Genomic DNA, 56,475 nt, shown 5'->3' with positions numbered 1-56,475 from the left:
CGAGGAGATCAACACCGCCGTCAAGGAGATGAAGGACTCCGGCGAGTGGGAGAAGTCGCTCACGAAGAACACCGAGGGCACCGGCTACGAGTACGACAAGGAGCTGAACTCGGGCAAGGACGCCGAGCTCGAGCCCTGCGCCTGATCACCCCCTGACCCGACCGCCTCGGCGGCACCGCCCACCCGGGCGTGTGCGGCCGGGGCGGTCAGGCCACGGCCCCCTCCACCCCCGGAAGAGACGGCATCGGAAGACCCATGGAACCACTGTCCACTCTCATGGAGCAGTACGGCTCGGCCGTGCCGCTCGCGTTCTGGATGAACATCCGGCTGGCCGTCCTGGCCACGCTGGCCTCGTTCGTCTTGGGCGTCGTCCTCGCCCTGTGCCGCATCTCCCCCGTCCCCTCCCTGCGAGCGCTCGGCGCCGGCTATGTCCACATCGTGCGCAACACCCCGTTGACCATCATCATGCTGCTGGGAGTCCTGGCGGTGTGGGGCCAGCTGAAGGTCACCTTCGCGAGCGACTTCACCCTGAACTTCTTCATCTATGCGGTGATCGCGCTCTCCCTGTACCACGCGGCCTTCATGTGCGAGGCCATCCGCTCCGGCGTGAACACGGTCCCACTCGGGCAGGCGGAGGCGGCCCGGGCGATCGGCCTGGGCTTCCTTCCAGCGGCGCGTCACGTCATCCTCCCCCAGGCCCTGCGCGGGGCCATCACCCCGATCGGCAACACCGTGATCGCCCTGACGAAGAACACCACCGTCGCCGCGGCCGCCTCGGTCGCCGAGGCCTCCGGGCTCATGAAGACGATGATCGAGTTCCGCCCGGACATGATGGTGGCCATCTTCCTGACCTTCGCGATCGGCTTCTGCCTGATCGTCATCCCGATCGGCCTGCTCACCACGTGGGCCTCTGACAAGTGGGCGGTGAGCCGATGAGCGCCCAGGCCTCCATCCTCTTCGACGCCCCGGGCCCCGTGGCCCGGCGGCGCATCCTGGTCCTCAACCTCGTGGCGCTGGCGGCCGTGGTGGCGGTGGCCGCGCTGGTCCTCGTCCGCATGGCCGAGCGCGGGCAGCTGGAACCCCGCCGCTGGAGCGCGGCACTCGACGCGAACGCGTGGTCCAACTACTACGTGCCCGGACTGCAGTTCACCCTGCAGGTGGCCGCGATCGCGGTGGTCACCTCGGTGGCCTTCGGCCTCGTGTTCGGCTTCCTCCGACTGGCGCCCTTCGCGCCGGTCCGGGCGGCGGCCGCCGTGGTGGTCGAGTTCTTCCGCGCCGTGCCGGTGCTCCTGATGATGGTGTTCTTCTACCAGGCCTTCGCCCTCGCAGCGCGCAGCGGCGTGCTCTCCGCCCAGGACGGCCCCTACTACGCCGTCATCCTCGGGCTCACCCTGTACAACGGCTCCGTGATCGCCGAGCTGGTGCGCTCCGGCGTCAAGTCCCTGCCCAAGGGCCAGCGCGAGGCGGCGGCGGCGATCGGCATGACGCCCAACCAGTCCCTGCGCCTCGTGGAGGTCCCCCAGGCCCTCGTCGCCATGCTGCCCTCGCTCCTCAGCCAGTTCGTGGTGATCCTCAAGGACTCCGCGCTCGGCTACCTGATCGGCTTCTTCGAGCTGCTCCAGTACGCCCGGCAGCTCGGCTCGGGCCAGGGGAACATCCTGCAGTCACTGGTGGTGGCCGCGCTCATCTTCATCGCGATCAACGTCCTGCTCACCTGGGTGGCGTCCCGTCTCTCCGGCCTGCTGTCCTCGCGCACCGCGGGCCGGACCAACCCCGCCGCGGGGTCCTCGGCCGTCGCCATCCCGGTGCACGCGAAGCACTGATCCGACCTGCGACGGCCGGCCTCATCTCCGCCCCGCGCGGGCAGGGAGGCCGGCCGTCGTCGTCGGGGAGGGGGCCGCCGCGGTCAGCCCGCCAGCCACCCCGAGAGCGCGTCCAGGCAGGCGTGCACGGCGGCGCGGTCCACGTGCTCGTCGTCGGTGTGGGCCAGCAGGGCGTCGCCGGGGCCGAAGTTCACGGCGGGCACGCCGAGGGCGGAGAAGCGGGCCACATCGGTCCAGCCGTACTTGGGCTTGGGCTCCCCGCCCACGGCGGCCACGAACGCGGCCGCCGCGGGCCGGTCCAGGCCGGGCCGGGCGGCGGCGGAGGCGTCCATGACCTCCACCTGCGCCGTCCAGTCCACCCCGGCACGCTCGAACACCTGACGCACGTGGGCGTGCGCCTCCTCGAGGGTCTTGTCCGGGGCGAAGCGGTAGTTGACGTCCACGTGCGCCGCGTCCGGGATGACGTTGCCGGCCACGCCGCCGGCGATCCGGATGGCGTTGAGGCCCTCCCGGTAGTCCAGGCCCTCCACGGTCACCGTGGCGGGGTCGTACGCGGCGAGGGCGCCCAGCAGGGGGCCGGCCTTGTGGATCGCGTTCTCCCCGCGCCAGGCTCGGCCGGAGTGGGCGGCCACCCCGGCGTAGGAGACGCGGTAGCGGCACGTGCCGTTGCAGCCTCCCTCCACGACGCCGTCGGTGGGCTCCAGCAGGACCGCGAAGTCTCCCTCGAGCAGCTCGGGGGCCTCGCGGACCACGCGGCCGAGGCCGGAGAGATGCGAGGCGACCTCCTCGTTGTCGTAGAACACCCAGGTCACGTCGTGCACGGGGGCCTGTGCGCCCGGCGCGTCCGTGGCGCCGCCGAAGCGGCCGGCGAGGGCGAGCTGCACCGCCACCCCGGACTTCATGTCCACCGCACCGCGGCCGTAGAGCGTGTCCCCGTCCCACGCGCTCGGCACGGTGCCGCGCGAACCCGGGACGGTCGGCAACGGCACCGTGTCCAGGTGTCCGGCGAGGATCACGCGGGTGTCCCGGCCCAGCTCGGTGCGGGCGACGACGGTGTCGCCGAGGCGGCGCACGTCGAGGCCTCCGAGCCCGCGCAGGGCGGTCTCCACCGCGTCGGCGAGCGGCCGCTCCTCCCCCGAGACCGAGCGGATGTCCAGCAGGGTGGCGGTCAGCTCCGCGACGTCCAGGTCGGCGGCGGTGAGGTCCGGGAGTGCGGGGGCGGCGTCGAGGGCTGTCATGGCGTCCAGTCTACGGACGCGGTCGGCCCCCGCCCCGGGTCCGGCGGGGCCCGATCGGTAGGCTGGGCCCATGACCGAGACCGCCGCACACCCGTCCCCCGCCTCGACCGCCTCGACCGCCCCCTCCGGCTCCGCCCGCCTCGTGGCCGGCCATGGCCTGGCCACCCGTGCCGCTGACGGCACGGTGCTGGACGTGTGGTTCCCCGCGCCCGTCGCCGGGCCGCTCGCGTCGGCGGACGCCTCCGTCGGCGGCATGCTGGACGGCCTCGCCACGGACGACGCCGACCGCGGCACCACGCAGTCCGTCGTCGCCCTCGAGGTCGACCTGGACGCCGCCCCCGCCTCCCCCGAGGACGCGTGGCTGCGCCTGCATGCGCTCTCCCACCGCCTCGTCCGCCCGAACGAGCTCAACCTCGACGGCGTGTTCGGCCTGCTGGCCAACGTCGTGTGGACCAACCACGGCCCGTGCGCCGTGGACGGCTTCGAGCTGACCCGCGCGAAGCTGCGCGCCCGCGGCTCCGTCACCGTGCACGGCGTGGACAAGTTCCCCCGCATGACGGACTACGTCGTGCCCAGCGGCGTGCGCATCGGCGACGCCGACCGCGTCCGCCTCGGCGCGCACCTCGCCGAGGGCACCACCGTCATGCACGAGGGCTTCGTGAACTTCAACGCCGGCACGCTGGGCCACTCCATGGTCGAGGGCCGCATCTCGGCCGGCGTCGTGGTGGGCGACGGATCCGACCTCGGCGGTGGCGTCTCCATCATGGGCACCCTCTCCGGCGGCGGCACCCAGAGGATCGTGATCGGCGAGCACGTGCTGCTCGGCGCGAACTCGGGCGTCGGCATCTCGATCGGCGACGACTGCGTGGTGGAGGCCGGTCTCTACGTCACGGCCGGCACGCGCGTCACGGTGCTCCGCGAGGGCGAGGAGCCCGCCGTCGTGAAGGCCGTGGACCTCTCCGGCGTCCCGAACCTGCTCTTCCGCCGCCACTCGGGCACGGGCGCCGTCGAGGCCCTGCCGCGCGCCGGGCGCACGGTGGAGCTGAACGCCGCGCTGCACGCGAACGGCTGACCATGAGCGCCCCCGCCGCTCCGCGCCGCCGGCCGTCCCTGGCGCGGCGCGCCCTTGTCACGGCCACGGGCGTGCTCGTGCTCGGCGGCCTCGGGGCGGGCGCGTGGTGGGCCTCGGAGGCCGGCCACGGCCCGCTGCTCGGCCCGGAGGTGTGCCTCGTCATCACCGACGACGGCGCGCACCACCGCCTCTCCCCGGACCGCGCCGCCGTCGCGGGCGTGATCGCCGCGACCGCGCAGGAGCGCGGGATGCCGCCGCGCGCGGCCACGATCGGGATCGCCACCGGCATCCAGGAGTCGGGCCTGCGGGCCCTCGACCACGGGGACCGGGCCGGCCCCGACTCGCGCGGCGTGTTCCAGCAGCGCCCCTCGCAGGGCTGGGGAACGCAGGAGGAGGTCATGGACCCGGTGTACGCGGCGAACGCGTTCTTCGCCGCGCTGGAGGACATCGCCCCGGACTATCAGGACATGGCCGTCACCGAGGCCGCCCAGGCGGTGCAGCGCTCGGCCTACCCGGACGCCTACGCGGACCACGAGGTCGAGGCCCGCGCCTGGGCCGCCGCGCTCACGGGCGAGTGGACCGAGAAGCTGCGCTGCCGCCTCGACACGCCGGGCGAGGCGGACCCGGAGGGCTTCCTCGCCGCCGCGGCGCGCCAGCACCCCTCCGTCGCATGGAGCCGCCCGCCCGAGGACTCGTCGAGCGGCAGGACCGTGGCGGTCGCGGGCGGCACGGGCGGCCTGGACGATGCCGAGGCCCGCTCCCTCGCCGCCTGGTCCGTGGTCAACGCGGACGCCCACGGGGTGCGCACCGTGGAGACCGGGGACCTCGTGTGGGAGCGGTCGGGCGGCGGCGGGTTCGTCAGCCGCGCCGAGGCCGGGATCGATCAGACTCCGGTGGAGGGCGTGCGCGTCACCTTCTGAGCGGCGCGGGTTCGCGCCGACGACGACGCCGGCCCGCCGCCTCCGCGAGGAGGACGACGGGCCGGCGGACCCCCGAGCGGGGCGTGCGGTTCAGCGCTGCGGGTACTGGCGCAGCGGCTCGCCCACGTAGATCTGGCGGGGACGGCCGATCTTGGTGGCCGGATCCTCCATGAGCTCGCGCCACTGGGCGATCCACCCGGGCAGGCGGCCCAGGGCGAAGAGGACGGTGAACATCTTCTCCGGGAAGCCCATGGCCTTGTAGATCACGCCGGTGTAGAAGTCGACGTTCGGGTAGAGCTTGCGCTCCACGAAGTAGTCGTCGGCCAGGGCCTTCTCCTCGAGGCGCTGCGCGATCTCGAGGAGCTCGTCGTTGCCGCCGAGCTTGGCGAGGATGTCCTCGGCGGTCTTCTTGATGATCCTCGCGCGCGGGTCGTAGTTCTTGTACACGCGGTGGCCGAAGCCCATCAGGCGGACGCCGTCCTCCTTGTTCTTCACCTTCTCCATGAAGTCCTCGGGCTTCGTGCCCTCGGCCTGGATCTTGCGGAGCATGTTCAGCACGGCCTCGTTGGCGCCGCCGTGCAGCGGGCCGTACAGCGCGTTGACGCCCGCCGAGACGGAGGCGAAGAGGTTCGCCTCGGTGGAGCCGACGAGGCGCACCGTGGAGGTGGAGGCATTCTGCTCGTGGTCCGCGTGCAGCATGAGGAGCAGGTCGAGCGCCTTGACCATGTCCGGGTCGATCTCGTACTCCTCGGCGGGCACGCCGAAGCACAGGCGGAGGAAGTTCTCCACGTAGTTCAGGTTGTTGTGCGGGTACATGAAGGGCTGGCCGAGCGACTTCTTGAACGCGTAGGAGGCCAGCACCGGCAGCTTGCCCAGCAGGCGGATGGTGGAGATGTGCACCTGGTCCGGGTCGTGCGGGTCCAGGGAGTCGCCGTAGAACGTGGAGAGGGCGGACACGGAGGAGGACAGCACCGGCATCGGGTGCGCGTCGCGCGGGAAGCCGTTGAAGAACATCTTCAGGTCCTCGTGCACCATGTTGTGGCGGAGGATGTTGGTCTCCCAGTCGGCGAGCGCCTCCTTGGTCTCCGGCAGCTCGCCGTAGATCAGGAGGTAGGCGACATCCATGAAGGAGGAGTTCGCCGCGAGGTCCTCGATCGCGTAGCCGCGGTAGCGCAGGATGCCCTGGTCGCCGTCGATGTAGGTCACGGCGGACTTGGCGTTCGCGGTGTTCATGAAGCCGGGGTCGTAGGTCACGTCGCCGGTCTCCTTGAGGAGCGGGGCGATCTTGATGCCGTCGTTGCCGGCCGTGGCGCGCTCGATGCCGAGCTCCAGGCTCTTCTCGCCGACATTCAGCCGGACGGACTCGTTCTCAGTCACGGGAAACTCCCTCGTCGTGGTTCATGGATGGCCCCGCGCAGCACGCGAGGATGGGGCACACCGCACGTGGGGACGTCTGCGGCCCACGCTACCAACTCCCGTGCCCGGCGGGGCACGGGGGCGGCGCGGCGGCAGCGGTGTCAGTCCCGCGCGGCTGCGCGCTCGGTGAGCCGGCGGGCGGCGCGGGCGACGGCGTCGTCCGAGGCCGTGAGCGCGACGCGCACGTAGCCGTGGCCGGCCGGGCCGTAGAAGACGCCGGGCCCGGCGACGATGCCGAGGTCGGCCAGCTCCCCCAGCAGGTCCCACGAGTCCTGTTCCGTGGCGGCGGACGGGTCGGTGTCTGCGCGGCGCGTCCACAGGTAGAGGCCCGCCTCGGAGTGGTCCACGGCGCAGCCGGCCGCCTCCAGCGCGGGCTTGAGGAGCGCGCGGCGGCGCCGGTAGCGGTCCTTCTGCTCGGCCACGTGCGCGTCGTCGGCCAGGGCCGCGGCCATCGCGTGCTGCACGGGCGCGGGCACGATCATGCCCGCGTGCTTGCGCGTGTTCACCAGGGCGGCCACGAGCGCGGGATCGCCCGCGGCGAACGCCGCGCGGTACCCGGCCAGGTTGGACTGCTTGGAGAGCGAGTACACGCTGAGCAGGCCCGTGAGGTCCCCGCCGGAGACCTCGGGGGCCAGGATGCACGGCACCCGCGTGTCCTCCCATGCATCCCACCCGAGCTCGGCGTAGCACTCGTCGCCGCACACCACGGCGCCGAGGGCGCGGCCCTGGTCCACGATCCGCTTCAGCGCGTCCGCGGCGAGGACGGCGCCCGTCGGGTTGGCCGGCGAGTTGGTCCACACGAGGCGCACGCGGGCGCGCACCTCCGGGTCCAGCTCCTCCAGGTCGTCCGCCGCAACGGCCTGCGCTCCGGCGATCTGCGCACCGATCGCGTACGTGGGGTAGGCGGTGCGCGGGTGCACCACGACGTCGTCCGCACCGAGGCCCAGCAGCGTCGGCAGCCACGCGATGAACTCCTTGGAGCCCACGGAGGGGATGACGGCGGCCGGGTCCAGCCCGGGGACGCCGCGGCGACGGGCGAACCAGTCCACCACGGCCCCGCGCAGCGCGGCGGTCCCGTGCGTGGTGGGGTACCCGTGGGCGTCGGCGGCCTCGGTGAGGGCGCGCCGGATCAGCTCCGGCGTGGGGTCCACGGGCGTGCCGATGGACAGGTCCACCGTGCCGTCAGGATGCGCGGCCGCGCGCTCACGGTAGGGGGCGAGCGTGTCCCACGGGTAGTCCGGGAGGGTGAGCATGGGCGCTCAGGCGTCCGCGTTCTGCGGCGGCAGGGCGGCGATGATGGGGTGGTCCTTGGCGATCTTGCCCAGCTTGGCCGCGCCGCCCGGGGAGCCGAGGTCATCGAAGAACTCGACGTTGGCCTTGTAGTACTCGGCCCACTCCTCGGGGGTGTCGTCCTCGTAGTAGATGGCCTCCACGGGGCACACCGGCTCGCACGCGCCGCAGTCGACGCACTCGTCCGGGTGGATGTAGAGGGAGCGCTCGCCCTCGTAGATGCAGTCCACGGGGCACTCGTCGATGCACGCCTTGTCCTTGACGTCCACGCACGGCAATGCGATCACATAGGTCATGACTGACCGTCCACCTCTCGTCGGTGATGGGGGTTCGGGGCTTCCGCCCAGGGTACTCTCTCGGTCCGACGCGGGCCCCTGCGCCCGCCTCGGGCGGCGAGGGCCGGCAGCACCACGCCGAGCACGGGCAGGCCCGCGATCCAGGCCACCGAGGCCAGTGCGGCGCCCGGCATCGCCGCGAACACGTCCGGCGTCCACGGCAGGCCCAGGCGGTCCGTCGCCGGCAGGCGGCAGAGCGCGAGCGCGGCGGTGAACGCGCCCACCGCGACGGCGGCGCCGGCCGGGAGGGCCCGCCCGCCGGCGTCGGCGGTGCGGCGCATCCACCACCACTGGGCGGACCCCGCCAGCACCAGCGCCAGGGCGGCGCCCCACGGCAGGGTCCAGGCGCCCGCGAGCGGGGCCACGTTCAGGTGGGTGGCGGTGCCGAGGGCGCCGACTCCCAGGCCGAGCAGCACCCCGCCGACGACGGACGCCGCCGGCGGGGTGGGACGCTCGGCGGACGTGTCAGGCACGGGCGCGCTGGCGGGCGGCCTTGTTGCGCTCGTTGGCGTCCAGGATCACCTTGCGGATGCGGATCGACTCCGGGGTGATCTCCACGCACTCGTCCTCGCGGGCGAACTCGAGGGACTCCTCGAGGGTGAGGATGTGCGGCGGGGTGAGGCCCTCGAAGTTGTCGGCCGAGGCCGATCGCATGTTCGTGAGCTTCTTCTCCTTGGTGATGTTGACGTCCATGTCGTCCGCGCGCGAGTTCTCGCCGACGATCATGCCCTCGTACACCTCGGAGCCCGGATTGATGAAGAACGTGCCGCGCTCCTGCAGGTTGATCATGGCGAACGGCGTGGCGGTGCCCGCGCGGTCGGCCATGAGCGAGCCGTTGGTGCGGTACTCGATCTCCCCGGCCCACGGCTCGTAGCCGGCGGCCTCGGAGGAGGCGATGCCGGCGCCGCGGGTCTCCGTGAGGAAGCGCGTGCGGAAGCCGATCAGGCCGCGGGCGGGCACGAGGAACTCCATGCGGATCCAGCCGGTGCCGTGGTTGGACATCTCCTGCATGCGGCCCTTGCGGGCGGCCATGAGCTGCGTGACGCCGCCCATGAACTCGTCCGGGATGTCGATGGTCATGCGCTCCATGGGCTCGTGGACCTTGCCGTCCACGGTCTTGGTGACCACCTGGGGCTTGCCGACGGTGAGCTCGAAGCCCTCGCGGCGCATCTGCTCCACGAGGATGGCCAGGGCGAGCTCGCCGCGGCCCTGGACCTCCCACGCGTCGGGGCGCTCGGTGGGGAGCACCTTGAGGGACACGTTGCCGATGAGCTCCTTGTCCAGGCGGTCCTTCACCTGGCGCGCGGTGACCTTGGCGCCCTTGACGCGGCCGGCCAACGGGGACGTGTTGATGCCCACGGTCATGGAGATGGCCGGATCGTCCACCGTGATGAGCGGCAGGGGCTTGGGGTTCTCGGCGTCGGTGAGCGTCTCGCCGATCATGATGTCCTCGATGCCGGCCACGGCGACGATCTCGCCCGGGCCGGCGGACTCCGCGGGGACCCGCTCGAGGCCGCGGGTGGCGAGGAGCTCGGTGATCTTGACGTTCTTCAGCTGGCCGTCCTGGCGGGCCCAGGCCACGGTCTGCCCCTTCTTGAGGGTGCCGTTGAAGATGCGCAGCAGCGCGAGGCGGCCCAGGAACGGGGAGGCGTCCAGGTTGGTCACGTGGGCCTGCAGGACCTCGCCCTCCGTGAAGATGGGGGCGGGGATGTTGGACATGATCACCTTGAACAGCGGCTCGAGGTCCTCGGCGTCCGGCAGGGCGCCGTCCTCGGGCTGGTTCACGGAGGCGCGGCCGGCCTTGCCGGAGGCGAACACGACGGGCACGTCCAGCACGGCGTCCAGGTCCAGGTCCGGGTCCTCCTCGGCGAGGTCCGAGGCCAGGCCGAGCAGCAGGTCCATGGAGTCGGAGACGACGCCGTCGATGCGGGCGTCCGGGCGGTCGGTCTTGTTGACCACGAGCACCACGGGCAGCTTGGCCGCGAGGGCCTTGCGCAGCACGAAGCGGGTCTGGGGCAGCGGGCCCTCGGACGCGTCCACGAGCAGGACGACGCCGTCCACCATGGACAGGCCGCGCTCCACCTCGCCGCCGAAGTCGGCGTGGCCGGGGGTGTCGATCACGTTGATGGTGACGGTCTCGCCCTCGGGGGCCGAGGGGCCGGAGTAGAACACCGTGGTGTTCTTGGCGAGGATGGTGATGCCCTTCTCACGCTCGAGGTCGCCGGAGTCCATGACGCGCTCGGCCACGTCGCCGTGCGCGGCGAAGGATCCGGTCTGGCGGAGCATGGCGTCCACGAGGGTGGTCTTGCCGTGGTCCACGTGGGCCACGATGGCCACGTTGCGCAGATCGGAGCGGCGGGTTTCGGTCGAGGTCATGGGGGTCCTGTCCGGTTCGGCAGTCAAAGAGGCGGGGCGCACGACGGCGGCGGCCCCGGTGCGATCATACGCGCCGGGGCCGCCGTCGTCGGGCCGGGGGACGGACGGGGCGACCGTCCGGTCCGTCAGTACACGCCCTCGCCGAGGGAGGCGAGGAACTCGCGGCGCTGCTGACGCCGCTCGGCCTGCTGGTCCGGGTCCGGCACGGGGGCCGCGGCCAGGAGCCGGCGGGTGTACTCCTCGCGCGGGTGGTGCAGCACCTCCTCCACGGGACCCTGCTCCACCTGCTTGCCGTCCTTGAGCACGAGCACCTTGTGCGCCAGCATGTCCACCACCGCCAGGTCGTGGGACACGAAGAGGCACGCGAACTCGTAGCGGTGCTGCAGCTCGGCGAACATGTCGAGCACGGCGGCCTGGACGGAGACGTCCAGCGCCGACGTGGGCTCGTCCGCGATCAGCACCTCGGGATCCAGGGTCAGCGCACGCGCGATGGAGATGCGCTGGCGCTGGCCGCCGGAGAGCTCGTGCGGGAAGCGGTTCACCACGCTGCGCGGCAGCTTCACCGCGTCCAGGAGCTCCTCGGCGCGGGCCAGGCGCGAGCGCCGGTCCCCCACGCCGTGGACCACCATGGGCTCGGTGATGATGTCGCCGATCGGGAAGCGCGGGTCCAGCGAGGCCGCCGGGTCCTGGAATACGACGCCGATCCGGCGACGCAGGGCCTTCTGCTGCGCCTTCGGGATCGTCGCGAGGTCCTCGCCCTGGATGCGCAGGGCACCCGAGGCGATCGGGAGGAGCCCGAGCACGGACTTCGCGATCGTGGACTTGCCCGAGCCGGACTCTCCCACGAGGCCCAGGATCTCCCCGGGCGCCACCGTGAAGCTGACGTCGTGCACCACGCGGTTCCTCTTGCCCCGGTGGTCGTACTCGAGGTTGAGGTTCTCCGCCTCGATCGCGTACCGGGCCCGCGTCTGCGTGGAGGTGACGGGCTCCGGCTCGGCCACCTGGTAGGCGGCGCCCAGCCGGGGCACGGCCGAGAGCAGCTTCTGCGTGTAGGGGTGCTGCGGGTGCTGGAGCACCTGGTGCACGGAGCCCTGCTCCACGAGCTCGCCGTGGAGCATCACGCACACGCGGTCCGCCATGTCCGCGACCACGCCCATGTTGTGCGTGATCAGCAGGATGCCGGTGTTCATCTTGCTCTTCAGCGAGCGCAGCAGCTCCAGGATCTCCGCCTGGACGGTCACGTCGAGGGCCGTGGTGGGCTCGTCGGCGATGATCATCTTCGGCGAGCAGCTGATGGCCATCGCGATCACGATGCGCTGGCGCTGGCCGCCGGAGAACTGATGCGGGTACTGCTTGAGACGGTTCTCCGGGTCCGGGATGCCCACCATGGTGAGCAGCTCGATCGCGCGCTTGTCCGCCTCCGTGCCGAAGGCGATGCCGTGCAGCTCGAGGGCCTCCGTGAGCTGGTCGCCCACCGTGAGCACGGGGTTCAGGGCGGTCATGGGCTCCTGGAAGACCATGGCCACGTCCTTGCCGCGCACCGAGCGCAGCCGTCCCGGGGACATCGTGAGGATCTCCTGGCCGGCCAGGCGCACCGAGCCGGTGATGTCCGCGTTCGAGGGCAGCAGGCCCATCGCGGTGGAGCTGGTCACGGACTTGCCCGAGCCGGACTCGCCCACGAGCGCCACGACCTCGCCGGGCTTGACGTCGAACGTCACGCCCTTCACGGCGTGGACCGGGCCGAACTCGGTGCTGAACTGCACGTCCACGTCCTTGAACGCGAGCACGGGCTCGCCGGCGCGGTCGTCGTGGCGGGTGACCACACCGATCGCGCTCGTGGCCGGCCCCGCGACGACGCCCTCGCCTGCGGGCTCGACGACGGTGCGCTCGCCGACCACGGGGGCGGCCGGGCGGACGTCTGCTGCATCCGCGGACGCGGTGCCCGAGGAGCCGGGCACCGCGGCACCCACGGCGTCGCGGTCGACGGCGGAGGAGCCGTGCGTCCCGGCGGCGTCGACGCCGTGCGGTCCCACCTCGGGGAAGTCCGCCGCGGTGACGGGGCCGTCGGTCAGGGCCGGCTGCGTCAGCGCGGTCTCGGTGGCCGGGGCCACGTCCTTCTTCTTCTTGCCGAACATGAAACGGCCTTTCTTGTCGTTCGCGCTCGAGCTCACAGTGCGCCGCCTCCGTCACGGCCGCGACGGGCGTCGGCCTCGGTCGGCGCGACGTCCTCGGCGGCATCGACGTCCTCGGCGGCGCGGGCCGTCGGGGCGGTCTGCAGGCCGCCGGCGGTGACGGCGCCGGCCTCGGTCATGGCGGCGCGTCGGCCGAAGAGGCCGCGCTTGGGGCGCCCGGCGCCGGCCTGGCGCGGGTCGAAGGCGTCGCGGAGGCCGTCGCCGAGGAAGTTCACGGAGAGGGCGACGGCGAGGATGATCATGCCCGGCCACCAGAACAGCCACGGACGCGTGGTGAAGGAGTTCTGGTACTGGCTGATGAGCAGGCCCAGGGAGGTGTCGGGGGGCTGTACGCCGAAGCCGAGGAAGGACAGCGAGGTCTCCAGCAGCACAGCGCCGGCGATCGCGAAGGTGGCGTTCACGACGATCACGCCGATTGTGTTGGGAAGCAGGTGCTTGAGGATGATGCGGCCCGAGGAGGCGCCCATCGCGGTGGCCGCAGCCACGTACTCCTTCTCCCGGAGGGAGAGCACCTCACCGCGCACAAGGCGGGCCAGCGATGTCCAGGACACGAGCCCGAGCACCACCGCGAGGGGGAAGATGCCCATCTTCAGCCCGGCCGCCATCTGGCCGAGCACGGCCGCGAGGACGAGCAGCGGGATGACGATGATCAGGTCGGTCAGGCGCATCAGCACCGAGTCGACCCAGCCGCCGAAGTAGGCGGAGACGGCGCCGATGAGCGCGCCGATCACCGTGGACAGCAGGCCCACGATGATCGCGATGATCATCGACTGCTGGGTGCCGCGCATCACGAGGGCGAAGTAGTCCTTGCCCGTCGACTCCTGACCGAAGGGGTGTTCGCCCCATCGGATGCCCTCGCCGCCCAGGAACTGAGGGACGAGCGACATGGTGGGGCGCCCCTCGTTCACGATCGGGGCGGCGTCGGTGTAGGACTTGTCCCACCAGCCGGGCAGGCCGCCGTAGCCGATGGAGGTGAAGGCCATGATCGCCACGAACGCGAGCACCACGAGGGAGATCATCGCGGCCTTGTGACGGAAGAAGCGCTTCCGGACCAGCGCGCCCTGCGAGAAGGACTTGCCGGAGGTCTGCCGCAGCTTGGCGTCCTCGGCCTCGGCCAGGTCGAAGATCTGCTGCGCCTCGGTCTTCGAGACCGGCGTGGAGGTGTTGTCAGTCGTCATGGGGCTCTCACACTCGGATTCGGGGGTCGAGGACGGCGTAGAGCACGTCCGCCACGAGGTTCATCAGCACGGCGGCGGTGCCGGTGACGAGGAAGAAGGCCATGACGGGCATGGGGTCCACCTCGCGCAGGCCGGTGGCGAAGAGCTCACCCATGCCCTTCCAGCCGAACACCTGCTCCGTGATCACCGCGCCGCCGATCAGGCCCGCGAAGTCGAAGGCCATGATGGTGGTGATGGGGATGAGGGAGTTGCGGAACGCGTGCTTCAGGATCACCTGGCGCTCGCCCAGGCCCTTGGCCCGGGCCGTGCGGATGTAGTCCTGGCGCGAGACCTCGAGCATGGAGGAGCGCGTGTACCGCGAGTACGTGGCCACTGAGATGATGGTCAGCAGGATGGTCGGCAGGACGAGCTGCGCGCCGCGGTCCAGGAAGAGCACCCAGAAGTGGCCCTCCATGTTGGGGGTGCCCGAGCCGATCACGGAGATCGGGCGGGGCTTCATGCGCAGGAGCGTCGGCCAGTAGTTCATCAGGTGCTCGGCCACGATGGCCACGCCCATCAGGAGCGCCGTCACGATGGAGACGGCGACGGCGGAGCCCTTGGAGAAGCCGCCGAGGAGGCGTCCCACGAGGACGGCCACCAGGATCGTGAGCACCCCGAGGCCCGCGAGCAGCAGCCCGGAGGGGTTGGTCATCAGCAGGCCGTAGGTGGCGTAGTAGCCGACCATGCCCAGGGCCACGGTGACGAGCGCCGCCTTGAGCACCGAGCGGTTGCGCAGGCCGGCGACCACGATGGTGGCGCCGACGGCGACGGCCAGGCCGATGAGCAGCTGGACGATCGGGCCCATCCGCGGGTTGCGCCAGAAGTCCATCGCGAACAGCAGCCAGCCGACCAGGACCACGAAGGCCGCGGTGGTGGCGAAGGTGAAGAGCCGGCGCTTGGCGTCGCCGGCCATGACCGCCTGCAGCATCAGGCCGGCGATCAGCGCGGCCAGGAGCAGGGCCGGCCAGCTGAGCGTCGGGTCCGCGATCCAGTCGTTGAACCGGATGCCCAGGTACTCCTTCAGGATCACCGCGGCCCAGAAGACGGGCAGGGAGAAGAAGAGGAAGATCAGGAACGTCACCGCGTAGTCGAGGCCCGAGTACTGGCGGATGGCGGTGATGATGCCCACCGCGACGCCGATGATGATGGCGAGCACGGTGGCCAGCACGACGAGTCGCAGGGTGGAGGCGGCGGCCAGGCTGAGCAGCTCGCCGACCGGCTGGCCGGAGCGGTTCGTGCCGAGGTCGCAGCTGCCCGTGACGCAGCCGCCCACGCCCTTCAGCCAGTCCCAGTAGCGGACGTACCACGGCTGGTCGAGGTTCATGAAGGCGGTGCGGGTGGCGATCAGGTTCTCGCGGTTGTTGCTCTGCGACTCCCGCAGGTCCGCGAGGGGGTCACCGGAGTGGACCGTGAGGAAGAAGAGGAGGATCGAGGCGCCGAACAGCACGAGGATCGAGCTGCCGAGGCGCTTGAGGATGAATTTCAGCACAACAGGGGGTGGCCTTCCGTGCGCGTGCGGAGGATGAGGAGGTGCGGCGGAGCCGCGGTTCACGGAGAGAGCCCGGCCGGGTCACGGCCGGGCTCTTACCGGGGTCTGCGGCGCGTGCCCCTCACTGGAGGGCATCACGCGTGCAGGGTGTCAGCCACGCGTCACTGGACGCGCTTCCACTGCTCCACGTTCCACAGCGCGCCCGACTGGGCTGCGGTGTCGCGGACGTTGGCGACGTTCGCGTTGTGGCCCACGACACCGGGGTGCGCGTACAGCGGGATGGCCTGGAAGTCCTCCCACAGGAGCTTCTCGATCTTCTTGACCTGCTCGAACTGCTCGGCCTCGTCCAGGGAGGAGGCGAGCTTGTCCCACGCGGCGTCGACCTCGGGGTTCGAGTAGTTCATCTGGTTCTGGGCGCCGGTGGTCTTGTAGATGTTGGCACCGGAGGCCTTCTGGCCGGAGCCGGACCACGCGAAGAGCGCGGCGTCGAAGTCGCCCGCGGGGAGGACCTCCTTGAAGAACACGGTGCTGTTCGTGTCCTGGATGTCGAAGCCGGCCTGGTCGCACGAGGACTTGATGAGCGCGACGGTCTCGGTGCGGCGCGGGTTGCCGGCCTGGTATCCGAGGCGGACGGTCGGCTTGTCCACGCCCGACTTCTCGACGAGCTCCTTCGCCTTCTCGATGTTCGGCTGGTCCAGCTCGGTGTTGTAGGACTCGGCGATGACCTCGTCGTACTTGTCCTGGAAGGGGAACACCTCGCGGGCGTTCATGACCTTGGCCTCGGGGTAGATGGGCTTGATCAGCTTGTCCACGATGTCCTGGCGCGGCACGCAGAGGGCGAACGCCTCGCGCAGCTCCGGGCTGTCCGCGAACACGGAGCCCTTGCCGCGGTTGTAGTCGATGTGCTCCCAGGTCAGCTGGTCGCCGGTCTGGATGTTGACCTGGTCGCCGAGGCCCTTGAGCTGTTCCAGGGTGTCCACGGTGGCCTGCGGCTCGATGACGTCGAGGTCGCCGTTCTGCAGGGACTGCACGTGGGTCTTCGGGTCGGCGAAGCGGAGCACGAGCTCCTTCGTGGCGGGGGGGGTGCCCCAGTACTCCGGGTTGGCCTCGAGCGTGATGCTCTGGCCGGCCTGCCAGCCGTTCTCCTTGAACTTGTACGGGCCCATGGAGGGGATCAGCGCCGGGTCCGGGAGCTCGCCGGGGTTGAAGTCCCACTTCTCGTTCCAGAACTTGGCGGCCGGCGCGAGGGCCTCGGCGTCCTTGGCCTTGGCGGCGTCGACGAGCTCGGTGAGCTCCATGCCCGACTGCTCGGCGATCACGTGGGCCGGCAGGGCGCTGCTGATGAGGATCTCCCAGTCCGCGTAGGGCTCGGCGTAGGTGACGGTGAACTCCTTGCTGTCCGCCTCGCCCTCCGGGGCCTCCGGGATGTAGGTGCCGGGGTCACCCGTGATGGAGTCGAACAGCGGGGGCAGGTTGCCCTCCTCGTCCTTCTCGCCGTTCGGATCGGTGATCGTGGGGTTGTCCGCGGCCCACTGCACGATGAAGTCGGCGGCGGTGACAGGAGTGCCGTCGGACCACTTCGCGTCCTCGTTGATCGTGTACTTGACCTTGAGCGGGTCGTCCGAGACCTTCTCGTACTTGCCGAAGTCCTCGTTGCGGACGATGGAGCCGTCCGTGCCGAAGTAGTAGAAACTGGAGAACATGCGGTCGACCACGGCGGAGTTGTACGTGGTGTACGTGTTGGACTGCACGCCGTTGTAGGAGAGGAAGTCGTCCGCGCCCACGGAGTAGGCGATCGAGCCGTCCTCGGTCTTGACGTCGCCGAGGTCGGCCATGGAGGGGCCGTCGGCCTTGGCGGTGAGCTTCTGACCCTTGTCGCCCGTCAGGACCTCGCCGGAGCCGGACGCGGAGGCGTCGCCGGAGCCGGCGGCCTTGGAGCCGTCGCCCGAGGCGGCCGGCCCGGCCGGGGCGCACGCGGAGAGCATCAGGGCGGAGCCGGCGGCGAGGGCCGCGGCGGCGGAGAGCTTGGTGTACTTCATGGAAGGGGCTTCCAATCATCAGAAGGTGCAATGGGCGCCTCCCCCCTCGTGCGCCGCAAGGGCCTTCCAGGGTTCGAGACGGCCTCCGGACCGGCCCTAGTCAGGGCCTCTCCGTGAGATGCACCACACTGTAGCTGGATCGGGCCGGAATGCGAAAGCGCCGTCACACGGGTGTCATTCGGCACCCGCCGGAATGGCTCTGCTCACGCCGCCGCACCCCCACGCTCTTTGAGGAGCGTCCGCACCGCCCACGCGCCGGACATGCCGTGCACGCCGGCCCCGGGCGGGGTCGAGGAGGAGGCCAGGTAGAGCCCCGGGCGTCCCGCGCGGTGCGGACGCAGGCTCGCGGTGGGGCGGGCGAGGAACTGGGCCCCGCCCATGGATCCGCCCGCGATGTCCCCGCCCACGAGGTTGGGATTCCACGCCTCCAGGTCCGCCGGACGCGTGGCGTGCGCCCGGACGATCCGGTCCCGGAAGCCGGGAGCATGGCGCTCGATCTGCGCCTCGATCACCGGGCGCACGTCGCCCGGATGGCCGTGCGGCACGTGGGCGTAGGACCACACCACCGTGCGCCCCTCGGCGGCCCCCGTGGCGCGGGAGGGATCGGCGGACTGCTGCTGGCACAGCATCACGAACGGCCGCTCGGGCATGCGGCCGGCCGCCGCCTCGGCCTCGGCGTGCTGGATCTGCTCCGCCGTCCCCCCGAGGTGGACGGTGCCCGCGCCGCCGAGCCGCGCGTCGCGCCAGGGGATGGGCCCGTCGAGGAGGAAGTCCACCTTGGACACGGCGGCGCCGTAGCGCCACCGGCGAAGGCGGCGCGCGTAGGAGGCAGGGAGGTCCGCGCCCCGCATTCCCAGCACCTGACGGGGCGTCAGGTCGAGCAGCACGGCGTCGGCCTCGGGCAGGGAGCGCAGGTCCGTCACCTCGTGGCCCAGGTGCAGGCGGCCGCCGTGCACCTCGAGCACCTTCACGAGCGCCGCCACGATGGAGCCGGAGCCCCCCTCCGCCACCGGCCATCCGGTGCTCATGCCGAGGGCCCCGAACAGGGCGCCGAACGCGCTCGTGAGCGGCCGTCCGGGCGGCATCATGGCGTGGACGGAGGAGCCGGTGTAGAGCGCGCGGGCCTGCTCCGTGCGGAACACCGTCCGGGCCAGCAGGGCCGCGGGCCATGGGGCGCGCACCCCGAACCGGGCCATCGTCACGGGGTGCGGCCAGGGGCGCACCATGGGGCCCAGCACGTTCTCCACGATCTCAGCGGGGTGCCCCACCACCGCGCGGTGGAGGAGCCGCCAGGCCCGCGCGTCCTCGCCCAGCCCGTCGGCGGTGGCGTCGAGGTCGCGGTGGAGGATGGCTGCCGGCCCGTCCTCGAGCGGGTGGCCCATGGGCACCGCGGGGTGCACCCACCGCAGCCCGTGCGCCGCGAGGTCGAGCTCGTGGAAGGCCGGGCTCACCACGCCGAACGGATGTCCGGCGGCGCCGAGGTCCACCACGGTCCCCTCCCCCAGCACGGGCGCGGAGGCCGAGGCGCCGCCGGGCGCCGCATTGCGCTCGTAGACGTCCACCTCCCAGCCGGCGCGGGCCAGCAGGGCCGCCGCGGTGAGGCCGTTGGGGCCGGAGCCGACCACCACCGCGCGGCCGGGGTCGACGTCCGGCAGGTCGAAGCCGGTGCCGAGGGTGGGGGCGATGTGGGACACGGGGACCTCCGGTGCGGGTCGTCGGACTGCGGCGCCGGGCTCCCGGCGGGGCCGCCGGTCCCGGTCTCCGTAGGATGGTCGCACGCCGCTGGCCCCGTCCGCAGGAGGTGATCGTCGGGTGGATCCCTTCTGGACCGCTGTGGCCCTGACGTGCTTCGCCGGCGCCGCGACGGTGCTGGGAGGCCTGCTCGCCGTCGTCGGGCGCCCGCCCACGGGGCGTGGGCTCGGGTTCGCGCTGGGGCTGGCCGCGGGCGTCATGGTCGGCGTGTCCGCCCTCGAGATGGTGCCCGCGTCCATCGCGGACCTGGCCCCGAGCCTCGGCCCGCTGGCCCTCCCCGCGGCCGCCGCCGCGGTCCTGGCCGGCGCCGGCGTGGTCCTTCTCCTCAGCCGCCTCCTCCCCGGCCCCGCCGACCTCCCGGCGGCGTCCCCGCGGGCGGACGCGTCCTCCCCGGCCCTCGACGCCCGGCGGCTGCACCGTCTGGGCCTGATGACAGCCGGGGCGATCGGCCTGCACAACGCCCCCGAGGGGTTCGTCACGTTCGCCGGCACGCTGCAGGACCCGGCCGTGGGCGTGGCGCTCGCCGTCGCGATGGCCGTGCACAACGTGCCGGAGGGCGTGGCCGTGGCCGTCCCGGTGCGCCAGGCCACCGGATCGCGGGCGCGCGCATTCGGATGGGCGGCCCTCACCGGGCTCGCGGAGCCCGTCGGCGCCGTGGTGCTCTACCTGCTGCTCTCCCCGTTCATCACCCCGGCCCTGCTGGCGGTGGTGTTCGCCGCCGTCGCCGGGGTGATGACGGCCCTCAGCCTGGCCGCCCTGCTGCCCGCGGCGCGCGCGGCCGGAGGCCTTCCCACCGCCGGGGCAGGCGCGCTGAGCGGCGCCGCGGTGATGGCCCTGTCCCTCGCACTGCTCGGCTGACCCGACCCTGCGTCGCACGGCTCAGTGGACGAGCGCCTCCTGCAGCACGGCCTCGGCCTCGCGTTCCTCGCCGCCCGCGGTCTGCCACGTCACGGTGATGCGGGCCCCCACGTTGTGGTCGTTCACCAGGCGGGACATCGCGCTGGCGTCCCCGCCCACGTCCTGGCCGTCGATCGCCAGGATGAGGTCGCCCGGCACCAGGCCGATCCCGTCCCCCGCGGAGTCCGGGGCGACCTCCAGGACGCTGACGCCCTCGGGCGCCGAGGCCACGACGATGCCCAGCGCGCCGTCCGCGCCGATGCTCACCGTGTCCGTCTCCTCGCCGGAGAGCACCTGCTCCACGACGGAGAGCGCCACGGGCAACGGGATCGCGTACCCGTCCACGTCCTGCGCGGTGGTGCCGTCGCTCGCAGCCACGGTCACGGCCACCACCTGGCCGTCCGCGTCCACGAGGGGGCCGCCGGAGTAGCCCGGTACCACGTCCGCGTCCGTCTGCACCAGACCGGTGAGGCGCGCGTAGTCGTCCGTGCCCTCGGTGGCGGCCATGATCGAGCGGCCGGTGCCGAGCACCTCGCCCCGCACCGCGGTGAGGAACCCCTGCCCGCTGCCGTTGCCCACGGCCGCCACCTCGGCGCCGCGGCGGAGCGGGCCCGTGGACACGCTCGCGACCTCCAGGTCGTCCACGCCGTCGACGTCCAGCACCGCGATGTCGTGCTGGGCGTCCCGGCCGAGCACGGTGGCCGCGTGGCGCTCCCCGGTGTCCGCCACGGTCACGAAGACACGGGAGGAGTCCTCCACCACGTGGTAGTTGGTCACCGCGAGCCCGTCCGCGGAGAGCACGATCCCGGTGCCCGTGCCCATCATCGAGCCCAGCACCGTGTCCACCAGCAGCACCCCGGGCGCGTCGGTGACCTCCACGCCCGCGTCGAGGCCCTCGCCGCTCCCCCCGGGGGCGGACCAGTCGACGGCGATCCCGTCGTGGACGCCCTCGAGCGCTGCGGTCAGCTCGCTCGCGTCCGCGGTGGGCGGGGCGGCGCCGCCCGCGCCGGCGTCGGACCGCCCCGCGGAGGACGCGGACGGGCGGTCGGCCGCGGCCAGGTCCCGGATCTCACCGGTCACGAGGAGGGTGACGCCCACCGCGAGGACGATCGCGCCGAGCACGCCCAGGACGGAGACGAGCGTCGCCAGCGGGGAGCGGCGTCGTCGGGCGCCGCGGGGAGGCCATCCGGCGGGCGGCCCGCCCGACGGAGGCATGGCCGTGCTCAGGCGCGCACGGCGGCCAGCGCCGTCTCGTAGTCCGGCTCCGCGGTGATCTCGGGGACCAGCTCGGTGTGCACCACGCGGCCCTCCGGGTCCACCACGACGACGGCGCGCGCCAGCAGCCCGGCCATGGGGCCGTCCGCCAGCTCGACGCCGTAGACGGCCCCGAAGTCGGAGCGGAACACGGAGGCCGGGCGCACGTTCTCGATGCCCTCGGCGGAGCAGAAGCGGGCGGCGGCGAACGGCAGGTCAGCGGAGACGGCGAGGACCGTGGTGTCCTCCAGGTCCGCCGCGCGCTCGTTGAAGGTGCGCACCGAGGCGGCGCACACCCCCGTGTCCAGGGAGGGGAAGACGTTGAGCACCACCGTGCGTCCCGTCAGGTCCGCGAGGGACACGGGGGCGAGGTCCTGGCCGACGAGCGTGAACGCCGGAGCCTGCTCACCGGGCGAGGGGAGCTCGCCGACGGTGTGGACGGGGGTGCCGCGGAAGTGGGTGGTCGCCATGGTGGACAGCCTAGGATGAGCGCGAGCCGCCGCGGCGCGTCCGCGCCCGGAGTCGGCGGTGGGCGAACAGGAGAGAGCCGCCGTGCATGAACCCCTGACCTCGAACGTCACCGACGTCGCGCTGCTGTTCGAGGGGGGCGGCATGCGCGCCTCCTACACCTCCGCCGTGGTGGCCGAGCTGCTGCGCGAGCGGATCCACGTGGACTTCGTGGCCGGGATCTCGGCCGGCTCCTCCAACTCGGTGAACTACCTGGCGCGGGACGCCGAGCGGGCCCGCGCCGCGTTCGTGGACTTCGCGGACGACCCGAGGTTCGGGAACTGGCGCACGTGGGTGCGCGGCAAGGGCCTGTTCAACGCCGAGTACATCTATGAGCACGCCGGGCTGCCGGAGGCGGACCTGCCCTTCGACTTCGCCACGTTCGAGGCCAACCCGGCCCGCCTCGTGCTGGCCGGCTTCGACGCCCGCACCGGCGAGACCCGCTGGTGGGACCGCTCCGACATGACCTCGCTCGGCGACCTGATGGTGCGCGTGCGCGCCTCCTCCACGATGCCGGTGCTCATGCCCCCCGTGCACGCGGAGGGCACGGTCTTCGTGGACGGCGCCCTCGGCGTGGACGGCGGCGTGCCCGTCACGGCCGCGGATCGGGCGGGGTTCACGAAGCTGCTCGTCGTGATGACCCGCGAGCGCGGGTACGTGAAGCGACCCGAGCGCTTCCCCGCCTTCTACCAGCGGACCTTCCGCCGCTACCCGGCCGTGGCCGAGGCCCTCCTCACGCGGTGGCGGCGCTACAACGCCACGCGCGAGCGCCTCTTCGAGATGGAGCGCTCCGGCGACGCCTACCTGTTCGTCCCGGAGACCATGCCGGTCTCCAACGGCGAGCGCTCCGTGGCGAAGCTGGCGGCGGCCCACGCGCTCGGGCTGGAGCAGGCGCGCCGCGAGATGCCCGCGATCCGGGAGTTCCTGGGGCTCTGAGGGCTCACCCGGCGCCGCCGGCCGAGTCGGGCAGCCCGAACACCGAGTCGAACACGAACGCGTACACGGCCGCATAGACGAGGAAGAACACCAGCAGGCCCGCCTCGATGAGGAACGCCTCCCACAGGCTCACACCGAGGATGAGCGCCACAGCGGGGACGAGGAAGAGGATGAGACCCCCCTCGAACCCCACCGCGTGCAGGGCGCGCACCCACCAGGGGCGGCCGGCGATGCCCGCGGTGCGCTCCCACCGCTCGAAGAGGGAGTTGTAGACCACGTTCCAGATCAGCGCCACGGTCGAGGACACCACGGCGACCGCGAGCGAGGACCCTCCGGGCTTGCCCAGCGCCGCCAGGATCCCCGTGGTGAAGAGGATGGCCAGCGCCTCGAAGACCACGGCGTACACGACGCGGCGCTGCAGCGGCGTGCGGAAGACCCGGCGGGCCACGAGGGCGCGGCGGCCGCCGGGGCCGCGGGGAGCGGACGGGGAGAGGACGGGATCGGTGGGCATCGCGGCTCACCCTAGCGACTTCCGCCGCCGACGACCTCGAGCTCTCCGGCATGGCCGCGTGGCTGCGCCATCAGGCGGACGAGGAGATCGTCCACGCCAACAAGTTCATCGACCACGTCACGGACCGCGACGGCTTCGCCCGCATCGGCGCGATCGCCGCCCCGCCCGAGGCGAAGGGCATGACCGCCCTGCAGATCTTCGAGGCGGCCCTCGCCCACGAGCAGAAGGTGTCCGAGTCCATCCGCGACCTCTACCGCGCCACCGAGGCCGCCGGTGACCTCAACTCCCGCCCGCTGCTCAACTGGTTCCTGGACGAGCAGGTCGAGGAGGAGTCCACCGTCTCCGAGATCGTGGGCCAGCTGAGGCTCGTGGGCGACGACGGCTCGGGCCTGCTGCGCATCGACGCCCGCCTCGGCCAGCGGCCGGTGGAGACCACCGAGAGCGCCTGACCCCTCCCCCGGTCCGAACGGGCCGGCGCCGACCGGAGGCGCGCGGGTCGTTATGCTCGACTCGCGCGCTTCCGCGCGTCGGCGCCCCGTGCGTCCCCCCGCACCCCAGGAGGAACTATGAGCGGTCTCGTCGCTCTGCTCGATGACGTCGCAGCCCTGGCACGCCTCGCCGCCGCCAGCGTGGACGACGTCGCCGCCGGCGCCGGACGCGCCTCGGTCAAGGCCGCCGGCGTGGTCATCGACGACGCGGCCGTGACGCCGCAGTACATGGCCGGTGCGGCGGCGAACCGCGAGCTGCCCATGATCTGGAGGATCGTGAAGGGCTCGCTGCGCAACAAGCTGGTCTTCATCCTCCCCGGCCTGCTGATCTTGGACTGGATCGCCCCGTGGGCCCTGCCCTGGCTGCTCCTCGCCGGCGGCACCTACCTCTCCTACGAGGGCGCCCACAAGGTCTGGGGCAAGCTGACCGGCCACCATGAGGAGACGGACACCCCCGCCGTCGAGCAGGGCCCGGAGGCCGAGGACAAGGTGGTGCGCGGCGCAGTGACCACCGACTTCATCCTCTCCCTCGAGATCATGGTGATCTCCATGAACGAGGTGGCGGACCAGGGCTTCTGGCTCAAGGCCGGGATCCTCGCCGTGGTGGCGGTCTTCATCACGCTCGCCGTCTACGGTGCGGTGGCGGCCATCGTGAAGATGGACGACGTCGGCCTGCACATGAACCAGAACGCCCGCACCTCCGGTGCCCGCTCGTTCGGCCACGGCCTGGTGAAGGCCATGCCCATCGTGATGACCGTGATCACCGTGATCGGCACCGTCGCGATGCTGTGGGTGGGCGGCCACATCGTGCTGATGGAGCTCTCGGCGCTCGGCCTGCCGTGGCTGTACGACGCCCAGCACCACCTCGTGGAGCCCGTCACCCGGGCCGCCGGCTCCGTGCTCGGCTGGCTCGTGGAGACCCTGAGCTCCGCCCTGTGGGGCCTGATCTGGGGCTCGGTCGCCGTGGCCGTCATGGCCGTGGTGGGCCGCCTGCGGGGCAAGAAGGAGACCCTGCAGCACTGACCCCGCGTCGGACGCAGGAAGGGCGCCGTCGGATCCTCTCCGACGGCGCCCTCGGCGTCTGGGGGGGCGGGTCAGTCCGCCGTGAGGAAGGTGCGCACGGCGGAGACGAACGCCTCCGGCTGGTCGGCGTGCACCCAGTGCGAGGCGTCGCGGACCATGACGCGCACGACGCGCGGGAAGAGCGCCTTCATCTCCGGGACGTCCTCGTCGAGGATGTAGTCCGACTTCTCGCCGCCGAGCCACAGCACGGGGTGGTCGAACACGCGGTCCGGGTCCTCGGGGACGACCGGGTCCGGGAACCGCCCGACCTCCTCGAGGTGCTCGAAGAGCATCCGCACGTTGGGCTGCCATGAGAAGTTCCCGCCCTCGCGGCGAAGGTTCTGGAGGAGGAAGCCGCGCACACGTTCGTCGTGGACGTGCTCGGCCATCGCCGCGTCCGCCTCGGCGCGCGTGGAGTAGGCACCGAGGTCCATCTCCAGCATGGTGCCGAGCAGGTGCACGAACTCGTCCGTGGCCGAGGGGGACATGCGCGGGGAGATGTCCACCACCACGAGCCGCTCCACGAGATCGGGGTGGCGCAGCGCGAGGACCATGGCCACCTTGCCGCCCATCGAGTGGCCGAGCAGGTGCACGGGCCCGTCCGCGGCGAGCCCGGCGCGCAGGTGCTCCGCCACGCGGTCGGCCATCCCGGGGTAGTCCACCGCGTCGCTCCACGGCGACTGGCCGTGGTCCGGGAGGTCCACGAGCTCGAGCGTGAAGTCGTCGGCGAGCGCGTTCGCCACGCCCGTGAAGTTTCGGCCGCGGCCCATGAGGCCGTGGAGGAAGGCGACGCGGTGCGGGCCCGATCCCACCGTCGTCGAGGCGAGGGGCTCGACGTCGGTGAGCGGGGAGGAGGAGGAGTCGGTGGTCGGCACGGGCTCCAGGGTAGTGCCGCGCGGGCCGAGGGGCGCGGCCTCCTCGCCTCCGGCGCACTCGAGGACACGGGGCGCGTCCGCGGCGGCACCCGGCACCGGCCCCCGCCGGCCTCAGCCGGTCACGCGGGGCGCCCGGGTGTGCGCCGCGTCGGACATGTCCTCGAGCTCGCGCCCCTTGGTCTCCGGGATCATCGTGGCGACGAAGAGGAAGGAGAGGGCTGCCATCACCGCGTACAGGCCGTAGGCGAACATCAGGCCGAGGTCCGCCAGCGCCGGGAACGTCGTGGAGATCGCGAAGTTGGCCACCCACTGGGCGGACGCGGCCACCGCGAGCGCCCCGGCGCGGATGCGGTTGGGGAACATCTCGCCGAGCAGGACCCACGTGATGGGGCCCCACGAGACGCCGAAGAACACCACGAACGCGTTCGCGGCGATCAGCGCGACGGTGGACATGGGAGCGGCGAGCACCACCGAGGAGGAGCCGTCGGCCGCGGTGACGGCCGTGGCCGTGGAGAAGGCGTAGGCCATCGCGCCGAGGCTCACGGCCATGCCCGCGGAACCGACCAGCAGCATCGGACGGCGCCCCACCCGGTCCACGAGGGCGAGGGCCACCAGCGTCACCACGATGTTCGTGACGGAGGTGATCACCGTGATCGTCAGGGCGTCGGACTCGCCGAAGCCGACCGAGCGCCACAGCGTGGTGGAGTAGTAGAAGATCACGTTGATCCCCACGGCCTGCTGGAACACGGAGAGCAGGATGCCGACCCACACGATGGGCTTGAGGCCAAGGGCGTCCCCGCGCAGGTCGCGCAGGCTCTCCCGCTGCTCGGAGTTCAGCGAGCGGCGGATGTCCTCGATCATGGGGGCCGGGTCGGCGACGCCGGTGAAGTCGCGCAGCACGTGGGCGGCGTCGTCGAGCCGGCCCCGGGCCACGAGGTAGCGCGGTGACTCGGGCAGGCGCAGGGAGCAGACGCCGTAGAGAACCGCGGGCACGGCCGCCGCGAGGAACATCCAGCGCCACGCCGGCATGCCGAACCACAGCGTCTCGGCGGCGCCGCCGGCGACGTTGGCGAACAGCGCGTCCGAGAGGAGCGCCACGAAGATGCCGAGAACGATCGCCAGCTGCTGCAGCGATCCCAGCCGGCCGCGGACCCGGGCCGGGCTGACCTCCGCGATGTACGCCGGTGCGATCACCGAGGCGGCGCCGACGCCGAGTCCGCCGACCAGACGCCACAGGATCAGGTCCACGACCCCGAAGGCGAAGCCTGAGCCGATCGCCGAGACGAGGAAGAGCACAGCCGCGATCACCATGACGGGGATGCGGCCGCGGCGGTTGGCCAGCGGTCCGGCGAACCAGGCGCCCACCGCGCAGCCGATCAGCGCGGAGGAGACCGCGAAGCCGGTGAGGGCGGGGCCGAGCGCGAAGTCCGCCGCGAGGGCGTCCACCGCACCGTTGATCACCGACGTGTCGAATCCGAACATGAACCCGCCGAGGGCGGCGGCGAGGCTGATGCCCACCACCCTGGCGTTGAGTCGCGAGGTGACCTGCCCCGCGGGGGCGTGCTGCTCTGCCATGGTGGGCCGCTTCCTGTCTTCGGTGGAGCCGGACGCCGCCCCCGGAGACGCACAGTGTCCCGTCCGGATGCGCCCCCGCGCAACCGCATCCTGCCGAGTTCCCGACGGCGGCCCGTCGCCGGCCGTTCACCAGCAGGTCACCGTCCCCGCATCTGCGGGGCGGACCATGGGATCCGTGAGCGAGACACCGCGTCCCCAGTCCACCGCCCGCCGCACCGTCCTGGCCACCGGCGCCGCCGCCTCGGCCGTCCTCCTGCTCCCCGCATCCGCCGGGGCCGCCCCCGGCCGCTCCGGCAGGGCCGCCTCGCGGCACTCCGGGCTCGTCTCCTCCCGCCTCACGCTGCCCTCCGGCGTGGCCACGGGCGACGTGTCCTCGAACTCCGCCGTCCTGTGGGCCCGCAGCTCGGGCACCTCCCGCCTGCGCGCCGTGCTCCGCGCCGTGGACGAGCTGGGCCGCCTCGGCGAGTCCGCCGTCGCCCACTTCACCACGGCCCCCGGCACGCGCTTCGGGAAGAAGACCACCGCCGCGCAGTCCTTCGTGTGGACCGCGGACACCGCGGGCTAGGGGTACGGCATCAACCCCGAGATCGGAGGCATGCGCGGCTACGCGGCCATGCACGCCACCAAGCCGGACTTCTTCCTCCATTCGGGGGACACGATCTACGCCGACAACCCGATCCCCGAGACCGTGGAGGTCAAGGGCGAGCCCACGTGGCGCAACATCACCACCGAGGAGACGTCCAAGGTGGCCGAGACGCTGAACGAGTTCCGCGGCCGTCACCGCTACAACATGATGGACGTCAACCTCCGCGAGATGTACGCGGACGTCCCCGTGATCGCCCAGTGGGACGACCACGAGACCACCAACAACTGGTGGCCCGGCGAGGTCCTCGAGGACCCCCGCTACACGCAGGTGCGGGACGTGGACACGCTCGCCGCCCGCGCCCGCCGCGCGTGGCAGGAGTACATGCCGATCGCCGACGGGCGCGCCCTGCGCGGCGGTGACGGCTTCGAGCCGGCCCGCATCCACCGCAAGATCTCCCGCGGCCCCTCGCTCGACGTCTTCGCCCTCGACATGCGCACGTTCAAGGGCGAGAACACCCCCGGTCTCGAGCAGACCGAGACGCCGATCCTCGGCGAGGAGCAGCTGCAGTGGCTCATCCGCGAGCTGCGCGCCTCCACCGCCACGTGGAAGGTGATCGCCAACGACCTCCCGCTGGGCCTCGTCGTCCCGGACGGCAAGGGCCAGGAGTCGATCTCCAACGCGGAGCACGGCGCCCCGCTGGGCCGCGAGCTCGAGCTGGCCCGCCTCCTCAAGGCGATCAAGGACCACGGCGTGAAGAACGTCGTGTTCCTGACCGGAGACGTGCACTACTGCGCGGCCCATCACTACTCCCCCGAGCGCGCGGCGTTCACCGACTTCGAGCCCTTCTGGGAGTTCGTGGCCGGGCCCATCAACGCCGGCTCCTTCGGGCCCAACGCCCTGGACGGCACGTTCGGCCCGCGCCTGGACTTCGAGGCGCACGGCCCCGTCATGGGCTCCCCGCGCACGGGCGAGCACCAGTACTTCGGGCACGTGGAGATCCCCGAGGACGGCCGCGAGTTCCGCGTCCGCCTGATCAACGCGCAGGGCACCACGGTCTACTCGCGCACGCTCACCGCGCGCTGACCCCGGTGCCGGGCTCCGGCCCGGCTCCCCCACGACGACGGCGACGCGCCCCGGGCGGGGAGGCGTCGCCGTCGGCGCGTGCCGGGAGGAGGCGGCGGGGACGCAGGACCGGGAGCCGCGGCCGCCCGTCGTGACGCGGGTGGCCGCCGGCCGCAATGAACGAGAGTTCGCCCATCGCCCGGCCTGGTTCGCGCTAGCGTCTCGCCCATGTCCCCCTCGCCCTCCGAGGACGCCGCGCGCCTCGACACCCCCGCCACGGCCGACGCCGCCCCCGCTCGGCGCCCCCGCTTCGGCCTGCTCGCGCGCGTCCTGACCGGCATCGTCCTGGGCATCGTCCTCGGCCTGATCGCCCCCGACTGGCTCGCCCGCACCGCGGCCACCTTCGCCGGGCTCTTCAGCGGCTTCCTGGGCTTCATCGTCCCGGTCCTGATCCTCGCGCTCGTGGCGCCGGCGATCGCCGAGCTGGGCCGCGGCGCCGGGCGGTGGCTCGGGCTCACCGCGGCGATCGCCTACGCCTCCACCGTGTTCGGCGGATTCCTCGGGCTGGCGGCCGGGCTCGCGGTGTTCCCGCACCTCCTCACGCCCGGCTCCATCTCCTCGGTGACCGACCCCACCGCGGGGCAGGCCGAGGCCTTCTTCACGGTGGAGATGGCGCCGCCGTTCGGCGTCATGACCGCGCTCGTGCTCGCATTCGTGATGGGCATCGGCATGACGCTGATCCCGCGGGGCACCCTGCAGCACGGCTTCGAGGAGCTGCGGAGCATCGTCGAGAAGGTGATCAGCGGCGTGATCGTGCCCCTGCTGCCGTTCTACGTCTTCGCGACGTTCCTGACGATGGCCGCCGCCGGAGGCGTCGCCGAGGTCGTCCTCACGTTCCTGGGCGTCATCGCCCTCGTCTTCGTCCTCACGCTCGTCCTGCTGCTCGTGCAGTTCGCCGTGGCCGGCGCGGTCGCGCGCCGGAACCCGTTCACGGCCCTGCGGGCCATGCTCCCGGCCTACGCCACCGCGCTGGGCACCTCGTCCTCGGCCGCGACCATCCCCGTGACCCTGCGCCAGGTGGGCACGCTCGGCGTCCGCCGTCCGGTGGCCTCCTTCGTGGTGCCCCTCGCCGCGACCATCCACCTGGCCGGGTCCACGGTCAAGATCGTCTCCTTCTCCCTGGCCGTGCTCGTCCTCTCGGGCCAGGCCGTGGACGTCCCCGTGATGATCGGCTTCATCTTCATGCTGGGCATCACGATGGTGGCCGCGCCGGGCGTGCCGGGCGGGGCGATCGTGGCGGCGTCGGGGCTGCTGGCCTCGATGCTCGGCTTCACGGAGCCGCAGGTCGCGCTCATGGTGGCGACCTACCTCGCCATCGACTCGTTCGGCACGGCCACGAACGTGACGGGCGACGGCGCGATCGCGCTCATCGTCGACCGTGTCGCCGGCGACCGCATCACGGCGGCGACGGGCGGCGCAGGCCCCACGGAGCCCACCGGCCTCACGACCGCCGACTGAGTCCGCGCGGCTGACGCCCCTGCGCGTCCCGGCCGAGGACAATGGGGCGCATGCTCATCGTCCTCGGCCCCTCCCCCGCCTCCGGCGGCGCGGCCGCGCCGCCGGACGAGTGGTCCGCCGTCGTCGTCCCGGACGGCGAGGGCGCCCCCGAGCCCGCGGTGCGCTTCCGCCGCGCCCAGGCGCCCGACGTCGTCCGGGGCCTGCCGGCCCGCCTCGGCGCGGAGGCGGCGCAGGTGCGCTGGGTGCTGGCCTCAGTGGCCGAGGCGTACGCGCCGTGGATCGCCGCGGGCGTGCACGTGGACCGCTGCTGGGACCTCGGGCTCGTGCAGCGGATCCTGACGCGTGCCGCGTCCGCCCCCGGCAGCGGGGTGGAGCCGACCGGCGGCGCGGGCTACCGGCCCGTGTGCGAGATCCCCGTCCTCGAGCCCGAGGACCCCGCCGCCCGCCCCCGCCACGATCCCGCCCAGGACGCGTTCTTCGACCTGCCCGGCGCGGCGCAGACCGGGCCGGACGCGCTCATGCTTGCCGCGGAGCTGAGAGCCCAGCGCGCGGCGGTCGAGCACTCGGCGCACCCCCACCGGCTGCGCCTGCTCGTGGCCGCCGAGTCCCAGGGGGCCCTCGTGGCCGCGGAGATCCGCGCCGCCGGCCTGCCGTGGAGCCGGCCCGTGCACGAGGCCCTGCTGGCGGAGCAGCTGGGGCCGCGCCCGCCCGAGGGGGAGCGCCCTGCGCGGCTGCAGGCGCTCGCCGAGCGGATCGGCGCGGCCCTCGGGGCCCCCGGCATGAATCCGGACTCGCAGCCCACGCTCCTGCGGGCCCTGCAGACGGCCGGGGTCACCGTGGAGTCCACGCGGCAGTGGGAGCTGAACCGGTGGATCGAGCAGGGCGGGGCGGCGCGCCAGGAGCGGGCCGCGCTCCTGGCGCCCGTGATGGAGTACAAGGCGCTCGCCCGCCTCTGGACCGCCAACGGCTGGCACTGGCTGGACCAGTGGGTGGGCCAGGACGGCCGCTTCCACGCCACCTACCTGGTGGGCGGCGTCGTCACCGGCCGCTGGGCGGCCCACGGGGGCGGCGCCATGCAGGTGCCCTCCGGAGTGCGCGACGCCGTGCGCGCGGATCCCGGCTGGACCCTCACGGTGGCCGACGCGTCCCAGGTTGAGCCGCGGATCCTCGCGGCGATGGCCCGCGACGAAGCGCTTGCCCGGGCCGGCACCACCCCGGACCTGTACCGCGAGGTCGCCGAGCAGGGACGCGCCGCGGGCACCGCGCTGGCCGACCGCGCCCGCGCCAAGGTGGCGCTGCTCGGGGCGATGTACGGGGCGACGACGGGCGACTCCGCCGCGCTCATGCCGCACCTGCGCCGCCTCTACCCGGCCGCGATCGGCCTGCTTGAGCGCGCGGCCGCGGTGGGCGAGGCCGGGGGTCAGGTCTCCACGTGGCTGGGCCGCTGGTCGCCGGCGCCGGATGAGGAATGGCGCGAGTCGGTGGCGGACGTGTCCACGCAGGCGGCCGAGTCCTCGGTCCGACGTCGGCGGCGCTCGGCCGGGCGCTTCACGCGCAACTTCGTGGTGCAGGGCACCGCGGCCGAGTGGGCGCTGTGCTGGATGGGCGAGATCCGCCGGCGGCTGCGGGCCGCGGGGATGGCCACGCAGCTGGTGTTCTTCGTGCACGACGAGGTGGTCCTCCACGGACCCGCGGAGGAGGCCGAGGCGGTGCGCGCCCTCGTGGCGGACGCGGCGACGGCGGCGGGGCGCCTGCTGTTCGGGCAGGCACCCGTGGACTTCCCGCTCACCGTGGCGAGCATGGGGTCCTACGCCGAGGCGAAGTGACGGGACCTACCCACGACGCGCGCGGCGCCGGCGGGGCCGCTCACGCCTTCTTCACCACCGAGGACTTCAGGGACGTCTGGCCCGCGCCCGGCACCTTCGCCGCGACGTCGTCCCCGTCGGCCAGCGGATTGCCCACCGCGTCCCGGGTCACGACGGCGGCCTCGGCCTCCGCGGGTGCGTCGCCCTCCTCGGCGGACCATTCGTGGCCGCACATGGGGCACGTCAGGAGGGCGCCGGTGCGAGGGCCGTCAGGACGGCAGGGCGCCGCTCGTCATGAGCGAGAGCATCATGAGGTCCTGCTGCGTGAGGCGCACGGCGCCGTCCGGCACCGCGAAGTCCCGCACGTCCTCGGAGAGGTCCAGGGCGATGGGCATCTCGGAGTCGCGCATGCGCTGGAGCTGCTGCCGCTCCTCCTCCGTGGCGTCCGCCGCCGGCTCCATCAGGTCGGCGAACTGCATCGGGTCCGTCTCGACCCGACGCATCACGGCGTCCTCCACGGTGTAGACCATGTCCAGGGTGGCGTCGTTGAGCCGGGCGAGCAGCTCGTCCACGTCCGGGGTCTCCTCGCCGCTCTGCGCGGCGAGGTGCTTGCCCACGAGGTCCTTGTTCGCCTCGACGTACTCCTTCACGCGCAGGCGCATGCGGTAGCGGCCGTCCTCCACCTTCTCCGTGTCGCTGTGGTCCAGGAGGGCGTCCTGCAGCTGCTGCCGCTCCTCCCCCGTGAGGCCCTCCGTGTCCACGCCGGCCTGCTCCTCGAGGCCCTGGGTGACCTGCTCGGCCAGGGTGCTGTCGAGACCGAGCCACCCGCCGGTGACCAGGGTGCGCATCCACTCCATGCCGGAGGGGATCGAGTCGAGCTGGCTCTGCATCTCCGCGAGCGTCGGGGCCTCTGCGCTGCCGCTCAGCCGCATGAGCGCCGGCAGGTCCGCCCGGACGAACAGGTCCATGTCCCCGGTCTCGAGCGCCTGGAGGACCATGGAGTCCTTCACCTTCACGTCCATGCCCCAGTCCATGTCCTCCGGCCGGGCGAGGGTGCCGAGCGTCTGGTCCGTGGTGCTGCGCACGTCCATCACGACCGTGGTGTCCCGGAGCGTGGCGATCACACGGTCGAGCGACTCGCGGTCCTCGGGGGACATCGCTCCGTCGGCGGACTCCATCGCGGAGCGCAGCTGCTCTTCGCTCGCCGTGGTGCGGATCTCGGTGCGGCGCTGCTTCTGTGCGTCGACGTCCTCGAAGGCGGAGCGCAGGACCTCGTCCGGCTTCGGCTCGAACATCCCGCAGCCGGAGAGCGTGAGCGCCCCCGCCAGTCCCAGTGCGGCGATCGTGGTGGTCTTCCTCATGACGGTCCTGTCCCCTCGTGCGTGGCCGACGGCGGGCCGTCCGCTCACGGCCCGCCCAGCACGAACGCTAACAGGCGTGGCCGCCTCCCCGGTGCGCCGCACGGCCCCCGTCGGCAGGTCTGCGGACCAGAGAGCCCGCGCCGTCGTGGCGCCCGGAGAGGGCCGGTGGGATCCTGGGTGGATGCACCCCCTGACCCCGCGCCGACGGCGCCCCGCCCCCGCCTGGGCCCGGCGAGCCGATTCCGGGCGGCGCCGTGGATGAGCTGCGCGTCCGCCCCGGCCCCGGCGCACCGCGCGGGCTCCGGGTGCCCGCCGACGAGCTGACGGAGCGGTTCTCCCACGCGTCGGGGCCGGGCGGGCAGGGCGTGAACACCGCGGACTCCCGCGTCCAGCTCAGCCTCGACCTCGCCACGACCACAGCGCTCGACGAGGCCCAGCGCGCGCGGGCCCTCGACCGCCTGGCCACGAGGCTGCACGGAACGGTCCTGACCGTCGAGGCTCACGAGCACCGCTCCCAGCGGCGCAACCGCGCGGCCGCCCGCGAGCGCCTCGCCGGTCTGGTCCGGGACGCGATCGCTCCGCCGGTGCCCCGCCGGCCCACGAAGCCCACGCGCGGGTCCCAGCGCCGCCGCCTCGAGGCGAAGCGGCAGCGCGGCGAGGTCAAGCAGGCGCGCAGGCGCCCTGAGGCGCACTGAGCGCTGACGCGCGGAGACCCTCAGCCCTCGTCCAGGGCCAGCGGGGCGTGGCCCGGGTTGGAGAGCGAGAGCACGACCGCGGCGACGTTCGGGTGCTCGAGCAGGGTGTCCTCGACGCGCTGCAGCATCACCGCGGCCTCACTCTCACGCTCGTCCCCGGCCAGGTCCACCGCCCCCACGATGAGCATGCGCTCCGGCCCGACGTACTCGAGGTGCAGGTAGCTGACCGAGACGACCTCGGGCCGCTCCTGGAGCCAGCGCAGCGCGCGGGCGCGCACGGCTGGGTCACCCACCTCGCCGACGAGGAACGCCATGTTGCGGGAGAGCAGGAAGACCGCCACGACGCCGAGCAGGACGCCCACGAGGATGGAGCCGACGGCGTCCCAGCGGGCGTCGCCCGTGACCTGGTGCAGGAACATGGCCGCCGCGGCGATCACGAGGCCCGTGAGGGCCGAGGCGTCCTCCACCCACACCGCACGGAGCGTGGGGTCGGAGGTGCGCTGGAGGAACTGCAAGCGGCTGATGCGCCGTTCCTCGGCGTCCCGGTTCACGCGGCGATGCGCGTTCAGGAAGGAGTAGCCCTCGAGCACGAAGGCGACGGCGAGCACGATGTACGCGAGCGTGTAGTCCGACTCCCCCTCGTCCACGCCCCACACCGAGATGCCGTGCCACACGGAGACGGCGGCGCCGACGGCGAACAGGCCGAACGCCGCGACCATGGACCACACGTAGGCGGCGCGGCCGTAGCCGAGGGGGTGCCGCTCGTCCGCGGCCTTGACCGCCCGCTTCTCAGCGAGGAGCAGGAAGACCTCGTTGCCGGCGTCCGCCCACGAGTGCGCGGCCTCCGCGACCATGGCCGCCGATCCGGTGATCGCGCCGACCACCGACTTCACGATCGCGATCGCCGCGTTCACGCCGAGGGCGATGAGGACGGTCAGCAGGCCCTCGCCGCCTCCGTCCTGCGACGTCGTCCTGGGTGCTTCCTCGAGGCCGGTGTGACTCATGGGCAGAAGTCTGCTCCCTTCCGGCCCGAATTCCCCGCGCGGAGGGCCGTGCCGGCCGCGCGAGATCCGTCACTCATGGAGCTCGCGGTCGGTCGGCGCGCCTCACTCCTGGGCGGACCCGGCGTCCCCCCGCGCCCAGTGCTCGCCGCGCCGGGCCAGGAACGCCTCCTCGGGCCAGCTGCTGACGCCGGTGACGCGCACCCGGGTGACACGCCCGTCGTCGTCGAGCTCGAAGGGGATGCGCTCCCCCGCGGCGCCGAAGCCGTCCGTGTCCTCCACGCGCAGCGTGGTGGCGTCCAGGGCGCGCAGCTCCTCCTTCGCGTCGAGGGGGCCGGGGGTGGTGGGGTCGAGGCGGACGAGCCGGTCACCGCCGCGCACGATGTCCATCTCGCCCCACAGCGAGACGTAGCGGCCGGTGAGGCGGTCCAGATCGGCGGGTGCGACGCCGTCGGGCAGGGCCTGCCAGTCCGCGGCGGGCGCCGTGAGCAGGTCCACGAGCTGGATGAGCCCCACGGCGAGCGCCTCGGCCGGCCCGTCCACCGCGTTGGTGAGGACGCAGACCGCGAGCCCGTCCGTCGGGTCCACGAGCGTGCGGGTGATCTGCCCGGGGAACCCGCCCGAGTGGCCGACCATCCGCCGCGCCCCCACCGTCGTTCCGATGAGGCCGAGTCCGTAGGTGCCCGTGCCGGTGCCGCGCTCGAACGTGGCCTCGGGGCGGTGCATGAGGCGCAGGGTGCGGTCGGTGAGGAGCTCCCTGCGCCCCAGCGCGAGGGCGCCGAAGAACCTGCTGAGCTCCTCGGCGCGGGAGACGAAGCCGGTGGCGGCCGCGAGCGCGCCGGTGGTGGCCTGGTCGATGGTCACGCGCCGGCGGTCGCGGCCCGTGCCGTGCGCGCGGGTGTGGCCGACGGCGGCACGGCGGTCGAGCTCGTCCGTGAGCTCGGGGTGGGTGTCCGTCAGGCCCAGGCGCGCGACGACGTCGTCCGCCACGTGCTCGGCGTAGTCCCGGCCCGTGACCTGCTCGATGATCGCGCCGAGGACCCCGTAGCCGATGTTCGAGTACTTGAAGTGCTCCTGCGGGGCATAGGCGGCGCCGTGCTCCCGGACGACCGCGAGGAGGGCCTCCGGGTCGAGGAAGTCCTCGTCGAGCACCCAGAAGTCGGCGTCCACGCCGTCGCGGATCGCGCCGGAGGTATGGCTGAGCAGCTCGCGGACGGTGGCGCCTGCGAGGGGGGTGTCCGCGCAGCGCGGGAGGAGGTCGGCCACGGTGTCGTCCAGCCGCAGGCGACCGTCCTCGACGAGGCGCAGCACGGCGACGGCGGTGAACGTCTTGGAGTGGCTGGCCACCCGGAAGAGGTGGTCCGTGGTGAGGGGATCGCCCGAGGACTCGTCCGCGACGCCGAACGCCTCGGAGAGGACCAGCTCGTCCCCGATCCGGACGGCGACCTGAGCGCCCGGGACCTGGCGGGTCTCCACCTGCGTGGCGAGCCATCGGGAGAGGTAGGGGGCGATCTCGCGGAGGCGGGCGGGGGTGAGCTGCGGCAGCGTGCGGGTGACCATGGTCACCCACCCTACGACCGGGCCGAGGCGCTGGAGGGCACCGCCGGTGTCGACCGGCGCACCCTCGCCTTCGAGAGCACCTCGGTGGGCAAGACGACGACGGCCCAGCGCGTCGGCCTCCTCCGCTCGGCGCGACACGGCCCTCAGCGCCGGGGCTTGCGCCGCGGACGCCCGGTCCACGCCAGGTAGACGCTGCCGCCGGTGAGCGCGGCTCCTCCGGCGGCGACCACGGGCGCCGCGTACCGGCCGAGCTGGTCCTTGTAGGCCACGAGCACGTTGGTGCCGCCGGAGATCATCGCGGCCACCACCATCGCGGCCACGATCCGGTCCCCCGTGCGCTCGACGCGGGCGACGAGGGGCTCGAGCTCGCCGGTCTTGAGGTTCACGTCCACGCCGCCGTCGTCAAGGCGCTCGAGGAACTTGCGCGCGTACCCGGGCAGGTCGAAGCCGAGCTCGGCCGCGGCCGCGGCAGCGCCGGCCGCGCGTGCGGCGAGGCGCCGGGGATTCAGATGCTCCCCGGCCATGCGCGCGGCGAACGGGGTGAGGACGAAGGAGTAGTCGAAGCCCGGGTGGAGCCGCACGCCGACGCCGTCCACGATGATCAGCATCCGGCACAGCTGCACGAGCTCCGGCGGCAGCGCCAGCCGGTGGTGCCGCACGATCGCGAAGACCTGGGAGACGATCTGGTCCACGCGGATCTCCGCGAGCTCGGTGCCGTCGAGGCGGGAGGTGATGCGGAAGACCTCCCAGCGCAGGCGGCGCCGGTCCACGGTGCCGCGCGGAGGCGCGATCTCCAGGAGCCCCCGCACGAGCCCGTCGGTGTCCTGGCTCGCGAACGCCATCGCCATGCGGGCGAACTGGCGTCGGACAGCGGGGCTGATCCGGCCGACGGAGCCGAAGTCGATGAACCCGATCGTGCCGTCGGACTCGATGAACAGGTTGCCCGCGTGAGGGTCCGCGTGGAACACCCCGTACTCGAACACCATGCGCAGCAGGACGTCGGCGGCGCGGTAGGCGAGGTCCTCGCGGTCCACGCCGGCGGCGTCCAGGGCGTCGACGTCGTCCACCCGCAGGCCGGAGAGGCGCTGCATGGTCAGCACGCGCGAGGACGTGGTCTCCCAGTCGATCCACGGGAAGCGCACGCCCGGAGTGCCCGCGAAGTTGGCCGCGATCTCCTCGCACGCCCGCGCCTCCACGAGGTAGTCCAGCTCGGCCCGCAGGGAGCGGTCGAACTGCTCCACCATCCCCACGATGTCCATGTCCTGCAGCGTCTGGAAGGCGCGGGAGAGGCGCCCGGCCAGCGTCCGCAGGATCTCCAGGTCGGTCTGGACCTCCTCCACCACGCCGGGCTTGCGGATCTTCACGACGACGTCGCGCCCGTCCCGCAGCCGCGCCAGGTGCGCCTGGCCGATCGAGGCGGTCGCCAGCGGCGTCGTGTCGAACCACGCGAAGATCTCGTCCACGGAGGCCCCGAAGTCCTCGCGCACGGTCTCGGCGAGCGCCTCGAACGGGATCGGGGTGGTGCTGTCCGTCAACCGGGCGAACGCACGGCAGTAGCTCTCCGGGAAGAGGTCGGGCCGGGTCGAGATCAGCTGGCCCAGCTTCACGAACGTGGTCCCGAGCTCCTCGAAGGTGCGCACCACGAGCTCGGGGCGGGCGGCGGCGTCGACGCCTCCCAGGTGAGCCTGCCGGTCCGTGGCCGGCAGCCAGCGGCCGAGCCCGGCCTGCACGGCCGTCGCGTAGAGGCCGTTCCGGGACATGACGTGGGCGATCTCACGGTAGCGCTGGAGCTGGCGGGCCATGGGGTCCACGCTACGCGAGGGGACGGCCCGCCCCTACCGCCTGGCGTATCGCAGCATGTTCGGCCGGCACGGCGCCTCGGCGGCGATCAGCACGTCCGGCGCCACCGTCCCCTCGGCCCGGAGGGAGAAGAGCCGGTCCACCACGCGGTCTCGCACGCCGTACGGGCTGATCGCGTTGACGTTGATCTTCGTCGCGCCCTCGAAGCCGGCCAGCGTGGAGACACGCCACTTGAGGCACACCCGCCACGGCATGCCGGCCTCGACGTCGGCCGGGCGGGTGTGCCACTCCTCGTTGCAGGGCACGTCCGCGCCGGTCGCGGCGTGGGCGGCGTGGAGCAGGTCGGACATGCCGCGCAGCTCCTCGGGCGCCTGGGCCCACGGATCCGACTCCGCGCTCTTCGAGTACACCTCGAGGGTCGGGTAGCGGTGCCCGAAGCCGGCGAGCATGACGGCGTGCTCGTTCTCCGCGATCACCAGGCTGTGGCGGGCCGCGTAGTTGACGGCGTCCTCGTTGAAGACGTTCGGGTCGGCGCGCAGCCGCGCGAGCACCGCCTCGTTCTGCGCTCCACGCTCGTCGATGGACACCAGCTGCTTGTGCAGGTGGTCGAAGGAGGCGCCGGCGGGCTTGAGCCAGTTCTGGAACACCGAGACGTAGCGGACGTCGCGGTTGGCCTCGTACAGCGCGCGGGCGGCCTCCGCGGTGAAGGCGATGAACGCGTGGTGCTCGTCCAGGGTCAGCGTGCCGGCGCTGGCCAGCCGGTGGTCGTCCGCGGCGCCGTCCACGTAGTGGCGCCGGGCGATGATCACGTCGTGCCCGCCGCCGAAGAACCCCGAGGCCGCATCGATCGTCTCGTCCTCGGACATCGCGTCGATCTCGTCGGGGCTCCTCCCCGCGGCCCGCAGCTTCGTCCCGACGACGGCGCGCACGTGGGCCCGGCCGGCCTCCGAGGCGAGGTAGTCATCGCGGTGGCGCCGCGCCGCCGTCGTGAGCTCGTAGCCGTAGTTGGCGCGCCAGTAGTCGTAGCTGAGGATCTCGAAGAGGTTGGGGACCCGGCGGAACGCGGCGACGGTGTCGAAGAGGTGCTCAGCACCGAGGCCGGCGAGGGTCTCGAAGGACCCTCCCGCGCCGCGGACGACGCGGGCCTTCTCCGGCGGGGTCTCCAGGTATCGCCCCGCGCAGAACGCGCAGTGACGGTCGTGCTCAGCCGGATCGAGGGGTCGCGGCTCCGGCCGCGCGAGCCCCAGCGGGCGGTTGGCCCGCCCCGGGACGGTCCACACCTCGGTGCCGCTGAACGGGTTGACCTGCTTGATCGTGCCGTCCGCCATGGTGCGGAGGAACTGCGGCGCGTGCTGGTGGGGCTGGAGCATGGCTCTCCTCGCGGGGCGGCGGCGTCGGGACCAGGCTAGCGGCCCCTCCCGTGCCGTCTCGGCTCACCGGGCCATCCGCGGCGCGAGCGTCTGCCGGATCTCGCTGACCACGACGGGACCGACGTTCCGACGCCGGAGCGGTGGGGCGCCGATGCGTCTGCCTGCTGCCACGGATGGCGGTGGTCTGCGTCCTTCGCCCAGACTCGGGCGCGCAGCTGACCTCGTCTACAGGGTCCCCGCCGCGCTCGCGATCGCCCGGTAGTCCGCGGCGAGCGAGTCCAGCGTCGCGTGGGCATTGAGCCCGCTCGGATTCGGCGCCACGAACAGGCGGGTGCTCGGCCACGGCGAGTCCTGCTCCCCCAGGCGCGCCTTCGGCACGCCGAACGCCGTCCGGTAGGAGGTCACCCCCAGCACTGCGACAGCGGCGGGCGCGTGTGCGGTGACGAGGGCGTCCAGCCGGGCGGGGGCGGCCTCGAGCTCGGCCCGCGTGAGCTCGTCGGCGCGGGCCGTGGCGCGCGGGACCAGGTTGGAGATGCCGATGCCCTTGGCCCGGAGCTCGGCCAGGCCGACGTCGGGATAGCCGCCGGAGGCGTCGATGAGGTGCGAGGTGATGCGGGCCCGGTGCAGGGCCGGGTAGAAGCGGTTGCCGGGTCGGCCGAAGTGCGCGCCCGTGGCGGCGCTCCACAGGCTCGGGTTGATGCCCACGAACAGCAGGCGCAGCGGGTCCGGGAGCAGGTCCGGCACGGTGCGGTCGCGGAACTCCTGGAGCTCGGCCTGGGTGAAGCGCATGCCGACACCCTGGCACAGGTACCCTGGCCCTTGCCCGTCCTCGTCCGCATCACGCCCCTGGAGGCTCCATGTCGTCTCGCATCCATCATCCCGGACTGAAGGCCAAGGTGATGTCCGCGGCGGAGGCGGCGGCGTTCATCCAGCCGGGGACCACGGTGGGCATGAGCGGCTTCACCGGATCGGGCTACCCGAAGGCCGTGCCCATGGCTCTCGCCGAGCGCATCAAGGCCGCACACGCCCGCGGCGAGGACTTCCGCATCAACCTCCACACCGGCGCCTCCACGTCCACGGAGATGGACGGCGCGCTCGCCGAGGCCGACGGCGTCGCGCTGCGCACCCCGTTCAACACGGACCCCACGATGCGCGCGAGGATCAACGCGGGCGAGACCGAGTACATCGACACGCACCTCTCCCACCTGGCCCAGACCGTGTGGGAGGGCTTCTACGGCCCGATGCACACCGCCGTGGTCGAGGTGTCCGCGATCCGGGAGAACGGCCGGCTCGTGCCGAGCTCGTCCGTGGGCAACAACAAGTCCTGGCTGGACCTCGCAGACCAGGTGATCCTCGAGGTGAACTCGTGGCAGAGCGAGGACCTGGACGGCCTGCACGACGTCTACTACGAGACCGCCCTGCCGCCGCACCGCAAGCCGGTCGGGGTCACCCACCCGGCGGATCGCATCGGCGTCACGGACTTCGGCGTGGATCCGGCCAAGGTGGTGGCCGTCGTCGAGACCCATGCGCCGGACCGCAACTCGGCGTTCAAGCCCGCCGACGCCGACTCGGTGGCCATCGCCCAGCACCTCGTGGAGTTCTTCGAGCACGAGGTGGCCCAGGGCCGGTACGACGAGCGCCTGCTGCCGTTGCAGTCGGGCGTGGGCAACGTGGCGAACGCCGTGATGGCCGAACTCGTGACGTCCCGCTTCCACGGGCTGACCGCCTTCACCGAGGTGGTGCAGGACGGCATGCTCGACGCGCTGGACTCGGGAACCCTCTCCATGGCCTCGTGCACGGCGTTCTCGCTCTCCACGGAGGCCGCCGAGCGCTTCAACTCCCACGTGAACCAGTACCGGGACAAGCTCATCATCCGCACCCAGGAGATCTCCAACCACCCCGAGCTCGTGCGCCGCCTCGGCATCCTGGCGATGAACGGCATGCTCGAGGCCGACCTCTACGGCAACGTGAACTCCACGCACCTCATGGGCACGAAGATGATGAACGGCCTCGGCGGCTCCGGCGACTTCGCCCGCAACGCGTTCACCTCGTTCTTCCTCACGCCGTCCGTCGCGAAGAACGGGGCGATCTCCTGCATCGTGCCGATGGTCTCCCACGTGGACCACACCGAGCACGACGTGCACGTGGTGGTCACCGAGCAGGGGCTGGCCGACCTGCGCGGCCTCTCCCCCAAGCAGCGCGCCCGCACGATCATCGACACGTGCGCGCACCCGGACTACAGGGAGCAGCTGCGGGACTACTTCGACCGCGCGATGCGTGAGTCGGACGGCCTGCACACCCCGCACCTGTTGGGCGAGGCCCTGTCCTGGCACCAGCGCTTCCTCGAGACCGGGACGATGCGTCAGGGCTGACGGCCCGCCGGGCCGGACACCTGCGGTACACCTGCGGAACGGGCCGCGCCTCGCCGCGGGGTGAGATCACGCCGGCTCCGGGCACGTGCCCGGAGCCGGCGTGGGACCGCAGGGCCGACGACGGCGTCAGCGGCGCCCGCCCTGCTCCCGCTCGGGGATTCCCGCGGCCCACAGGGCGGCCGCGATGAGGGCGGGCTGGCCGAACAGCCGCGCCAGGCGGCGGCCGTCCGTGTCCAGCCCGAAGCCGTCCTTGCGCTCGGCGTACTGCCCGATGTTCCCGGGGTAGATCGCCGTGTAGAAGGCCGCCAGGGCGGTGCCGGTCAGGCGGCGCTGCCCGGGGAGCGCCAGCAGAGCGGCCCCGAGGCCGATCTCGGCCACGCCGGATCCGAGCACCACGAGGTCCGCCGGAAGCGGGACCCACGAGGGCACCTGGGCGCGGAACTCACGGCGCGCCACGGTGAGGTGGGACAGCCCTGCGGCGGTCATGAACCCGCCGAGGCCGAGGCGGGCGGCGGTCTGCGAGAGGGGGACGGACTGCCGACGCTTCGTCATCACGCCTCCCCGAGCTCGAGGACGACGTCGATGTTGCCCCGGGTGGCGTTCGAATAGGGGCACACCTGATGCGCCTGCTCCATGAGGGCGCGGGCCTGGTCCGCGGGGACATTGGGCAGCACGACCTCGAGGGTGACCTCTAGGCCGAAGCCCTCACCCTGGCGGCCGATGCCCACGCGCGCGCCGACGGAGGAGTCGGTGATGTCGGCACGGGAGGCACGGGCGACCATCTGCAGGGCCGAGTGGAAGCACGCGGCGTAGCCGGCGGCGAACAGCTGCTCGGGGTTGGTGCCCTGGCCGGAGCCGCCCATCTCGGTGGGCACGGCGAGGTCGAGGTCGACCCGCCCGTCGGTGGTGCGGACATGGCCGTCACGGCCGGCGCCGGTGCTGAGCGCCTCGGCGGTGTAGATGGTCTCCATGGGAGGTCCTTTCATCCGCCCGCCCCGTGCGGGACGAGTCGGATCCAGCCTGCCACCCGGTTAGGTCGCGCGCAACCAAGTCGCTCCCCAGCGACCACTAGAATCGCTCCCATGGATGCCGCGCCGACCCCCAGCCTCGCCCTCGAGGACCAGCTCTGCTTCGCCCTGCACCGGGCGGCGCGCGCCGTCACGCGCGGCTACGGCCCCCTGCTCTCCCGCCTCGGCCTCACCTACCCGCAGTACCTCGTGATGCTCACCCTGTGGCAGGTGGAGAGTGACGCCTCGGCTGAGACGGAGGCGTCGACGTCGGACGCCGCCGGCGCGCTGGGGGTCGGCGCGCTGCGGGACCGGCTCGGCATGGACAACGGGACGATCACACCCCTGGTGCAGCGCCTGGCCGGCATGGGGCTCGTCACGCGGGAGCGCGACGTCCACGACGAGCGGCGCGTGCTGGTCCGGCTGACGGACGAGGGACGGGCGCTGCGGGCGTCCGCCCGGACGGTCCCGGCGGACGCCCTCACCCGGATCCCCCTCCACGCCACCGAGCGCCGGGCCCTCATGGACCAGCTGAACCGGATCACCGAGGCCGTCGGGCCGCGCTGAGACGGCGGGAGCGGCCCGCGCACGGAGCCCGGGTCAGCGCACCCGGTCCAGGATCGCCCGGGCGACGGCGTCCGCCTCGCGCTCAGGCAGCCAGTGGTCCGCGTCGAGCGCCACGAACCGGTAGTCCCCCGCCACCTGCCCCGCCGTGAGCTCGGCGGCCCGCGGGCCCAAGGCCGCATCCCGAGTGCCCCACACATACGTGGTGGGGACCGACACGGGCGCGTTGCGCGTGGTGGTCACCAGATCCGGGTTCGCCCGATACCAGTTCACCGGGCCGCGCAGGCTCTGCGGGGTGGAGAACCGGCGGGCGTAGTGCTCCGCCCCGGGGACCTGCCCCCGCTGCAGCAGGGAACCCAGCCGTCGCGCGAGGATCCGTTCGGGGAGGGCCGGTGCCTGGAAGGCGGCGATGTACCAGCTGCGGCGCAGCTGGTCCGGGCCACGCAGGGCGCGGGCCAGGGCGGCCGGATGCGGCGTGGACAGGACCGTCAAGGACGCGACGCGCTCGGGGTGGGCGGTGGCCAGCGCCCAGGCGACGGCGCCGCCCCAGTCATGGCCGACGACGTGGACGCGCCGCGCCCCCGCCGCGTCCGCCAGTGCGACGGCGTCCCCCACGAGCGCCGGGAGGCGGTAGGCCGCCGTCGCCCGCGGAGCGGCCCCCGGGGAGTAGCCGCGCTGATCCGGGGCGAGGGTGCGCAGCCCCGCGGCGTGCAGCAGCGGCTCGACATGACTCCAGGACGTGGCGTCCTGCGGGAAGCCGTGCAGCAACAGCACCACCTCCCCCTCGGCCGGCCCGCCGTCCCGGACGTCGAAGGTCAGGCCCTGATGCCGGAAGGTGTCCATGCCGCCCCCGAGTGCGCCGTCGCTCGTCACAGCCGGACGAGCATCTTCCCCGTGTTGGCGCCCTCGAGCAGGTCGATGAACGCCTGGGGTGCGTTCTCCAGACCCTCCCGGACGGTCTCATCCCACTGGATCTTCCCGGCGGCGACCCACGGGCCCACGCGCTCCAGGAACTCGGGGCGGACCTGCGCTGCGTACTTCTGCAGGACGAAGCCGCGCAGGGTCAGCCGCTTGCCGATCGCCAGGGCGAGGTTGCGCGGGGCGGCCGGCGGCTCCGTCGAGTTGTACTGGGCGATCGCGCCGCACATCGCCACGCGGCCGTCGACCCGCATCGCGGCGATGGCGGCCTCGAGGTGGTCGCCGCCCACGTTGTCGAAGTAGACGTCGATTCCCTCCGGCGCCGCCTCGGCCAGCAGATCGGTGGGCGAGCCGTCGTGGTAGTCGAACGCGGCGTCGAAGCCCAGCTCCTTCACCCGCGCCACCTTCTCGGGCGTGCCCGCCGAGCCGACCACGCGCGAGGCGCCCAGCAGGCGGGCGATCTGGCCGGCGACCGAGCCGACGGCCCCCGCGGCGCCCGAGATGAAGACGGCGTCACCCTCCTGCATCTCGGCCACGTGCACGAGGCCGGTGTAGGCGGTCAGACCCGTCATGCCCAGCACGCCCAGGTAGGTGCTGTCCGAGAACTGGGAGGTGTCCACGGCCTGGACGGTGTCGCCGTCGAGGACGGCGTGCTCGCGCCAGCCGAGGCCGTGGAGCACGGACGTGCCCTCCGGCACGTCCGCGTGGCGCGAGGCGATCACGGTGCCCACCGCGCCGCCGTCGAGGGGGGAGTCGAGCTGGAACGGAGGCACGTAGGACTCGACGTCGTTCATGCGGCCGCGCATGTACGGGTCCACGGACATCACGGTGTTGCGCACGAGGACCTGGCCCTCGGCGAGCTCGGGGAGCTCGACCTCCGTGAGACGGAAGTTCTCCGGCGTCGGGGCGCCGTGGGGGCGGGAGGCGAGGTGGATCTCGCGCGTGCGGGTGGGGGTGCTCATGGTGGTCTCCTCGGGGTCGGGGCGGCGGGCTCGGTGGAGGGTCAGCGCGCGAGCAGGTCCAGGAGGCGGCGGGCGGCGTCGGCGGAGGAGGCCGGGTTCTGGCCGGTCACCAGGGTGCCGTCCGTGACCACGAAGCTCTCCCCGTCCGGGCCCTTGCGGTAGTCCGCACCGGCGGCGATCAGCGAGTCCTCGACGAGGAACGGGACGACGTCCGTCAGCTGGGCGGCCTCCTCCTCGCCGTTGGTGAACCCGGCGACCTGACGGCCGCGCACGAACGGGGCGCCGTCGGCGGCGGCGATCGGGTGCAGGATCCCGGGCGCGTGGCAGACGAGGCCGAGCGGGCGCCCGGTCGCGTCGCTGTCGAGGATGATCCGCGTGGAGTCGGCATCGGACACCAGGTCCCACAGTGGGCCGTGACCGCCCGGGTAGAAGACGGCGTCGAACCCGTCCACGTCCACCTGGGCCAGGGGCGTGGTGTGGGCCAGGGCGGCCTTGGCCTCCTCGTCCTGGTCGAACCGGCGGGTGGCCTCGGTCTGCATCTCCGGCTGCGAGCTCGTCGGGTCGATGGGCGGCTGGCCGCCGCGGGGCGAGGCGAGGGTGACCTCGTGGCCGGCGTCCGTGAAGACGTAGTAGGGCGAGGCGAACTCCTCGAGCCAGAACCCGGTCTTGCGGCCGGTGTCGCCCAGCTGGTCGTGCGAGGTGAGGATCATCAGGATGCGGGACATGTCTGGGGCCCTTTCGTCGGTGGGGACTGAACTCTCATGGTCGTAACACGACCGAATCGCGGGCAAGGGTGACGGCGCCCGGGCCGTCAGCGCTCCGTCACCCGCCCGTCCTGGACCTGCCAGCGGCGGTCGGTGCGGACGGTGTCCAGCATGCGGCGGTCGTGGGTGACGAGCAGCAGGGCGCCCTCATAGGTCTCGAGGGCCTGTTCGAGCTGCTCGATGGCCTCCAGGTCCAGGTGGTTGGTGGGCTCGTCGAGCACCAGGACGTTCACCCCGCGGGCCTGGAGCAGGGCCAGGGATGCCCGGGTGCGCTCGCCGGGCGAGAGCTCGTCCACGGGGCGGTTCACGTGGTCGGCCCTGAGGCCGAACTTGGCCAGCAGGGTGCGCACCTCCCCGGAGGCCATCTCAGGCACGAGCGCCTCGAAGGCCGCGGCGAGCGGGACGGTCCCGACCAGCAGCGAGCGCGCCTGGTCGATCTCCCCGATCTGCACGCTGGACCCCAGGGCGGCCGTGCCCTCGTCCGGGGCCTGGCGGCCCAGCAGCCCGCGCAGCAGGGTGGACTTGCCGGCCCCGTTGGGCCCGGTGATGCCGATCCGCTCCCCCGCGTTCACCTGGAGGGACACCGGGCCGAGCGTGAAGCCGCCCTGCCGGAACACGGCGTCGTTCAGGGTGGCGACCACCGAGCTGGAGCGCGGCGCCGCACCGATGGTGAACTCCAGCCTCCACTCCTTGCGCGGCTCCTCCACCTCCTCCAGGCGCGCGATGCGGCTCTCCATCTGCCGGACCTTCTGGGCCTGCTTCTCGCTCGACTCACTGTTGGCCTTGCGGCGCAGCTTGTCGTTGTCCGGGGACTTCTTCATCGCGTTGCGCACGCCCTGGCTGGACCACTCCCGCTGGGTGCGGGCGCGGGAGACGAGGTCCTGCTTCTGCTCGGCGAACTCCTCGTACTTCTCCCGGGCCTGGCGGCGCAGGGTGGCCCGCTCCTCGAGGTAGGCCTCGTAGCCGCCGCCGTAGACGCGGTTGGTGCGCTGGGCGAGGTCGAGCTCCAGGACGCGGGTGACGCAGCGGGCCAGGAACTCGCGGTCGTGGCTCACCAGCACGACGCCGCCGCGCAGCTCCTGCACGAAGGCCTCCAGGCGGGTCAGGCCGTCGAGGTCGAGGTCGTTGGTGGGCTCGTCCAGGAGCACGACGTCGAAGCGGGAGAGCAGCAGCGCGGCGAGGCCGACGCGGGCGGCCTGCCCACCGGAGAGGGAGGTCATGAGGACCTGTTCCGGGGAGGCGGAGAGGTCCAGGCCGAGGTCGGCCAGGACGGCGGGGATGCGCTCCTCCAGGTCCGCGGCGCCGGAGGCCAGCCAGCGGGTGAGGGCGGTGTTGTAGCGGTCCGCGGCGGCGTCGGTGACGTCCGGGTCGGCCAGTGCCTCGGCAGAGGCGTCCATCTCGCGGGTGGCCTCGGCGCAGCCGGTGCGGCGGGCGATGTACCCGGCCACCGTCTCCCCCGACACGCGCTCGTGCTCCTGCGGGAGCCAGCCGACGAAGGCGTCCGAGGGGGCGAGGGACACGGTGCCGGCCTGCGGGGCCAGGTCCCCGCCGAGGATGCGCAGCAGCGTGGACTTGCCCGCGCCGTTGGCCCCCACGACGCCGACGACGTCCCCCGGCGCGACGGTGAGGTCGAGCGCGTCGAACAGCGTGCGGTGTCCGTGGCCGCCGGCCAGGCCGGAGGCGACGAGGGTGGCGGTCATGCTTCTCCTGGCTCGGGTGCGCTTCCCTGGGGCGGGTCACCGCCACACTGTCACAGATCCCCCGGGGCACCGCCCCCGGGCCCCGACTCCCGGATCTGCGGCGCGCTTCCTTCCTTGCCCTGACATAGGGAGAGTCATAGCCTCGCAAGGGTCAGGTGCGCGGCTCCGCGCGGCGCACACGGCGCTCCAGAGAGAAGGCAGAGCACTGATGACTGAACCGGTGAAGTACACGCCCGACATCGAGCACTCGGTCGACCGCGAGGAGGACCTGACCCGCGACATCCTGGCCCAGATGGGCGCGGCACAGCGCCGCGCGGCGGGAGAGCACAAGCACGCCCACCGCGACGCCCACGCCAAGAGCCACGCCGTCCTCAAGGCCACGCTGGAGGTGCATGAGGGCCTGGCTCCCGAGCTGGCGCAGGGCATCTTCGCCCGTCCGGGCACCTACGAGGCGGTGGCGCGGCTCTCCTCCGCGCCCGGGGACATCCACACCGACCGCACTCCCGCCCCGCGGGGCTGGGCCTTGAAGGTGCTGGGGGTGGAGGGCAAGCGGCTGCTGCCGGATCTGGACAGCCACAATCAGGACTTCCTCATGGTGAACTTCCCGACGCTCGCCTTCGGCACCGTGGCCCGCTACAAGGAGATGCTGAGCCTGCTGGAGAAGAACTCCCAGTCCCCCGAGCTGCTGCAGCGCCTGACGACGGGCGCCGCGCGCGTGGTCCGGGGTGCGGTGGAGACCGTCGGGGGGACCCCCAGCGCCACCTTGGAGGGCCTGGGGCGGGACAACGCCCACGTCCTCGGCGAGACGTACTTCACCCAGGGCGCCCTGCGCTACGGGGACCACGTCGCGAAGATCTCGCTGGCCCCGGCGTCCGAGAACGTGCGCGCCCTGACCGGCCAGGACATGAAGGTGGAGGACTTCTCCTCGATCAGCGAGATCGTCGCCGACTTCTTCTCCCGTGAGAGCGCGGAGTACGTCCTGCGGGCGCAGCTGGCGACCGACGCGGAGCGCATGCCGGTGGAGGACGCCTCCGTCCTGTGGGACGAGGAGGAGGCCCCGCACCAGCCCGTCGCCACCCTGCGCATCGAGGCGCAGGAGAGCTACAGCCATCCCCGCCGCGTCTACGGCGACGATGCCCTCACCTTCAACCCCTGGAACGGCGTGGTCGAGCACCAGCCGTTGGGCTCCATCATGCGCGTCCGCAAGCGCGCCTATGAGCAGTCCACCCGCTTCCGCCACGAGTTCAACGACCGCCCGGCCCCCGAGCCGACGTCGCTCGACGAGATCCCGGACTGATCCCGGCCTCGCCCCTCACCATTCACCCCAAAGGATTCTCGAAGGAGGACCTCATGACTGACCGTTCAGACCCCCGGCTCCAGGACGAGAGCCGTCTCGACGACATCAAGCGCGCCGTCGAGGACGCCGCCCAGGACGCCCCCACGCTGGCCAAGATCGCCCTCGAGGCGATGGTCCGTGACCACAACCCGGACCTGTCCGGCACGGCCGACTCCGCCGGCCGCGTGGGGATGCGCTCGGGCAAGGTCTCGGAGCTGACCGCGATCGCCCGCCTCAAGCCGGGCGGCGCCGAACGGCTGCAGCGCATCTTCGACCTGACCCGCGGCAACATGGACGGCGCGCAGCGCGTGTCCACGCTCCACGACATGCGCTTCGTCTTCTTCGACGACAACACCCGGATCCTCTTCGCCACGGCCTACGACGGCGACTGGGATGCGTACATCAACGACTTCGCCACCAAGATCCCCGAGCTGATGGACCTCCTCTTCCAGAACGTGGAGGGGTGGCCCGGCATCGACAGCCCGGCCGTGAAGGACTTCATCGCCGAGCACCAGATCACCGCCTCCGGGTGGTTCGTGGCGAACCCGCAGGTCACCGTGGTGGACACGCGTCGGCTGCAGCGCACTGAACACGCGGTGAACACCTTCCTGGACCAGATGGCCGGGCGCACCGACCTGGACAAGGACACCGCGGCCGCCCTGAAGCAGCTCACCGACACGATCTCCACCCCCGAGGCGGTGGACTACTGAGATGGGCGTGCTCAAGGACCTGAAGGAACGTTTCGATCGGGAGCGGGTCGAGCTGGACCTGGACGACATCCAGGGCCTGGTGTTGCGGGAGCGGCCCGAGCCCTACGTGGGCGCCCACGCCATGCTGACCGTGGAGGAGGCCGAAGGCGGCCGGGACTTCGTCCGCCGCCTGGCCGAGCACGTCACCTCCGCGCAGGACTGGGCCGACGACCTGCAGTCCTGGACCGGCGTGGCGATCAGCTTCGCCGGCCTGTGCGCCCTGGGGCTGCCTGAGGACTCCCTGTCCAGCTTCCCTTTGCCCTACCAGCAGGGGATGGCTGCCCGCGCTCAGCAGCTCATGGACACCGGGCCGAACGCCCCGGAGCACTGGGACGAGGCGTTCACCCAGGACGCCTGCCACATCGCGCTGACGATCTACGCGGCCGACGCCGATGCCCTGGACGCCGCCCTGGACCAGGCGCGGCAGGTGCTGGATCACTCCACCGGAGTGACCCTGGCGGCCACCCACCGGTTCGGGGTCGACGAGCTGAACAAGAACCCCTTCGGCTTCCGGGACTCCATCTCGCAGCCGACGGTGGCCGGCAGCGGGGTGCGGCCACAGCCGGGCCAGGAGCGCTCCATCTCCGCCGGCGAGTTCATCCTGGGCGAGAACAGCGAGACCGGCTCCCCGCTGGCTGTGCCGCAGCCGGATGTGCTGGGCCGCAACGGGACCTACGTGGTGCTGCGCAAGTTCGCCAGTCGGGTGGGCGCCTTCAACGAGTACCTCGCCTCACAGAGCCCGGACCCGGAGGAGCAGCACCGGATCGCCGCGAAGATGTTCGGCCGGTGGCGCAGCGGCGCCCCGCTCGTGCTCTCCCCGGATCACGACGACGAGGAGCTGGGCAACGACCCGGAGCGGCGCAACGACTTCACCTTCGAGGACGACCCGAAGGGCCTGATGTGCCCGCACTCCAGCCACATGCGTCGCCTCAACCCGCGGGACAGCGACCTGTCGATCATGACCGACGTCCACATCAAGCGGATCATCCGGCGCTCCTCGACCTACGGTCCCGGGTGGTCGCCTGAGGTGACCTCGGCCGACGACGCGAAGGAGGACCGCGGGATCTACTTCATCTTCATCAGTGCCCGCGCCTTCGACACGATCGAGTTCATGCAGCAGGAGTGGATCAACGGAGGCAACTTCGTCGACCTCGGCTCCGAGCGGGACCCGATCGTCGGTCTGCACGAGGACGACCCCACGCAGGGGCAGTTCACCATCCCCGCGGATCCGGCCCGCAAGCGCATCAACGGCATCACCACCTTCAACCGGATGGCCGGGGGCGAGTACCTCTTCATGCCCTCGCTCAGCGCCCTGCGGTGGATCGGTGAGGCGGGCTGGACCTCGGACCAGGCTGACGCCAGGGCGTGATGCAGCCTCCGTCCCCGGGCGGCCCCGCGGGCGCCCAGCCGTGGCAGGTGGACCTGGACTGGCTGTGGGGCACCCCGCCGGGCAACGACGGCTCCCCCGCGACGCTGCGGCTGGACGTCGTCGGCCCCGGGGCGGCCCGGGCGGCCGCCGCGTGGCTGGCCTCCCTGCCCGGGGACGAGGACGGCGTGCGGGGCAGGGGCGGCTGGCGCGCCGACCCGGGCGAGCAGCCCGATGCGGACGACCATGCCGTCCTGCTGCTCACCTCGGCGGGTGAAGACGTGGCGGACGGGCTGGAGGACGCCGCCGACGACGCCCATGCGGCGCTGGCCGCCGTCAGGGGCCTCACCCTGCGATGGACTCCCCTGCCCCGTCGCCCATCCCTCTGAGGCCCGTCCGCCCCCTCAGTAGGCTGGAGTGATGGCGACGGTTCTCCTCGTGCGGCACGGCCGCACCACGGCCAATGCGACGGGACTGCTGGCAGGCCGGACCCCCGGGGTCCGCCTGGACGAGCACGGGCGGGAGCAGGCGGCCCGCACCGGGGAGCGGATCGCGGCCGTGCCCGTGGCCGTGGTGGTGGCCAGCCCCCTGCAGCGGTGCGCGCAGACCGCGCACGCCATCCTCGAACGGCAGCCGGACGCGGTGCCCTCGCTGGTCGACGATGACCTCACCGAATGCGACTACGGCCAGTGGCAGGGACGGACGCTCAGCGACCTGGCCACCGAGCCCCTGTGGGCGACGGTGCAGACCCAGCCGTCCGCCGTCGTCTTCCCCGGCGGGGAGTCCATGGCGGGCATGCAGGCCCGTGCGGTGGCGGCGATCCGCCTGCACGACGCCGCGGTCGAGGCCGAGCACGGGCCCGGGGCGGTGTGGGTGGCGGTGAGCCACGGGGACGTCATCAAGTCGATCCTGGCCGATGCGCTCGGCACGCACCTGGACCTGTTCCAGCGGATCGAGGTGGGCCCCGCATCCGTGTCCATCGTCAGCTACGGCCCGAGCCGGCCACGGGTCTGGGCGATGAACACCGACGCCGGGGACCTCTCCTGGCTTGCGAAGCTCGGCCCGTCCGACGAGGCCCCGGTGGGCGGCGGCGCGGGCGCACCGACGACGGCGGCGGGCACGACCGCTGGCGCGGGCACCGGCGCGGCGGGCGAGCAGCCGACGCCTAGGATCGGCGCATGACCGAGACGCCTGCCCATGTCCATGAGTTCGACTGGCCGGATCGAGTGGTCATCGGGACCGTCGGGCGTCCCGGTGCCCGGACGTTCTACCTGCAGGTGCGCGCCGGGGCGCGGCTGATGAGCGTCGCGCTGGAGAAGCAGCAGTCCGCCATCATGGCGGAGAAGATCGACGAGATCCTCGACGAGCTCATGGCCCTGGAGGGCAACCCGCACAGCGTCCCGGCGAGCACGCCCGCAGAGCTCGTGGACAACGATCCGCTGGAGCCGGTGCAGGAGTGGTTCCGCGTCGGCGCCATCGGCCTCGGCTGGGATCCCTCGACGGCACAGGTTGTCGTAGAGGTGCACCCGCTCGTCGAGGACGAGTCCGACCAGCTCCTCGGGGCGGAGTCCGAGGCGGTGTTGGTGCGGATGCCGGTCGGCGCCGCCCGCGCGTTCACGCGGCGCACCCGGGAGGCCGTGGACGCCGGGCGCCCGATGTGCTCGGACTGCGGCCACCCCATGGACCCGGACGGTCACGTCTGCGGCGGCCCCGAGGCCTGATGAGCGCCGAGGATGGGGTGGGCGAAGAGCTGATGACCGGCGAGCTGACGCTCACCGGCCGCATTACGACGGCGTCCAATGCCACGTTTCTGGGCGCCATCGGTGACACGGTGGTGGTCTACAAGCCTGTGGCGGGCGAAGCGCCGCTCTGGGACTTCCCCGCCGGAACCCTGGCCCGCCGCGAAGTGGCCGCGCACCTGGTGTCCGAGGCGCTGGGGTGGGACATCGTGCCGCGCACCTGGCTGCGCGAGGGCCCCTTCGGCGAGGGCATGGTGCAGCTCTGGCAGGAGCAGGATCCTGAGCAGGACGCCGTGGACCTGTTCCCGGCGGACGAGGTGCCGACCTCGGGGTGGCTCACGATCCTGGAGGGTGAGGACGAGGGCGGGAATCGGCTGGTCTTAGCCCACGAGAACTCAGCGGCGCTGCGTCGTATGGCGGTGTTCGACGTGATCGTCAACAACGCCGACCGCAAGGGCGCCCACATCCTCGCCATGCCGGGCGGGCACCGCCACGGCGTGGACCACGGGCTCACCTTTCACGCGGAGGACAAGCTGCGCACGGTCCTCTGGGGCTGGCTCGGCGAGGCACTGCGTGATGAGGAGCGCGACGGCGTCGCCCGGGTTCTCGGGGGGCTCGACGGTGAGCTGGGGCGGGGGCTGGTGCAGCTGCTGAGTGCTGTGGAAGTCGACGCCCTCGCCGAGCGGTGTGCCCAGCTGCTCGAGGAGGGGCGGTTCCCCGCTCCGAGCGGCCGGACGCCGGCAGTCCCCTGGCCGCTGTTCTGAGATCCAGGGCTTTCACCGCGATGCGCCACTCCTATGCATCCCGGGTGAGCGCCAGTCCCGCCGGATGTAGACGCCCCCGCCTACTCGTCAACACTAGCCTGAAAGCAAAGGTTCTGATGGCGCGGCGAACAGCGAGGCCCACAGCCCCTCCACAATCCTGCTGACCGCCCACGGGAGTCCGGCGCAGTCGTCAAAGACAACAGCTCACCAGAGCAACAGATTCGCGAGTAAGTCGACGTCGCAGTCCGACCGGAGTGCCCCCGTCGCGGATGGGCCGTGAAACTGCAGCCGTTCGACACCATGGATCGGCGTCACCGGGCGATTGCCACGCGGTAGACCGCCGCCGGCATCGACCATGTTTAGCGGGCCGGGCTGAGTCCCCGTCGGTGCCCTGTCCGCTTCTCCGTGGTGGGGATGGCATCGCAGAGGCGCGGAGGGCAATGCAGTCGGCGACGGTCTCCCCCGGGACGTACTCCTGCTCCAGCGAGAGCCAGCCGACAAACGCGTCGGCCAGTGTCAGGGAGACGATGTCTCACCGCGATCGAACGACTGTCGAGGCGTGTGCTTAAAGGCGAACTGACGGCCCGCGACGTGCATCGTCAATACGAGAAGATCTACTTGGCCAAGGGTCCGAGCCACTGGGCCAGGCTGGAGAGCACAGTGGCCGAGTGGAAGCGCCAGGACGCCAAGGAAACCGAGCGCCTGGCTTATGAGGAGCGCCGGCACGCCGAACAGGCAGAACAGGCCGAGCGTGCAGAACAGGCTGAGCGGGAGCGCCAGGCTGCTGATGAGCGGGAGGCCGCTGAGCGGGCCGAACGTGAAGCACAGGCCCGTCAGCAGGCCGAAGAACATGCTGCCCGCGAAGCCGCCCTCAAGGCAGAGCAGGCCACGCCCGAGTACCAGGAACGTGTTGCCGCCGAACAAGCCGAACGCGAGCGTGACGACCTGATCGACATGATCGCAATGTTTCACGACGTCAAGGGCCCTCGTTCTGATCGAGGTGCCCACGCGATCAGCTATGCAGCAGAACTCGGCCTGACTTCTTCCGACCACGTCTGTGAGGACGGAAAACTGACGCACCTGGGCGCGGTGCTGACCTATGCCGAGGCCGCACTGGACCTTGAGCCTGACGACGTCAACATCGAGGAGATCATGCCCAAGATCCGTGAGGAGATCATCAGCCACCGCCGCGATATCGCACGGGTGGTACACCAGGTCGCCGGCGCCGAACTTCGCGCAACTGATGGGGAGCAGGACGCCTTCGAGAGGGCCCTGCATATGCGGCAGACGTACTCCGGCTACCCCGATCTCATCACCCTTCCGTTACTGCGTTCCGGCATCAAGAAAGCCTGGCGCAACGAGCTCTTGGCAGCGGCCTGACCAACTTTTCCAGAAAGGAATCCACCATGAAGTACGGCTACACGCGCACGAGTACGAAGGACAAGCAGGACGACGATCTCCAGCGCCGGGCACTCATCGATGTCGGCGTCGGTGCGACGCAGATCTTCTCCGACCAGGTCTCCGGTTCCAAGGAAGCCAAATCCCGCTCGGGGTGGACGAACCTCGACGGACGGCTCCGTGAAGGTGATGAACTCGTCGTGTGGCGCATCGACCGCATTGGCCGCTCAATGATCGACGTCATCACGACGGTGAAGGATCTTGTCGACCGGGGCGTGAAGATCAAATCACTTTCCGACGGCATCACTCCCGAGACCCGGGAAGGCCGGCTCATGCTCAGCCTCATGGCAACCTTCGCCGAGTACGAGCGCGAACTCATTCAGGAACGCGTCCAGGCCGGCGTCGATGCTGCGAAGGCCCGGGGCGTGAAGTTTGGCCGTCCGGCTCCGGATGCCGAGAAGGTCGCGCTGAACCTCCGGACGGTGAAGTACCTCATCGACGCCGAGGGGCTCGGGGTCGTCGATGCCGCCCGGACCGTCGGATGGTCCAAGGCAACCTACTACCGGCACCGATCGTCAGCCGGAGTCTCGTAAACCCCAGCCCGAGGCTGAAACTTCTGAGACAACGTTCCGAGACCCGTTCGTCGGCGCTTTGCCGGTGAACGGGTCTCGTCTCGTTTTGGAGATGTCTGCGAGACGGAACTCCACATTGTGTTCTGCGGGACTGATGCGCGTGTAGGTGACATACGATCTGTGGTGTTCCCACACCGCAGGGAAGGATGTGCACCATGCCCGCCCCCTACCCCCAAGAGTTC

50 protein-coding genes and 3 pseudogenes (1 of these 53 only partly in view) are annotated in these 56,475 nt (G+C 72.3%); 24 read left to right on the top strand and 29 right to left on the bottom strand.

The window, feature by feature from the left end:
• From AB0302_RS06785 to AB0302_RS06775, 3 genes are all read left to right on the top strand, one after another.
• Positions 1-145, top strand: the 3' end of a protein-coding gene (locus tag AB0302_RS06785) for a glutamate ABC transporter substrate-binding protein (RefSeq protein WP_319076459.1). The gene continues 743 nt to the left of window position 1, outside the view; only the last 145 of its 888 coding nucleotides appear in the window; its start codon lies off the left edge, out of view; the stop codon is at positions 143-145.
• A 110-nt stretch (positions 146-255) separates the two neighbouring features.
• Positions 256-936, top strand: coding sequence for an ABC transporter permease subunit (locus AB0302_RS06780; RefSeq protein ID WP_298712011.1), 681 nt, complete (start codon positions 256-258; stop codon positions 934-936).
• Positions 933-1,823, top strand: a complete 891-nt coding sequence (locus tag AB0302_RS06775) for an amino acid ABC transporter permease (RefSeq protein WP_248117582.1) — start codon at positions 933-935, stop codon at positions 1,821-1,823. The genes AB0302_RS06780 and AB0302_RS06775 overlap by 4 nt, the downstream gene beginning before the upstream one ends.
• 83 nt (positions 1,824-1,906) lie before the next feature.
• Here AB0302_RS06775 and dapE read toward each other — a convergent pair whose 3' ends face one another.
• On the bottom strand, positions 1,907-3,061 hold the full coding sequence (gene dapE / locus AB0302_RS06770) for a succinyl-diaminopimelate desuccinylase (RefSeq protein WP_298987524.1): 1,155 nt from the start codon (positions 3,059-3,061) through the stop codon (positions 1,907-1,909).
• Positions 3,062-3,131: 70 nt separating this feature from the next.
• Here dapE and dapD point away from each other — a divergent pair, with 70 nt between their 5' ends.
• Positions 3,132-4,133: a 2,3,4,5-tetrahydropyridine-2,6-dicarboxylate N-succinyltransferase gene (gene dapD / locus AB0302_RS06765; RefSeq protein WP_248117578.1), complete on the top strand. Its 1,002-nt coding sequence runs from the start codon at positions 3,132-3,134 to the stop codon at positions 4,131-4,133.
• Positions 4,134-4,135: 2 nt separating this feature from the next.
• Positions 4,136-5,053 (top strand): hypothetical protein, encoded by a 918-nt coding sequence (locus AB0302_RS06760; RefSeq protein ID WP_366370951.1) that lies wholly within the window; start codon positions 4,136-4,138, stop codon positions 5,051-5,053.
• A 90-nt stretch (positions 5,054-5,143) separates the two neighbouring features.
• Here AB0302_RS06760 and AB0302_RS06755 read toward each other — a convergent pair whose 3' ends face one another.
• From AB0302_RS06755 to AB0302_RS06710, 10 genes are all read right to left on the bottom strand, one after another.
• Positions 5,144-6,406 carry a citrate synthase gene (locus AB0302_RS06755; protein WP_366370967.1) on the bottom strand — a complete coding sequence of 421 codons (1,263 nt, stop codon included), beginning with the start codon at positions 6,404-6,406 and terminating at the stop codon, positions 5,144-5,146.
• 164 nt (positions 6,407-6,570) lie between these two features.
• The gene (dapC, locus tag AB0302_RS06750; protein ID WP_366370950.1) at positions 6,571-7,722 is read right to left on the bottom strand and encodes a succinyldiaminopimelate transaminase; all 1,152 of its coding nucleotides are present in this window, start codon (positions 7,720-7,722) and stop codon (positions 6,571-6,573) included.
• A gap of 6 nt (positions 7,723-7,728) precedes the next feature.
• Positions 7,729-8,055: a ferredoxin gene (gene fdxA / locus AB0302_RS06745; RefSeq protein WP_248117572.1), complete on the bottom strand. Its 327-nt coding sequence runs from the start codon at positions 8,053-8,055 to the stop codon at positions 7,729-7,731.
• Positions 8,052-8,567 carry a hypothetical protein gene (locus AB0302_RS06740; protein ID WP_366370949.1) on the bottom strand — a complete coding sequence of 172 codons (516 nt, stop codon included), beginning with the start codon at positions 8,565-8,567 and terminating at the stop codon, positions 8,052-8,054. Before AB0302_RS06740 ends, fdxA begins: the two co-directional genes overlap by 4 nt.
• Positions 8,560-10,470, bottom strand: a complete 1,911-nt coding sequence (gene typA / locus AB0302_RS06735; RefSeq protein WP_319076447.1) for a translational GTPase TypA — start codon at positions 10,468-10,470, stop codon at positions 8,560-8,562. Before typA ends, AB0302_RS06740 begins: the two co-directional genes overlap by 8 nt.
• A 125-nt stretch (positions 10,471-10,595) precedes the next feature.
• The gene (locus AB0302_RS06730) at positions 10,596-12,641 is read right to left on the bottom strand and encodes an ABC transporter ATP-binding protein (RefSeq protein WP_366370948.1); all 2,046 of its coding nucleotides are present in this window, start codon (positions 12,639-12,641) and stop codon (positions 10,596-10,598) included.
• A complete protein-coding gene (locus tag AB0302_RS06725) occupies positions 12,638-13,840 on the bottom strand; it encodes an ABC transporter permease (protein ID WP_366370947.1) in 1,203 nt (400 codons plus the stop codon). The genes AB0302_RS06730 and AB0302_RS06725 overlap by 4 nt, the downstream gene beginning before the upstream one ends.
• 7 nt (positions 13,841-13,847) lie before the next feature.
• On the bottom strand, positions 13,848-15,368 hold the full coding sequence (locus AB0302_RS06720; protein ID WP_366370946.1) for an ABC transporter permease: 1,521 nt from the start codon (positions 15,366-15,368) through the stop codon (positions 13,848-13,850).
• Positions 15,369-15,529: 161 nt separating this feature from the next.
• A complete protein-coding gene (locus AB0302_RS06715; RefSeq protein WP_366370945.1) occupies positions 15,530-17,407 on the bottom strand; it encodes an ABC transporter family substrate-binding protein in 1,878 nt (625 codons plus the stop codon).
• Between the two features lie 203 nt (positions 17,408-17,610).
• Entirely contained in the window at positions 17,611-19,092 is a 1,482-nt protein-coding gene (locus tag AB0302_RS06710) for an NAD(P)/FAD-dependent oxidoreductase (RefSeq protein WP_366370965.1), read from the bottom strand.
• A gap of 127 nt (positions 19,093-19,219) precedes the next feature.
• Here AB0302_RS06710 and AB0302_RS06705 point away from each other — a divergent pair, with 127 nt between their 5' ends.
• Positions 19,220-20,017, top strand: coding sequence for a ZIP family metal transporter (locus AB0302_RS06705; RefSeq protein WP_298987550.1), 798 nt, complete (start codon positions 19,220-19,222; stop codon positions 20,015-20,017).
• A 21-nt stretch (positions 20,018-20,038) separates the two neighbouring features.
• On the opposite strand, the gene AB0302_RS06700 is transcribed toward AB0302_RS06705, so the two are convergent.
• On the bottom strand, positions 20,039-21,271 hold the full coding sequence (locus AB0302_RS06700; protein ID WP_366370944.1) for a S1C family serine protease: 1,233 nt from the start codon (positions 21,269-21,271) through the stop codon (positions 20,039-20,041).
• A gap of 8 nt (positions 21,272-21,279) precedes the next feature.
• Positions 21,280-21,780, bottom strand: a complete 501-nt coding sequence (tpx, locus tag AB0302_RS06695; RefSeq protein ID WP_319076438.1) for a thiol peroxidase — start codon at positions 21,778-21,780, stop codon at positions 21,280-21,282.
• A gap of 82 nt (positions 21,781-21,862) precedes the next feature.
• Between tpx and AB0302_RS06690 the strand changes: the two genes are divergently transcribed.
• On the top strand, positions 21,863-22,753 hold the full coding sequence (locus AB0302_RS06690; protein WP_298711965.1) for a patatin family protein: 891 nt from the start codon (positions 21,863-21,865) through the stop codon (positions 22,751-22,753).
• A gap of 4 nt (positions 22,754-22,757) precedes the next feature.
• On the opposite strand, the gene AB0302_RS06685 is transcribed toward AB0302_RS06690, so the two are convergent.
• The gene (locus AB0302_RS06685; protein WP_298987556.1) at positions 22,758-23,264 is read right to left on the bottom strand and encodes a PACE efflux transporter; all 507 of its coding nucleotides are present in this window, start codon (positions 23,262-23,264) and stop codon (positions 22,758-22,760) included.
• A gap of 23 nt (positions 23,265-23,287) precedes the next feature.
• Between AB0302_RS06685 and AB0302_RS06680 the strand changes: the two are divergent.
• Together AB0302_RS06680 and AB0302_RS06675 are read left to right on the top strand one after the other, a co-directional pair.
• A pseudogene (locus AB0302_RS06680) lies at positions 23,288-23,713 on the top strand (ferritin); the annotation flags it as partial.
• 117 nt (positions 23,714-23,830) lie between these two features.
• A complete protein-coding gene (locus tag AB0302_RS06675) occupies positions 23,831-24,775 on the top strand; it encodes a DUF808 domain-containing protein (RefSeq protein ID WP_366370943.1) in 945 nt (314 codons plus the stop codon).
• A 71-nt stretch (positions 24,776-24,846) separates the two neighbouring features.
• Here AB0302_RS06675 and AB0302_RS06670 read toward each other — a convergent pair whose 3' ends face one another.
• Complete coding sequence (locus AB0302_RS06670; protein ID WP_366370942.1) at positions 24,847-25,689, bottom strand: alpha/beta fold hydrolase; 843 nt, start codon at positions 25,687-25,689, stop codon at positions 24,847-24,849.
• 111 nt (positions 25,690-25,800) lie between these two features.
• Complete coding sequence (locus AB0302_RS06665) at positions 25,801-27,264, bottom strand: sugar porter family MFS transporter (protein ID WP_298711956.1); 1,464 nt, start codon at positions 27,262-27,264, stop codon at positions 25,801-25,803.
• A gap of 166 nt (positions 27,265-27,430) precedes the next feature.
• On the opposite strand from AB0302_RS06665, the pseudogene AB0302_RS06660 reads away from it, so the two are divergent.
• The 3 genes and pseudogenes from AB0302_RS06660 (at position 27,431) to AB0302_RS06650 (ending at position 32,256) form a co-directional block, all read left to right on the top strand.
• A pseudogene (locus AB0302_RS06660) lies at positions 27,431-28,933 on the top strand (alkaline phosphatase D family protein).
• A gap of 207 nt (positions 28,934-29,140) precedes the next feature.
• On the top strand, positions 29,141-30,430 hold the full coding sequence (locus AB0302_RS06655) for a dicarboxylate/amino acid:cation symporter (protein WP_248117520.1): 1,290 nt from the start codon (positions 29,141-29,143) through the stop codon (positions 30,428-30,430).
• Positions 30,431-30,480: 50 nt separating this feature from the next.
• Positions 30,481-32,256 (top strand): bifunctional 3'-5' exonuclease/DNA polymerase, encoded by a 1,776-nt coding sequence (locus AB0302_RS06650; RefSeq protein ID WP_366370941.1) that lies wholly within the window; start codon positions 30,481-30,483, stop codon positions 32,254-32,256.
• Positions 32,257-32,296: 40 nt separating this feature from the next.
• Here AB0302_RS06650 and AB0302_RS06645 read toward each other — a convergent pair.
• Both AB0302_RS06645 and AB0302_RS06640 read right to left on the bottom strand, forming a co-directional pair.
• A pseudogene (locus AB0302_RS06645) lies at positions 32,297-32,488 on the bottom strand (alkylphosphonate utilization protein); the annotation flags it as partial.
• 16 nt (positions 32,489-32,504) lie between these two features.
• Positions 32,505-33,596, bottom strand: a complete 1,092-nt coding sequence (locus tag AB0302_RS06640; RefSeq protein WP_366370940.1) for a hypothetical protein — start codon at positions 33,594-33,596, stop codon at positions 32,505-32,507.
• 254 nt (positions 33,597-33,850) lie between these two features.
• On the opposite strand from AB0302_RS06640, the gene arfB reads away from it, so the two are divergent.
• Complete coding sequence (gene arfB / locus AB0302_RS06635) at positions 33,851-34,291, top strand: alternative ribosome rescue aminoacyl-tRNA hydrolase ArfB (protein WP_366370939.1); 441 nt, start codon at positions 33,851-33,853, stop codon at positions 34,289-34,291.
• Between the two features lie 20 nt (positions 34,292-34,311).
• On the opposite strand, the gene AB0302_RS06630 is transcribed toward arfB, so the two are convergent.
• The 5 genes from AB0302_RS06630 to AB0302_RS06610 all read right to left on the bottom strand — a co-directional run bounded on the left by AB0302_RS06630 (position 34,312) and on the right by AB0302_RS06610 (position 40,811).
• Complete coding sequence (locus tag AB0302_RS06630) at positions 34,312-35,295, bottom strand: cation diffusion facilitator family transporter (protein ID WP_366370938.1); 984 nt, start codon at positions 35,293-35,295, stop codon at positions 34,312-34,314.
• Between the two features lie 102 nt (positions 35,296-35,397).
• The gene (locus AB0302_RS06625) at positions 35,398-36,852 is read right to left on the bottom strand and encodes a serine hydrolase (RefSeq protein ID WP_366370937.1); all 1,455 of its coding nucleotides are present in this window, start codon (positions 36,850-36,852) and stop codon (positions 35,398-35,400) included.
• 143 nt (positions 36,853-36,995) lie between these two features.
• Complete coding sequence (locus AB0302_RS06620) at positions 36,996-38,654, bottom strand: AarF/UbiB family protein (RefSeq protein WP_366370936.1); 1,659 nt, start codon at positions 38,652-38,654, stop codon at positions 36,996-36,998.
• Between the two features lie 33 nt (positions 38,655-38,687).
• Entirely contained in the window at positions 38,688-40,022 is a 1,335-nt protein-coding gene (locus tag AB0302_RS06615; RefSeq protein ID WP_366370935.1) for a DUF4921 family protein, read from the bottom strand.
• 225 nt (positions 40,023-40,247) lie between these two features.
• Entirely contained in the window at positions 40,248-40,811 is a 564-nt protein-coding gene (locus AB0302_RS06610; protein WP_366370934.1) for a mismatch-specific DNA-glycosylase, read from the bottom strand.
• Positions 40,812-40,879: 68 nt separating this feature from the next.
• Here AB0302_RS06610 and AB0302_RS06605 point away from each other — a divergent pair, with 68 nt between their 5' ends.
• On the top strand, positions 40,880-42,394 hold the full coding sequence (locus AB0302_RS06605) for an acetyl-CoA hydrolase/transferase family protein (protein WP_366370933.1): 1,515 nt from the start codon (positions 40,880-40,882) through the stop codon (positions 42,392-42,394).
• Between the two features lie 126 nt (positions 42,395-42,520).
• On the opposite strand, the gene AB0302_RS06600 is transcribed toward AB0302_RS06605, so the two are convergent.
• Both AB0302_RS06600 and AB0302_RS06595 read right to left on the bottom strand, forming a co-directional pair.
• Positions 42,521-42,946, bottom strand: coding sequence for a hypothetical protein (locus AB0302_RS06600; protein ID WP_065573496.1), 426 nt, complete (start codon positions 42,944-42,946; stop codon positions 42,521-42,523).
• Entirely contained in the window at positions 42,946-43,365 is a 420-nt protein-coding gene (locus AB0302_RS06595) for an organic hydroperoxide resistance protein (protein WP_002855232.1), read from the bottom strand. The genes AB0302_RS06600 and AB0302_RS06595 overlap by 1 nt, the downstream gene beginning before the upstream one ends.
• Positions 43,366-43,476: 111 nt before the next feature.
• Here AB0302_RS06595 and AB0302_RS06590 point away from each other — a divergent pair, with 111 nt between their 5' ends.
• Positions 43,477-43,968: a MarR family transcriptional regulator gene (locus AB0302_RS06590; RefSeq protein ID WP_366370932.1), complete on the top strand. Its 492-nt coding sequence runs from the start codon at positions 43,477-43,479 to the stop codon at positions 43,966-43,968.
• 33 nt (positions 43,969-44,001) lie between these two features.
• Here the strand turns inward: AB0302_RS06590 and AB0302_RS06585 are convergent, their stop codons facing one another.
• The 4 genes from AB0302_RS06585 to AB0302_RS06570 form a co-directional block, all read right to left on the bottom strand.
• A complete protein-coding gene (locus tag AB0302_RS06585) occupies positions 44,002-44,838 on the bottom strand; it encodes an alpha/beta fold hydrolase (protein ID WP_366370931.1) in 837 nt (278 codons plus the stop codon).
• Positions 44,835-45,845: an NADP-dependent oxidoreductase gene (locus tag AB0302_RS06580; RefSeq protein ID WP_366370930.1), complete on the bottom strand. Its 1,011-nt coding sequence runs from the start codon at positions 45,843-45,845 to the stop codon at positions 44,835-44,837. The genes AB0302_RS06585 and AB0302_RS06580 overlap by 4 nt, the downstream gene beginning before the upstream one ends.
• A 41-nt stretch (positions 45,846-45,886) precedes the next feature.
• Complete coding sequence (locus AB0302_RS06575) at positions 45,887-46,570, bottom strand: type 1 glutamine amidotransferase domain-containing protein (protein ID WP_366370929.1); 684 nt, start codon at positions 46,568-46,570, stop codon at positions 45,887-45,889.
• An 86-nt stretch (positions 46,571-46,656) separates the two neighbouring features.
• Positions 46,657-48,309 carry an ABC-F family ATP-binding cassette domain-containing protein gene (locus tag AB0302_RS06570; RefSeq protein ID WP_366370928.1) on the bottom strand — a complete coding sequence of 551 codons (1,653 nt, stop codon included), beginning with the start codon at positions 48,307-48,309 and terminating at the stop codon, positions 46,657-46,659.
• Between the two features lie 208 nt (positions 48,310-48,517).
• On the opposite strand from AB0302_RS06570, the gene AB0302_RS06565 reads away from it, so the two are divergent.
• The 9 genes from AB0302_RS06565 (at position 48,518) to AB0302_RS06525 (ending at position 56,254) form a co-directional block, all read left to right on the top strand.
• The gene (locus AB0302_RS06565; RefSeq protein ID WP_366370927.1) at positions 48,518-49,606 is read left to right on the top strand and encodes a catalase family protein; all 1,089 of its coding nucleotides are present in this window, start codon (positions 48,518-48,520) and stop codon (positions 49,604-49,606) included.
• 53 nt (positions 49,607-49,659) lie between these two features.
• Positions 49,660-50,355, top strand: coding sequence for a hypothetical protein (locus AB0302_RS06560; protein WP_298987645.1), 696 nt, complete (start codon positions 49,660-49,662; stop codon positions 50,353-50,355).
• A gap of 1 nt (position 50,356) precedes the next feature.
• The gene (locus AB0302_RS06555) at positions 50,357-51,763 is read left to right on the top strand and encodes a peroxidase (protein ID WP_366370926.1); all 1,407 of its coding nucleotides are present in this window, start codon (positions 50,357-50,359) and stop codon (positions 51,761-51,763) included.
• Positions 51,763-52,149 (top strand): hypothetical protein, encoded by a 387-nt coding sequence (locus tag AB0302_RS06550; protein ID WP_366370925.1) that lies wholly within the window; start codon positions 51,763-51,765, stop codon positions 52,147-52,149. Before AB0302_RS06555 ends, AB0302_RS06550 begins: the two co-directional genes overlap by 1 nt.
• 31 nt (positions 52,150-52,180) lie before the next feature.
• On the top strand, positions 52,181-52,942 hold the full coding sequence (locus AB0302_RS06545; protein WP_366370924.1) for a histidine phosphatase family protein: 762 nt from the start codon (positions 52,181-52,183) through the stop codon (positions 52,940-52,942).
• Positions 52,939-53,481 (top strand): DUF3090 domain-containing protein, encoded by a 543-nt coding sequence (locus AB0302_RS06540; protein ID WP_366370923.1) that lies wholly within the window; start codon positions 52,939-52,941, stop codon positions 53,479-53,481. The genes AB0302_RS06545 and AB0302_RS06540 overlap by 4 nt, the downstream gene beginning before the upstream one ends.
• Positions 53,481-54,263: an SCO1664 family protein gene (locus AB0302_RS06535; protein WP_366370922.1), complete on the top strand. Its 783-nt coding sequence runs from the start codon at positions 53,481-53,483 to the stop codon at positions 54,261-54,263. Before AB0302_RS06540 ends, AB0302_RS06535 begins: the two co-directional genes overlap by 1 nt.
• Positions 54,264-54,824: 561 nt before the next feature.
• The gene (locus AB0302_RS06530; protein ID WP_366370921.1) at positions 54,825-55,643 is read left to right on the top strand and encodes a hypothetical protein; all 819 of its coding nucleotides are present in this window, start codon (positions 54,825-54,827) and stop codon (positions 55,641-55,643) included.
• A 26-nt stretch (positions 55,644-55,669) separates the two neighbouring features.
• On the top strand, positions 55,670-56,254 hold the full coding sequence (locus AB0302_RS06525) for a recombinase family protein (protein ID WP_366370920.1): 585 nt from the start codon (positions 55,670-55,672) through the stop codon (positions 56,252-56,254).
• The last annotated feature ends 221 nt before the right edge of the window (positions 56,255-56,475 follow it).

The organism is Micrococcus sp. NPDC078436 (assembly GCF_040702705.1).
Lineage (GTDB): Bacteria > Actinomycetota > Actinomycetes > Actinomycetales > Micrococcaceae > Micrococcus.
The sequence above is the reverse complement of the archived record's forward strand: the minus strand, read 5'-3'. Positions and strand labels throughout refer to the sequence as shown.

Excerpts from the sequence above, each read along its gene's own strand:
- AB0302_RS06595 (WP_002855232.1), bottom strand. The coding sequence starts at position 43,365 with ATGGAGACCATCTACACCGCCGAGGCGCTCAGCACCGGCGCCGGCCGT.
- dapC (WP_366370950.1), bottom strand. The coding sequence starts at position 7,722 with ATGCTCACCCTCCCGGACTACCCGTGGGACACGCTCGCCCCCTACCGT.
- AB0302_RS06640 (WP_366370940.1), bottom strand. The coding sequence starts at position 33,596 with ATGAGGAAGACCACCACGATCGCCGCACTGGGACTGGCGGGGGCGCTC.
- AB0302_RS06575 (WP_366370929.1), bottom strand. The coding sequence starts at position 46,570 with ATGTCCCGCATCCTGATGATCCTCACCTCGCACGACCAGCTGGGCGAC.
- AB0302_RS06570 (WP_366370928.1), bottom strand. The coding sequence starts at position 48,309 with ATGACCGCCACCCTCGTCGCCTCCGGCCTGGCCGGCGGCCACGGACAC.
- AB0302_RS06560 (WP_298987645.1), top strand. The coding sequence starts at position 49,660 with ATGACTGACCGTTCAGACCCCCGGCTCCAGGACGAGAGCCGTCTCGAC.
- AB0302_RS06540 (WP_366370923.1), top strand. The coding sequence starts at position 52,939 with ATGACCGAGACGCCTGCCCATGTCCATGAGTTCGACTGGCCGGATCGA.
- AB0302_RS06545 (WP_366370924.1), top strand. The coding sequence starts at position 52,181 with ATGGCGACGGTTCTCCTCGTGCGGCACGGCCGCACCACGGCCAATGCG.
- AB0302_RS06625 (WP_366370937.1), bottom strand. The coding sequence starts at position 36,852 with ATGGTCACCCGCACGCTGCCGCAGCTCACCCCCGCCCGCCTCCGCGAG.
- AB0302_RS06675 (WP_366370943.1), top strand. The coding sequence starts at position 23,831 with ATGAGCGGTCTCGTCGCTCTGCTCGATGACGTCGCAGCCCTGGCACGC.
- AB0302_RS06665 (WP_298711956.1), bottom strand. The coding sequence starts at position 27,264 with ATGGCAGAGCAGCACGCCCCCGCGGGGCAGGTCACCTCGCGACTCAAC.
- AB0302_RS06725 (WP_366370947.1), bottom strand. The coding sequence starts at position 13,840 with ATGACGACTGACAACACCTCCACGCCGGTCTCGAAGACCGAGGCGCAG.
- dapD (WP_248117578.1), top strand. The coding sequence starts at position 3,132 with ATGACCGAGACCGCCGCACACCCGTCCCCCGCCTCGACCGCCTCGACC.
- AB0302_RS06580 (WP_366370930.1), bottom strand. The coding sequence starts at position 45,845 with ATGAGCACCCCCACCCGCACGCGCGAGATCCACCTCGCCTCCCGCCCC.
- typA (WP_319076447.1), bottom strand. The coding sequence starts at position 10,470 with ATGACCTCGACCGAAACCCGCCGCTCCGATCTGCGCAACGTGGCCATC.
- AB0302_RS06620 (WP_366370936.1), bottom strand. The coding sequence starts at position 38,654 with ATGGCCCGCCAGCTCCAGCGCTACCGTGAGATCGCCCACGTCATGTCC.
- dapE (WP_298987524.1), bottom strand. The coding sequence starts at position 3,061 with ATGACAGCCCTCGACGCCGCCCCCGCACTCCCGGACCTCACCGCCGCC.
- AB0302_RS06685 (WP_298987556.1), bottom strand. The coding sequence starts at position 23,264 with ATGCCCACCGATCCCGTCCTCTCCCCGTCCGCTCCCCGCGGCCCCGGC.
- AB0302_RS06600 (WP_065573496.1), bottom strand. The coding sequence starts at position 42,946 with ATGACGAAGCGTCGGCAGTCCGTCCCCCTCTCGCAGACCGCCGCCCGC.
- AB0302_RS06655 (WP_248117520.1), top strand. The coding sequence starts at position 29,141 with ATGTCCCCCTCGCCCTCCGAGGACGCCGCGCGCCTCGACACCCCCGCC.
- AB0302_RS06760 (WP_366370951.1), top strand. The coding sequence starts at position 4,136 with ATGAGCGCCCCCGCCGCTCCGCGCCGCCGGCCGTCCCTGGCGCGGCGC.
- tpx (WP_319076438.1), bottom strand. The coding sequence starts at position 21,780 with ATGGCGACCACCCACTTCCGCGGCACCCCCGTCCACACCGTCGGCGAG.
- AB0302_RS06775 (WP_248117582.1), top strand. The coding sequence starts at position 933 with ATGAGCGCCCAGGCCTCCATCCTCTTCGACGCCCCGGGCCCCGTGGCC.
- AB0302_RS06630 (WP_366370938.1), bottom strand. The coding sequence starts at position 35,295 with ATGAGTCACACCGGCCTCGAGGAAGCACCCAGGACGACGTCGCAGGAC.
- AB0302_RS06605 (WP_366370933.1), top strand. The coding sequence starts at position 40,880 with ATGTCGTCTCGCATCCATCATCCCGGACTGAAGGCCAAGGTGATGTCC.
- AB0302_RS06525 (WP_366370920.1), top strand. The coding sequence starts at position 55,670 with ATGAAGTACGGCTACACGCGCACGAGTACGAAGGACAAGCAGGACGAC.
- fdxA (WP_248117572.1), bottom strand. The coding sequence starts at position 8,055 with ATGACCTATGTGATCGCATTGCCGTGCGTGGACGTCAAGGACAAGGCG.
- AB0302_RS06700 (WP_366370944.1), bottom strand. The coding sequence starts at position 21,271 with ATGCCTCCGTCGGGCGGGCCGCCCGCCGGATGGCCTCCCCGCGGCGCC.
- AB0302_RS06610 (WP_366370934.1), bottom strand. The coding sequence starts at position 40,811 with ATGCGCTTCACCCAGGCCGAGCTCCAGGAGTTCCGCGACCGCACCGTG.
- AB0302_RS06650 (WP_366370941.1), top strand. The coding sequence starts at position 30,481 with ATGCTCATCGTCCTCGGCCCCTCCCCCGCCTCCGGCGGCGCGGCCGCG.
- AB0302_RS06780 (WP_298712011.1), top strand. The coding sequence starts at position 256 with ATGGAACCACTGTCCACTCTCATGGAGCAGTACGGCTCGGCCGTGCCG.
- AB0302_RS06535 (WP_366370922.1), top strand. The coding sequence starts at position 53,481 with ATGAGCGCCGAGGATGGGGTGGGCGAAGAGCTGATGACCGGCGAGCTG.
- AB0302_RS06550 (WP_366370925.1), top strand. The coding sequence starts at position 51,763 with ATGCAGCCTCCGTCCCCGGGCGGCCCCGCGGGCGCCCAGCCGTGGCAG.
- AB0302_RS06555 (WP_366370926.1), top strand. The coding sequence starts at position 50,357 with ATGGGCGTGCTCAAGGACCTGAAGGAACGTTTCGATCGGGAGCGGGTC.
- AB0302_RS06590 (WP_366370932.1), top strand. The coding sequence starts at position 43,477 with ATGGATGCCGCGCCGACCCCCAGCCTCGCCCTCGAGGACCAGCTCTGC.
- AB0302_RS06615 (WP_366370935.1), bottom strand. The coding sequence starts at position 40,022 with ATGCTCCAGCCCCACCAGCACGCGCCGCAGTTCCTCCGCACCATGGCG.
- AB0302_RS06715 (WP_366370945.1), bottom strand. The coding sequence starts at position 17,407 with ATGAAGTACACCAAGCTCTCCGCCGCCGCGGCCCTCGCCGCCGGCTCC.
- AB0302_RS06565 (WP_366370927.1), top strand. The coding sequence starts at position 48,518 with ATGACTGAACCGGTGAAGTACACGCCCGACATCGAGCACTCGGTCGAC.